Origin of the sequence: Sphingomonas sp. UNC305MFCol5.2, assembly GCF_000712135.1 — a bacterium.
GTDB lineage: Bacteria > Pseudomonadota > Alphaproteobacteria > Sphingomonadales > Sphingomonadaceae > Sphingomonas.
The window spans coordinates 336607-393288 of sequence record NZ_JOOE01000003.1 but is presented as its reverse complement, the minus strand read 5'-3'; the positions used below and the strand labels follow the sequence as shown (position 1 = coordinate 393288).

52 protein-coding genes (2 of these 52 cut by a window edge) are annotated in these 56682 nt (G+C 66.9%); 26 read left to right on the top strand and 26 right to left on the bottom strand.

The window, feature by feature from the left end; translation table 11 throughout:
- Window positions 1-905, top strand: the 3' end of a protein-coding gene (gene pheT / locus BR78_RS0113570; protein WP_029936730.1) for a phenylalanine--tRNA ligase subunit beta. The gene continues 1486 nt to the left of window position 1, outside the view; only the last 905 of its 2391 coding nucleotides appear in the window; its start codon lies beyond the left edge, outside the window; its stop codon occupies window positions 903-905.
- Window positions 906-1035: 130 nt separating this feature from the next.
- The gene (locus BR78_RS0113565; RefSeq protein ID WP_029936729.1) at window positions 1036-1779 is read left to right on the top strand and encodes an SDR family NAD(P)-dependent oxidoreductase; all 744 of its coding nucleotides are present in this window, start codon (window positions 1036-1038) and stop codon (window positions 1777-1779) included.
- Between the two features lie 12 nt (window positions 1780-1791).
- On the opposite strand, the gene BR78_RS0113560 is transcribed toward BR78_RS0113565, so the two are convergent.
- On the bottom strand, window positions 1792-2274 hold the full coding sequence (locus BR78_RS0113560; protein ID WP_029936728.1) for a lipocalin-like domain-containing protein: 483 nt from the start codon (window positions 2272-2274) through the stop codon (window positions 1792-1794).
- Window positions 2275-2367: 93 nt separating this feature from the next.
- Between BR78_RS0113560 and BR78_RS0113555 the strand changes: the two genes are divergently transcribed.
- From BR78_RS0113555 to BR78_RS0113545, 3 genes are all read left to right on the top strand, one after another.
- Window positions 2368-2946: a CGNR zinc finger domain-containing protein gene (locus BR78_RS0113555; RefSeq protein WP_029936727.1), complete on the top strand. Its 579-nt coding sequence runs from the start codon at window positions 2368-2370 to the stop codon at window positions 2944-2946.
- A gap of 10 nt (window positions 2947-2956) precedes the next feature.
- Window positions 2957-3823, top strand: coding sequence for an aldose 1-epimerase family protein (locus tag BR78_RS0113550; RefSeq protein ID WP_029936726.1), 867 nt, complete (start codon window positions 2957-2959; stop codon window positions 3821-3823).
- A gap of 191 nt (window positions 3824-4014) precedes the next feature.
- Window positions 4015-5592, top strand: a complete 1578-nt coding sequence (locus tag BR78_RS0113545) for a peptide chain release factor 3 (protein ID WP_029936725.1) — start codon at window positions 4015-4017, stop codon at window positions 5590-5592.
- Here BR78_RS0113545 and BR78_RS0113540 read toward each other — a convergent pair.
- Together BR78_RS0113540 and BR78_RS0113535 are read right to left on the bottom strand one after the other, a co-directional pair.
- Window positions 5589-6842, bottom strand: a complete 1254-nt coding sequence (locus tag BR78_RS0113540) for a spinster family MFS transporter (protein WP_029936724.1) — start codon at window positions 6840-6842, stop codon at window positions 5589-5591. The two genes, BR78_RS0113545 and BR78_RS0113540, sit on opposite strands and share 4 nt — an antisense overlap.
- A gap of 134 nt (window positions 6843-6976) precedes the next feature.
- The gene (locus BR78_RS0113535) at window positions 6977-9346 is read right to left on the bottom strand and encodes a TonB-dependent receptor (RefSeq protein WP_029936723.1); all 2370 of its coding nucleotides are present in this window, start codon (window positions 9344-9346) and stop codon (window positions 6977-6979) included.
- 110 nt (window positions 9347-9456) lie between these two features.
- On the opposite strand from BR78_RS0113535, the gene BR78_RS0113530 reads away from it, so the two are divergent.
- A complete protein-coding gene (locus BR78_RS0113530; RefSeq protein WP_081855776.1) occupies window positions 9457-10119 on the top strand; it encodes a TetR/AcrR family transcriptional regulator in 663 nt (220 codons plus the stop codon).
- Between the two features lie 14 nt (window positions 10120-10133).
- Here BR78_RS0113530 and BR78_RS0113525 read toward each other — a convergent pair whose 3' ends face one another.
- Entirely contained in the window at window positions 10134-11015 is an 882-nt protein-coding gene (locus BR78_RS0113525; RefSeq protein WP_231478260.1) for a TetR/AcrR family transcriptional regulator, read from the bottom strand.
- On the opposite strand from BR78_RS0113525, the gene BR78_RS0113520 reads away from it, so the two are divergent.
- The gene (locus BR78_RS0113520) at window positions 10899-11759 is read left to right on the top strand and encodes an SDR family oxidoreductase (protein ID WP_231478283.1); all 861 of its coding nucleotides are present in this window, start codon (window positions 10899-10901) and stop codon (window positions 11757-11759) included. The two genes, BR78_RS0113525 and BR78_RS0113520, sit on opposite strands and share 117 nt — an antisense overlap.
- Before the next feature lie 54 nt (window positions 11760-11813).
- On the opposite strand, the gene BR78_RS0113515 is transcribed toward BR78_RS0113520, so the two are convergent.
- On the bottom strand, window positions 11814-12341 hold the full coding sequence (locus tag BR78_RS0113515) for a YceD family protein (RefSeq protein ID WP_029936719.1): 528 nt from the start codon (window positions 12339-12341) through the stop codon (window positions 11814-11816).
- Window positions 12338-12850, bottom strand: coding sequence for a ubiquinol-cytochrome C chaperone family protein (locus BR78_RS0113510; protein ID WP_029936718.1), 513 nt, complete (start codon window positions 12848-12850; stop codon window positions 12338-12340). The genes BR78_RS0113515 and BR78_RS0113510 overlap by 4 nt, the downstream gene beginning before the upstream one ends.
- Before the next feature lie 121 nt (window positions 12851-12971).
- Here BR78_RS0113510 and BR78_RS0113505 point away from each other — a divergent pair, with 121 nt between their 5' ends.
- Both BR78_RS0113505 and BR78_RS0113500 read left to right on the top strand, forming a co-directional pair.
- A complete protein-coding gene (locus BR78_RS0113505) occupies window positions 12972-13451 on the top strand; it encodes an outer membrane protein assembly factor BamE (protein ID WP_029936717.1) in 480 nt (159 codons plus the stop codon).
- A 107-nt stretch (window positions 13452-13558) separates the two neighbouring features.
- A complete protein-coding gene (locus tag BR78_RS0113500) occupies window positions 13559-14080 on the top strand; it encodes an RcnB family protein (RefSeq protein WP_029936716.1) in 522 nt (173 codons plus the stop codon).
- A 153-nt stretch (window positions 14081-14233) separates the two neighbouring features.
- On the opposite strand, the gene pbpC is transcribed toward BR78_RS0113500, so the two are convergent.
- Together pbpC and BR78_RS0113490 are read right to left on the bottom strand one after the other, a co-directional pair.
- Window positions 14234-16456 (bottom strand): penicillin-binding protein 1C, encoded by a 2223-nt coding sequence (gene pbpC, locus BR78_RS0113495; RefSeq protein WP_081855775.1) that lies wholly within the window; start codon window positions 16454-16456, stop codon window positions 14234-14236.
- 94 nt (window positions 16457-16550) lie between these two features.
- Complete coding sequence (locus BR78_RS0113490; protein ID WP_029936714.1) at window positions 16551-22307, bottom strand: alpha-2-macroglobulin family protein; 5757 nt, start codon at window positions 22305-22307, stop codon at window positions 16551-16553.
- 185 nt (window positions 22308-22492) lie between these two features.
- Between BR78_RS0113490 and BR78_RS0113485 the strand changes: the two genes are divergently transcribed.
- The 5 genes from BR78_RS0113485 (at window position 22493) to BR78_RS0113465 (ending at window position 28369) form a co-directional block, all read left to right on the top strand.
- The gene (locus BR78_RS0113485) at window positions 22493-23884 is read left to right on the top strand and encodes a glycosyl transferase family protein (RefSeq protein WP_029936713.1); all 1392 of its coding nucleotides are present in this window, start codon (window positions 22493-22495) and stop codon (window positions 23882-23884) included.
- Window positions 23881-24897 (top strand): hypothetical protein, encoded by a 1017-nt coding sequence (locus BR78_RS0113480; RefSeq protein ID WP_029936712.1) that lies wholly within the window; start codon window positions 23881-23883, stop codon window positions 24895-24897. The genes BR78_RS0113485 and BR78_RS0113480 overlap by 4 nt, the downstream gene beginning before the upstream one ends.
- A gap of 48 nt (window positions 24898-24945) precedes the next feature.
- Window positions 24946-25860: a sulfite exporter TauE/SafE family protein gene (locus tag BR78_RS0113475; protein ID WP_029936711.1), complete on the top strand. Its 915-nt coding sequence runs from the start codon at window positions 24946-24948 to the stop codon at window positions 25858-25860.
- A gap of 44 nt (window positions 25861-25904) precedes the next feature.
- Entirely contained in the window at window positions 25905-26627 is a 723-nt protein-coding gene (locus BR78_RS0113470; RefSeq protein WP_197021392.1) for a TIGR02186 family protein, read from the top strand.
- Window positions 26628-26695: 68 nt separating this feature from the next.
- Window positions 26696-28369 (top strand): ATP-binding protein, encoded by a 1674-nt coding sequence (locus tag BR78_RS0113465; RefSeq protein ID WP_029936709.1) that lies wholly within the window; start codon window positions 26696-26698, stop codon window positions 28367-28369.
- Window positions 28370-28462: 93 nt separating this feature from the next.
- Here the strand turns inward: BR78_RS0113465 and BR78_RS0113460 are convergent, their stop codons facing one another.
- Window positions 28463-30001 carry a M23 family metallopeptidase gene (locus tag BR78_RS0113460; RefSeq protein WP_231478259.1) on the bottom strand — a complete coding sequence of 513 codons (1539 nt, stop codon included), beginning with the start codon at window positions 29999-30001 and terminating at the stop codon, window positions 28463-28465.
- A gap of 196 nt (window positions 30002-30197) precedes the next feature.
- Here BR78_RS0113460 and BR78_RS0113455 point away from each other — a divergent pair, with 196 nt between their 5' ends.
- The 6 genes from BR78_RS0113455 to BR78_RS0113430 all read left to right on the top strand — a co-directional run bounded on the left by BR78_RS0113455 (window position 30198) and on the right by BR78_RS0113430 (window position 35756).
- Entirely contained in the window at window positions 30198-32687 is a 2490-nt protein-coding gene (locus BR78_RS0113455) for a helicase-related protein (protein WP_029936707.1), read from the top strand.
- Window positions 32680-32988 carry a S4 domain-containing protein gene (locus BR78_RS0113450; protein WP_443027679.1) on the top strand — a complete coding sequence of 103 codons (309 nt, stop codon included), beginning with the start codon at window positions 32680-32682 and terminating at the stop codon, window positions 32986-32988. Before BR78_RS0113455 ends, BR78_RS0113450 begins: the two co-directional genes overlap by 8 nt.
- A gap of 48 nt (window positions 32989-33036) precedes the next feature.
- Window positions 33037-33375 carry a ferredoxin FdxA gene (fdxA, locus tag BR78_RS0113445; protein ID WP_029936705.1) on the top strand — a complete coding sequence of 113 codons (339 nt, stop codon included), beginning with the start codon at window positions 33037-33039 and terminating at the stop codon, window positions 33373-33375.
- Between the two features lie 282 nt (window positions 33376-33657).
- Window positions 33658-34191 (top strand): CarD family transcriptional regulator, encoded by a 534-nt coding sequence (locus BR78_RS0113440; protein ID WP_029936704.1) that lies wholly within the window; start codon window positions 33658-33660, stop codon window positions 34189-34191.
- A 123-nt stretch (window positions 34192-34314) separates the two neighbouring features.
- Window positions 34315-35034: a head GIN domain-containing protein gene (locus BR78_RS0113435; RefSeq protein WP_029936703.1), complete on the top strand. Its 720-nt coding sequence runs from the start codon at window positions 34315-34317 to the stop codon at window positions 35032-35034.
- 38 nt (window positions 35035-35072) lie between these two features.
- Window positions 35073-35756, top strand: a complete 684-nt coding sequence (locus BR78_RS0113430) for a head GIN domain-containing protein (protein WP_029936702.1) — start codon at window positions 35073-35075, stop codon at window positions 35754-35756.
- Window positions 35757-35914: 158 nt separating this feature from the next.
- Here BR78_RS0113430 and pdeM read toward each other — a convergent pair whose 3' ends face one another.
- Window positions 35915-36577, bottom strand: coding sequence for a ligase-associated DNA damage response endonuclease PdeM (pdeM, locus tag BR78_RS0113425; RefSeq protein WP_029936701.1), 663 nt, complete (start codon window positions 36575-36577; stop codon window positions 35915-35917).
- Between the two features lie 43 nt (window positions 36578-36620).
- Window positions 36621-38027, bottom strand: a complete 1407-nt coding sequence (locus tag BR78_RS0113420) for a M20/M25/M40 family metallo-hydrolase (RefSeq protein WP_029936700.1) — start codon at window positions 38025-38027, stop codon at window positions 36621-36623.
- A 394-nt stretch (window positions 38028-38421) separates the two neighbouring features.
- Here BR78_RS0113420 and BR78_RS21010 point away from each other — a divergent pair, with 394 nt between their 5' ends.
- Entirely contained in the window at window positions 38422-39027 is a 606-nt protein-coding gene (locus BR78_RS21010; protein WP_029936699.1) for a winged helix-turn-helix domain-containing protein, read from the top strand.
- Between the two features lie 3 nt (window positions 39028-39030).
- On the opposite strand, the gene BR78_RS0113410 is transcribed toward BR78_RS21010, so the two are convergent.
- From BR78_RS0113410 to tgt, 3 genes are all read right to left on the bottom strand, one after another.
- The gene (locus BR78_RS0113410) at window positions 39031-39330 is read right to left on the bottom strand and encodes a hypothetical protein (RefSeq protein WP_029936698.1); all 300 of its coding nucleotides are present in this window, start codon (window positions 39328-39330) and stop codon (window positions 39031-39033) included.
- Between the two features lie 82 nt (window positions 39331-39412).
- Window positions 39413-40342: a cell wall hydrolase gene (locus BR78_RS0113405; protein ID WP_081855774.1), complete on the bottom strand. Its 930-nt coding sequence runs from the start codon at window positions 40340-40342 to the stop codon at window positions 39413-39415.
- 156 nt (window positions 40343-40498) lie between these two features.
- Complete coding sequence (tgt, locus tag BR78_RS0113400; RefSeq protein ID WP_029936696.1) at window positions 40499-41644, bottom strand: tRNA guanosine(34) transglycosylase Tgt; 1146 nt, start codon at window positions 41642-41644, stop codon at window positions 40499-40501.
- A 194-nt stretch (window positions 41645-41838) separates the two neighbouring features.
- Between tgt and BR78_RS22180 the strand changes: the two genes are divergently transcribed.
- Complete coding sequence (locus BR78_RS22180; protein ID WP_231478258.1) at window positions 41839-42465, top strand: hypothetical protein; 627 nt, start codon at window positions 41839-41841, stop codon at window positions 42463-42465.
- Window positions 42466-42581: 116 nt separating this feature from the next.
- Here BR78_RS22180 and BR78_RS0113390 read toward each other — a convergent pair whose 3' ends face one another.
- The 8 genes from BR78_RS0113390 to BR78_RS0113355 all read right to left on the bottom strand — a co-directional run bounded on the left by BR78_RS0113390 (window position 42582) and on the right by BR78_RS0113355 (window position 48182).
- Window positions 42582-43253, bottom strand: coding sequence for an HAD-IA family hydrolase (locus BR78_RS0113390; RefSeq protein ID WP_029936694.1), 672 nt, complete (start codon window positions 43251-43253; stop codon window positions 42582-42584).
- The gene (locus tag BR78_RS0113385) at window positions 43246-44157 is read right to left on the bottom strand and encodes a cation diffusion facilitator family transporter (RefSeq protein WP_037566706.1); all 912 of its coding nucleotides are present in this window, start codon (window positions 44155-44157) and stop codon (window positions 43246-43248) included. The genes BR78_RS0113390 and BR78_RS0113385 overlap by 8 nt, the downstream gene beginning before the upstream one ends.
- A 41-nt stretch (window positions 44158-44198) precedes the next feature.
- Window positions 44199-44720 (bottom strand): EF-hand domain-containing protein, encoded by a 522-nt coding sequence (locus BR78_RS0113380; protein ID WP_231478257.1) that lies wholly within the window; start codon window positions 44718-44720, stop codon window positions 44199-44201.
- A gap of 10 nt (window positions 44721-44730) precedes the next feature.
- On the bottom strand, window positions 44731-45756 hold the full coding sequence (gene queA, locus BR78_RS0113375) for a tRNA preQ1(34) S-adenosylmethionine ribosyltransferase-isomerase QueA (RefSeq protein ID WP_029936691.1): 1026 nt from the start codon (window positions 45754-45756) through the stop codon (window positions 44731-44733).
- Window positions 45757-46452, bottom strand: a complete 696-nt coding sequence (locus BR78_RS0113370) for a peptidylprolyl isomerase (protein ID WP_081855820.1) — start codon at window positions 46450-46452, stop codon at window positions 45757-45759.
- A 68-nt stretch (window positions 46453-46520) separates the two neighbouring features.
- A complete protein-coding gene (coaD, locus tag BR78_RS0113365; RefSeq protein ID WP_029936689.1) occupies window positions 46521-47027 on the bottom strand; it encodes a pantetheine-phosphate adenylyltransferase in 507 nt (168 codons plus the stop codon).
- The gene (locus BR78_RS0113360) at window positions 47024-47923 is read right to left on the bottom strand and encodes a polyprenyl synthetase family protein (RefSeq protein ID WP_197021374.1); all 900 of its coding nucleotides are present in this window, start codon (window positions 47921-47923) and stop codon (window positions 47024-47026) included. Before BR78_RS0113360 ends, coaD begins: the two co-directional genes overlap by 4 nt.
- A gap of 13 nt (window positions 47924-47936) precedes the next feature.
- The gene (locus tag BR78_RS0113355) at window positions 47937-48182 is read right to left on the bottom strand and encodes an exodeoxyribonuclease VII small subunit (protein WP_025495183.1); all 246 of its coding nucleotides are present in this window, start codon (window positions 48180-48182) and stop codon (window positions 47937-47939) included.
- Window positions 48183-48386: 204 nt separating this feature from the next.
- On the opposite strand from BR78_RS0113355, the gene BR78_RS0113350 reads away from it, so the two are divergent.
- Entirely contained in the window at window positions 48387-49769 is a 1383-nt protein-coding gene (locus BR78_RS0113350; RefSeq protein WP_029936687.1) for an NAD-dependent succinate-semialdehyde dehydrogenase, read from the top strand.
- A gap of 153 nt (window positions 49770-49922) precedes the next feature.
- Here BR78_RS0113350 and BR78_RS0113345 read toward each other — a convergent pair whose 3' ends face one another.
- The 3 genes from BR78_RS0113345 to BR78_RS0113335 all read right to left on the bottom strand — a co-directional run bounded on the left by BR78_RS0113345 (window position 49923) and on the right by BR78_RS0113335 (window position 53915).
- Window positions 49923-50294, bottom strand: a complete 372-nt coding sequence (locus BR78_RS0113345; protein WP_051683332.1) for a multicopper oxidase domain-containing protein — start codon at window positions 50292-50294, stop codon at window positions 49923-49925.
- 188 nt (window positions 50295-50482) lie between these two features.
- Entirely contained in the window at window positions 50483-52186 is a 1704-nt protein-coding gene (locus BR78_RS0113340; RefSeq protein ID WP_029936685.1) for an AMP-binding protein, read from the bottom strand.
- A gap of 46 nt (window positions 52187-52232) precedes the next feature.
- Complete coding sequence (locus BR78_RS0113335) at window positions 52233-53915, bottom strand: GGDEF domain-containing protein (protein ID WP_029936684.1); 1683 nt, start codon at window positions 53913-53915, stop codon at window positions 52233-52235.
- Between the two features lie 115 nt (window positions 53916-54030).
- Between BR78_RS0113335 and BR78_RS0113330 the strand changes: the two genes are divergently transcribed.
- On the top strand, window positions 54031-55227 hold the full coding sequence (locus BR78_RS0113330; protein WP_029936683.1) for a DUF418 domain-containing protein: 1197 nt from the start codon (window positions 54031-54033) through the stop codon (window positions 55225-55227).
- Here the strand turns inward: BR78_RS0113330 and BR78_RS0113325 are convergent.
- Window positions 55179-55568, bottom strand: a complete 390-nt coding sequence (locus BR78_RS0113325) for a hypothetical protein (RefSeq protein WP_081855773.1) — start codon at window positions 55566-55568, stop codon at window positions 55179-55181. The two genes, BR78_RS0113330 and BR78_RS0113325, sit on opposite strands and share 49 nt — an antisense overlap.
- A gap of 566 nt (window positions 55569-56134) precedes the next feature.
- Between BR78_RS0113325 and BR78_RS21005 the strand changes: the two genes are divergently transcribed.
- Together BR78_RS21005 and BR78_RS0113315 are read left to right on the top strand one after the other, a co-directional pair.
- A complete protein-coding gene (locus tag BR78_RS21005) occupies window positions 56135-56641 on the top strand; it encodes a hypothetical protein (protein ID WP_051683331.1) in 507 nt (168 codons plus the stop codon).
- Window positions 56631-56682, top strand: partial view of a DNA-packaging protein gene (locus tag BR78_RS0113315; RefSeq protein ID WP_029936680.1) — the beginning only. It continues 1283 nt past the right edge of the window; only the first 52 of its 1335 coding nucleotides appear in the window; the start codon lies at window positions 56631-56633; the stop codon falls past the right edge of the window. Before BR78_RS21005 ends, BR78_RS0113315 begins: the two co-directional genes overlap by 11 nt.

Here is a 56682-nt window from a genome sequence, read left to right as displayed (position 1 = left end):
GCACCGCCGCGGCGCGCGGGCTCAACGAAGCGGTGACGTGGAGCTTCATTTCCGAGGCCGAGGCGGCGCCGTTCGGCGGCGGGGCGTGGACCCTCGCCAATCCGATCAGCGAAGACATGAAGGTCATGCGCCCGTCGCTGCTCCCCGGCCTGCTCGCCGCCGCGGAGCGCAATGTGAAGCGCGGCGCGACCGGCATCCGGCTGTTCGAGATCGGCCGCCGCTATCTCGCCGACAAGGAGCGGCTGACATTGGGCGTCGTGCTCGCGGGCGACCGCGCGACGCGCGGCTGGCAAGGCGGCAAGGGCCAGCGCTTCGACGCGTTCGACGCCAAGGCCGAGGCGCTGTCGCTGCTCGAAGCCGCCGGCGCGCCGGTCGCCAATTTGCAAGTGATGCCTGTCCCGAGCAACGTCGAGGGAGGCGAGGCGGGTGAGGTCTATCATCCCGGCCAGTCGGCGACCTTGCGTCTCGGGCCGAAGACGGTGCTCGCGGCGTTCGGCATGGTCCATCCGGGCGTGCTCAAGGCATTCGACCTCGACGGAGACGTCGCGGCGGTGGAGATCTATCTCGATGCGCTTCCGGCCAAGCGTGGATCCGGCTTCATGCGGCCCGCCTACACGCCCCCCGCGCTGCAGGCGGTCACGCGCGACTTCGCGTTCCTCGTGCCGGCCGAGCTGGCGGCGGGCGATCTCGTCCGCACGGTGAAGGGTGCCGACAAGGCGGTCATCGTCGATGCGCGGCTGTTCGATGTCTTCACCGGCACCGGCGTACCCGAGGGGCAGAAGAGCCTCGCAGTCGAAGTCACGCTCCAGCCGGGCGAGAAGAGCTTCACCGATGCCGAGCTGAAGGCCGTGGCCGACAAGGTGGTTGCCGCCGCAGCAAAGCTTGGGGCGGCACTGAGGGGGTGACCCACAATCGTCACCCCGGCCTTGTGCCGGGGTCCACCGGGAGGCAAGGGCGAAGCCTGAGCTTCATGCTTCACCGGTGAGGCTGAGTGGACCCCGGAACGAGTCCGGGGTGACGGAAATGGAGAATCGCATGCCTACCGCACTCATCACCGGCGTGACCGCGGGAATCGGCGAAGCCGCAGCGCGCGCGTTCGTCGGCGCAGGCTGGAGAGTGATCGGCACCGGCCGCCGCGCCGACCGGCTCGCGGCGCTGCAGGCTGAGTTGGACGATGCGCTCCACACGCTCGAATTCGACATCCGCGACGCGGCCGCTCGCGACGCGGCGCTCGACGGGCTGCCCGAGGCCTTTCGCGGCGTGGATCTGCTGATCAACAATGCCGGGCTCGCGCTGGGGCTGGAGCCTGCCCAGCAGGCGTCGCTGTCCAACTGGACCACGATGATCGACACCAACATCACTGCGCTGGTGTCGATCACGCACAAATTGTTGCCGCAGTTGATCGAGCGGAAAGGCGCGATCATCAACCTTGCCTCGGTGGCAGCGAACTACCCCTATCCCGGCGGCAACGTGTACGGAGCGACCAAGGCGTTCGTGCGCCAGTTCAGCCTCAATCTGCGCTCCGACCTGATCGGCACCGGCGTCCGCGTCTGCTCGATCGAGCCGGGCATGGTCGAGACCGAGTTCACGTTGGTGCGCACCGGCAGCCAGGAGACTTCGGACAAGGTCTATGCGGGGGTCAATCCGATGACCGCGGAGGACATCGCCGCGACGATGCTGTGGGTCGCCGGGCAGCCGGCGCACCTCAACGTCAACACGATCGAGCTGATGCCGGTCAACCAGGCCTGGTCGCCCTTCCTCGTCCACCGCGAAGGCTGAGATCCGGCGCCGCTAGCGCAGCTTGCGCCACACCGACCAGGCGACGGTGCCGTTGCCGGAGGCGCTGGCGGGAACCGCATATGTGAGCACGCCGTCGCGGAAGCTGTATTCGCGCACCTGCTGCTTGCCTTCCCAATTGGGCCAGGACGCGCTCTCGACGCTGAACACGAGCGTCTTGCCGTCGGGAAGCGCGCGGACCCGGCCGAAATGCGTGCTCGAGCCGAGCACCGCGGCGCGATATTCCTCCGGCGTGCCGCGGGTCTTGTCGCCGCCCGCGAAGAGCGGCCGGTCGGGCCGGAATATCTGGATCGTATAGCGCCCCTCGGCGTCGACCATCATCAGCCCGTGCGGATGCTCGCCATAGGCCGTAGCGCGCGAACCGTCGGCAAGGATCTCATAGGCCGCGGCCATTTCCCAGCTGCCCTCGAGCACCAGGGGCGGCTGTGGTGGAGCGGCGGCAAGCATCGCGAGCGGCATCAAAGGCACGATGGGCATGGGATATACTCCGTAACCATATTGATAGGTTACATTGGAATGCGGGCGCAAGGATAACTTGTCAAGCAGGTTACAGAGGCCTAGTTTGCGGCCATGCCCGATCCCATCCCTCCGGCAGAGCAGCGCGACGGCTTTCGCTTTCGCGGCGGGCATCGCGCGCTGGACTTCGTCGCCACGCTCGCCGCCCGGCTCAAGCCGGTGCCGCGCGACCTGCTCGCCGTGCCCGGAGATGTCGAACGCTGGCTGGTCGCGGCGGGGTTCGCATCGGGTGCGGGTGCGACCGAGGCGGACCTCTTCACGGCGCGGCGATTGCGCGAGGCGATCCATGATCTGGCCGTCGCGCGCATCGCCGGGGAGCCCGATCCGGCCGAGGCGCGCGCCGATCTCAACGCAGTCGCGGCGGGATCGGTCGCGGCGCCGCAGCTCGATCCGACGGGCGGCCTCGCCTGGCAGGGAAATGCGGCCGGGCTGCTGGGCGAAGTCGCACGCGAGGCGGTGCTGCTGTTCGGCGGGGCGCAGGCACTCCGCATCCGGCAATGCGAAGCGGAGGGCTGCGCGATCCTGTTCCTCGATACGTCGCGCGCGCACGACCGGCGCTGGTGCTCGATGGCGGCGTGCGGCAACAAGGCCAAGGTCGCCGAATTCCGGCGCCGCAAACGCTCGGCAGAATGAAGGGTTTTGGATGATCGAGATCGCCAGCGAAATGCTCGACGCGCGGATCAATTCGCTCGGCGCCGAGCTTTCGAGCCTGCGCGACGGCGCCGGGCGCGAGCTGATGACCGATGCCGATCCGGCCTTTTGGGCCGGGCGGGCGCCGTTGCTGTTCCCGATCGTCGGGCGGCTGATGGGCGACAAATATCGCCTCGACGGCAAGGAATATCCGCTGCCGCAGCATGGCTTCGCGCGGCGGCAGCAGTTCGCGCTGGTCGAGCAGGCCGCGAACCGCGCGGTTTTCCGGCTGTCCGACAATGACGAGACGCGCGCGGTCTATCCCTTCGCCTTCACACTCGACGCGGCGTTCACGCTGACCGGCGCGACGCTGGCGACGGACGTCATTGTGACCAACACCGGCGATCGCGACATGCCCGCCAGCTTCGGCTTCCATCCGGCCTTCGCCTGGCCGCTGCCTTTCGGCCGTCCGCGCGCGGATCACCGCATCGTCTTCGAGGAACCGGAGCCGGCCGCGCTCTCGGCGATCGCGCTCGGCGGCTGGATCGCGCCCGAGAACCGGCCGAGCCCACTCGACGGGCGCGCGCTGAAGCTCACCGATCAGATGTTCGAGCGCGATGCGCTGGTTTGGGACCGGCTGGAGAGCCAGTCGCTGCGCTATGACGGCGGCGAAGGGTCGGGGCTCGAGATCGGCTTTGCGGGCATGCCGAAGCTCGGTATCTGGACCAAACCGGGCGCGCGATTCGTCTGCATCGAGCCCTGGCACGGCATCGCCGATCCGGTTGGTTTCGACGGCGAGATCTGGGACAAGCCCGGCATCCTCCGCTTCGCGCCCGGCGAATCGCGCACCTTCAGCATGCAGGTGACGCTGGCGGGTTGATCGTCCCTTTTGCTCTTCGTCACCCCGGACTTGTTCCGGGGTCCACCATGCCTCCCGCGAGCAGCAAGAGGTTCCTGCATCTCGCCTGGCATCCCGGTGGACCCCGGCACAAGCCTGTCCTGAGCGCCTGCCTTGCAGGCAGTCGAAGGGGCCGGGGTGACGATGGGGTGTTAACCGGCTAGAGGGCCGCGATGCCTTCCGACCACATCAACGACCGCCGTACCTTCGCGATCATCTCGCACCCCGACGCCGGCAAGACCACGCTCACCGAGAAATTGCTGCTGTTCGGCGGCGCGATCCACCTGGCCGGCGAGGTCAAGGCACGCGGCGCCGCGCGGCGCGCGCGCTCGGACTGGATGAAGATCGAGCAGCAGCGCGGCATTTCGGTGACCAGCTCGGTGATGACCTTCGAGCGCGAAGGGGTGACCTTCAACCTACTCGACACGCCGGGCCACGAGGACTTTTCCGAAGACACCTATCGCACGCTGACCGCGGTCGACTCGGCGGTGATGGTGATCGACGTCGCCAAGGGCATCGAGAGTCAGACGCGGAAATTGTTCGAGGTCTGCCGCCTGCGCAACGTGCCGATCATCACCTTCGTCAACAAGGTCGACCGCGAAGGCCGCGAAGTGTTCGACATCCTCGACGAGGTGGCGAACCTGCTCGCGCTCGACGTGACGCCGATGACGTGGCCGGTCGGCATGGGCGGCAATTTCGAAGGGATCTACGATCTCGCGACGAAGCGCCTGCTCCTCCCCGAGGGCAATAGCCGCGAATTCCAGGGCAAGGTGGTCCAGACCAGCGGGCTCGACGATCCGCAGCTCGACGCGATCCTCAGTGCCGAAAATCTCGCCAAGCTGCGCGAGGAAGTCGAATTGGCCGGGGTCGGTTATCCCGAATTCGACGCCGGGGCCTATCGCCATGGCGATCTCACGCCGGTCTATTTTGGCTCGGCGCTCAAGGAATTCGGCGTCGATTCGCTGATCGAGGCGCTTGCCAGCTTCGCCCCGCCGCCGCGTGCCCAGCCCGCCGAACCCGCCCCGGTCGAGCCCTCGCGCGACGAAGTCACCGGCTTCGTGTTCAAGGTCCAGGCGAACATGGACCCCAATCACCGTGATCGCATCGCGTTCATGCGGCTATGCTCCGGCACCTTCAGGCGCGGCATGAAACTGACGCCCAGCGGCCACGGCAAGCCGATCGCGATCCACTCGCCGATCCTGTTCTTCGCACGCGAGCGCGAACTCGCCGACGAGGCCTATCCGGGCGACATCATCGGGATTCCCAATCACGGCACGCTCCGGGTGGGCGACACGCTGTCCGAGCGCGCCGATGTGCGCTTCACCGGCCTGCCCAATTTCGCGCCCGAGATCCTGCGCCGCGTCGCGCTCAAGGATCCGACCAAGACCAAGCAGCTGCGCAAAGCCTTGGACGACATGGCCGAAGAGGGCGTGACGCAGGTCTTCTATCCCGATATCGGCTCGAACTGGATCATCGGCGTGGTCGGCCAGCTCCAGCTCGACGTGCTGCTCAGCCGTCTCGACGCCGAATACAAGGTCGCGGCCGGGCTCGAGCCCGCGCCGTTCGAGACTGCGCGCTGGGTGTCGAGCGAAGACCCCAAGGCACTCGAGGAGTTCATGGGCCTCAACCGCGGCGCAATGGCGAAGGACCGCGACGGCAACCCGGTGTTCCTCGCCAAATCGGCGTGGGAAGTCGGGTATATCGCCGATCGCTATTCGAAGGTGAAGTTCGCGGCGACGCGCGAGCGCTAATCTACCCAGTCCTGCTGGAGAAACCGGCTGGCCAGCGCCATCAGCGCGCCGGCTACGAGATACAGGCACAACCCCGCCGCGATCGCGTAGCGCAGCGCCTCGTCGCCATAGGCCGGGGTCAGCGCCTTGGAGAGCGATCCGATCGCCCAGCTGCCGAGCCCCAGCCCGATCAAATTGTTGATCAGCAGGAAGCTCGCCGACGCGGTCGCGCGCATATGCGCAGGGACGAGGTGCTGGACCGCAGTGAGCACCGGGCCGAGCCAGACATAGACCAGGGCCTGGGGCAGCAGGAACAAGGTGAAGGCGATCGGCCAACTGCTCGACAGCACGCCGGCGACGAACAACGGCGCGCCCGCGGCGTAGCAGATCGCAGGCGCCAGCGCGTACCAGCGGCGGTTGCGCGCGCCGAGCCGGTCGCCGAGCCAGCCTCCGAGCAATATCCCCGCGACGCCGCCGGTGAGCAGCAATGCGCCGAAGAACTGGCCGGTCTGGACGAGAGTCAGAGCGAAGCTGCGCTGCATCAGGCTCGGCAGCCAGAAGGCCACGCCGTATCCGCACATCGATCCCGCCGCGGCGCCGAACGCCATGAGCCAGAAGGCCGGCTTGGCGGCGAGGATCGGGAACACGCGTGACACCGGCATTGCGTCGCGCGTCGCCGCGGGACGCGGCGGATCCTTGACGATCAGCTTGAAGAAGGGAGCGATCACCAGTCCGGCCAGCCCGACGACGACGAACGCCGTGCGCCACTCGACATTCTGCGCGATATAGCCGCCGAGCAGCACGCCGCCCGCCGCGCCCAGCGGAATGCCGAGCGAATAGATCGAAAGCGCCCGCGCGCGCTTCTCGGGCGGGAAATAATCCGAGATCAGCGCATAGCTAGGCGCGACTCCGCCCGCCTCGCCGACCCCGACGCCGAGGCGGAACAGGAACATCTGCGTGAAGTTCTGCGCGAAGCCGCACAAGGCAGTGAACGCACTCCATACGCCGAGCGACACGGTGATCACCCAGGTCCGGCTGGTGCGATCGGCGAGCAGTGCCAGCGGGATCGCCAGCGTCGAATAGAGCGCCGCGAAGGCAAGCCCGCCGAGCATGCCGAGCTGTGCATCGTCGAGCCCGAGATCCTTCTTCACCGGCTGGGCGAGGATGCTGAGGATCTGCCGGTCGAGGAAGTTGAAGGTGTAGACGAGCAGCAGCATCGCGAGGACGACTGCGGGGTAGGATGGGCGCGGAGCGTAATGGGTGTCGTTCATCGCTGGCCCTTAATAGTCCTCTCCCGCTTGCGGGAGAGGGTTGGGTGAGGGTGAGTCGGGAAAGAAGCACGACGGCATCGCGCTGAACCCTCTCCCCGGCCCTCTCCCGCAAGCGGGAGAGGGAGGTTGCGGCGTCAGAACTTGACCGTGCCGGTCACGAACACCTGGCGCGGATTGCCGTAATAAGCGGTGAGCACGCCTTCGCTGCCGAGCGTCGGGATATACGCCCCCGCCGGGGTGCGCAGGAAATCGCCGGTGTCGGGATTCTGCGCGAGGAAGTTATAGCCCGCGACGATGTAGCGCTCATTGGTCAGGTTGCGGCCGTGGATGCCGAGCGAGAAGGTCTGGTTGATGTCCCAGACGAGATTGGCGTCGAGCAAGGTATAGGCCGGCTGGTCGAGCATCGGCGTGCGCAGCTCGAACTGTTGCGAATCGCCGCGGTACGACACCGTCGCGCTGGCGCTGATCGAGCCGTCGCCGACCGGCACCGAATAAGCCAGCGTGCCGCTCGCCGTCAGATCGGGCGTGTTCTGGATCTTCCGGCGGTTCGCCACGTCGATCCCGCGCGCATCGATGAAGTGCAGATATTTCGCGTCGAGATAGCCGAGCGTCCAGCTCAGGTTGAGCGTGCCGCCGGGCGCGCCGAGATTGCGCGAGGCGATTACATTGCCCTCGAATTCGACGCCCTTGATCCGCGCCTTGCCGGCATTGGTGGTGACGCCGATGAAGGTCTGCTGGCCATTGACCGTCGTGCCGATCGAGCCGGGCACCTGCACGTCGGTATAGTCCGACTGGAACGCCGCGAGCGCCAGGTTGACGCGGCGATCGAACAGGCTGGCTTTGTAGCCGATCTCGTAGGTCGTGACCTTCTCGGGGTCGAAGGCAAGGAAATCATAGACCTGCTGCGGAGTGCAGGCGCCGCCTGCCGGGGTGCGGCAGGCAGTCGACTGGCCGCGCGGGTCGAAGCCGCCGCCCTTGAAGCCCTTGGCCCAGCTTGCATAGAGATTGTGGTCCGCATTCGGCTTGAAGCTGATCGATGCGCGCGGCGTGAACTGCGCGAAATCGGCGCTGCCACGGAAGTTCGAAGTGGTCGCGAACAGCGTGCCGGTGCCGCCGAAGAAGGGCGAGCCGCCGCCGAGGAAGGTCTGGCGCAGGATCGTCGACTGGCGCTGATCCCAGGTGTAGCGCCCGCCCGCCGAGACGCTGAACATCTCGCCTAGATCGTAAGTGAAGTCGCCGAACACCGCGACGGTATCGGTGAAGACATTGCCGTAGGTGAGCGCGGTCACGCCGCCCGGCAGGCGCACGTCGAACACGGTGCGCGCCTCGGCATCGAGATAGTAGATGCCGAGCAGGCCGGAGAAGGACCCGGTATCGATCAGGAACTGCGCTTCCGAGCTGAACTGCTTGTTGTTGTAGAAGGCCGGCACGTCGACCTGGACCGCGGGGAGCGAATCGAAGTCGATCGGCGTCGCGCTGTCGTCCTTGCGATAGCTGGTGATCGAGCGGAAGGTCAGCCAGTCTGCGGGCTTCAATTCGATCAGCCCGGTGACGCCCCACGCCTCGACTTCCTGGGCCGGGCTGGTGAGGCCGGCGCGCGTATCATAGACGTCGTCGAGCACCGGCGCGCCGGTGGCGATGCCGGGGATCAGCCGGTGGCCGCCGCGCGGCTGGCTCTCGTCCTTGGTATAGTCGCCCGAAATGCGGAAGAAGGCGCTGGCGCTCGGCTCGAACTCGATGGTGCCGCGCGCCGCCCACAGATCCTTGTCGTAATTCTCTGCGCCGGTGGTGAGGTTTTCGCCGAAGCCGTCGCGGGTCAGCCGCGCATATGCCGCGCCGACGCGCAGCCCGGTGTCGCCGATCGGCGCGCTGGCGCTGATCACGCCGTCGATCTGGTTGTACGTGCCATAGGTGCCGCGCAGCTTGAACGTCGGCTTGTCGCCGAGTCGACGCGTGACATATTTGATCGCGCCGCCGATCGTGTTGCGGCCATAGAGCGTGCCTTGCGGCCCGCGCAGCACTTCGATCCGCTCGACGTCGTAGATGTCTAGCACCGCCGCCTGCGGACGATTGAGATAGACATCGTCGAGATAGATGCCGACGCCGGCCTCGAACCCGGCGACCGGATCCTGCTGGCCGACGCCGCGGATGAAGGCGGAAAGCGTCGAATTGGTGCCGCGCGACACTTCGAGCGTCACGTTGGGAGTGGTGTTGGCGATGTCGGTGATGTCGAGCGCGCCCGACGCCTCGAGTTGCTCGCCGGTGAAGGCTGTGACTGCTATCGGCACGTCGCGCAGCGTTTCCTCGCGGCGGCGCGCGGTGACCACGATCTCGCCGGGGTCCTCGACGACCGCGTCGGTGACCTCCTGAGCGGCTTTCTCGAAAGCCGCTGCGTTCGTGTCGTGGTTGTCCTGCGCAAGGGCCGGCATTGCGGAAAGCGCGGCAAAGGCGGCGCCTGCCTGGAGAATCGTACGGGCAGACGGAATCAGGCGTGACATGGTCATTTTCCTCCCCAGAATTCGACCCGTCTCGTGCGCGGGTTGTAAGCTGTCGAAGGAAGCTATACTGAAACCTGAACCGGGTTTCAACTTGGAAGAACAGGGGGAGAGGGCAGATGCCAGGCGGCGGTGGCGTGGACGCCACACCCCATAGGGTGGACAGCGGCGAAGTCGCGAGCGCCGGCAAGGAGCCGCGCACCGCACGCGGGCGGAAAACGCTGCGCGCGATCCTCGACGCCGCGGCGGAGGAGTTCGGCGAAAAGGGCTTCCACGAAGGCTCGATCAGCGGGATTACCCGCCGCGCCGGCGTAGCGCTGGGCAGCTTCTACACCTATTTCGATTCGAAGGACGCGGTGTTCCGCGCGCTGGTCCGCGACATGTCCGAACAGGTCCGCGAACATGTCGCGCCGGCGCTGAAGGACGCGCCCGGCCAGATCGCCGCGGAGCAGGCGGCTTTGCTTGCCTTCATCCGGTTCGCCCGGACCCACAAGGAAATCTACCGGATCATCGACGAGGCCGAGTTCGTCGATCCCGAGAGCTTCCGCATGCACTATGCCACCACCGCCGATCGCATCGCCAGGCGCCTTCGCGCGGCGGCGGAGCGCGGCGAGGTGCGCGACGATGTCGGCGAGGTCCATGCCTGGGCGATCATGGGGATGAACGTGTTCCTCGGCCTGCGCTACAGCGTGTGGCAAGAGGACGTCGCCCCCGAAGCGATCGCCGAGACCGTCGCGGCGATGCTGACGCGGGGGATTGGGACAGGTGGTTCGGACGGGTAATCGGGCAGTGCCGATCATTGCCTGGGGACGGAGGCCTCGGGCGGGGGAGATCCGGTTTCCAGATCCAGAGCGGCGAATGCCGCGTGCAACACCTCCCCAATCGGACGCGTGCCGCCTTCCTGGTTGAAAGTATCGGTCGAGAGACGGATCGCGCCGATAGCAAGCAAGGCGACGAGCCGCAGGCCGGTGGCGCGTTCGGGTTCCGGCCATCGTTCGCGAAGCGCGGCGAATAGCGTCTCCTCATGCTGAACATAGCTGGCTTGCTTCCGCGCCTGAACGGCGGCGCTGGAACGCATCAGGCGGTCGATGGCGATCATGTCGTCGGCGGGCACTGAGGCGCAGACCTTCACGACGGCATTGCGGATGGCGTCGACGGGACGGGTGCCCGACGGCGCGCTGCGCACCTCGGCGGCGAGCAGTTCGCCCATCCCGCTCTGCAGGGACAGCAGGATGTCGTCCTTCGATCTGAAATAATAGAAGAAAGTTCGCCGGGATATTCCCGCCGCCGCCGCGATCGCGTCGATCGTCGTGGCTTCATATCCCTTCTCGATGAACAGGCAGATTCCGGTGTCCGTGATTCGCCGCAGGGTCTCGCGGCGCTTGCGCTCGCGCAATCCCTCGCGGGGAACGGCCATATCTTGGCCAGGCGTCATGCAAATAAATCCCTTGAAAATTGCACTCAGTGCGATATTATTTTTACACCAAGTGCGGATTTTTGGAAAGGCTGAATTATGACGTGGATGGTGTCGGACATCCCTTCGCAGCTCGGACGCACTGCGATCGTCACAGGAACCGGCGGTCTCGGGTTCGAGGACGCGCTGGCACTCGCGCGAGCCGGCGGCGACGTCGTCATCGCGGGGCGCAACCCGGAAAAGGGTGCTGTTGCGGTCGCGCATATCTGCGCAGCCGTGCCGGGTGGGCGCGTGCGGTTCGAACAGCTCGATCTTGCGAACCTCGCGTCCATCGCGGGCTTCGGCGAAAGGCTGCGGGGACAGCAGGACAGCGTCGATCTGTTGATCAACAATGCCGGGGTCATGGTGCCGCCCAGGCGGCGAGAAACCGCAGACGGCTTCGAATTGCAGCTCGGCACCAACCATCTCGGTCACTTCGCACTGACCGCAGCGCTCCTGCCGCTCCTGCGCGGGAGCGGCAGCGCCCGCGTGGTGTCGCTTTCGAGCGTTGCGGCGCGCGGCGGCGCAATCGATTTCGACGACCTCAATGCCGAGCGGCAGTACCACGCCATGTCCGTCTACAGCCAGTCGAAGCTCGCGTGCCTGATGTTCGCGCTCGAACTGCAACGGCGCAGCGAGGCGAATGGTTGGGGCATTTCCAGCATTGCCGCGCACCCCGGCATCGCGCGAACCGAGCTCCTGCACAATGCGCCTGGCCGCGGGAGTCTCATGGGCGTGGCGCGCTCGTTATTATGGTTTCTGTTCCAGCCTGCGGCACAGGGCGCGTTGCCGACCCTGTTCGCCGCAACTTCCCCCAAGGCAAGGCCGGGCGTCTACTACGGCCCGGATAAATGGAACGAAGCGCGGGGATTTCCGGGAGAAGCGAAGATTCCCGCACAGGCGCTGGACCGCGCGACCTCGGCTCGTCTGTGGGACGTCTCCCAACAGCTCACCGGGGCGACATTCTGATGCGGCGCTCGCGGACTCGCCTGCTGGCCTGCGCTCCGCAGCTGGACGCTGGCGTCACTTCTTGCCCAGCTTGTCCTTCAGCCCAGCGAGAGCGCCGAACGGCCCCGCTTCCTCCTCGCTGATCACCCCGGCCTGCTTGAGCGCCGCCGCGGCATTGGGACTGCGCGGGAAGGGATCGAGCGCGAGCGCGAGCGTCTCCGCGGCCGCCTCGCCGAGATCGAGCGCGCTGCCGGTGTAGAAGACGGTATCGAGATCCTCCTCGGCCAACTCGATTTCGTCGTGCGATTCGTCTTCGGTCGGTTCGGGCAGGAAGCGAATCGCAAAATCCTCCTCGATCTTCGCGGGGAGCGGTTCGCCGGTGACGCCGCACGACTGCGTGACTGCCGCCGACAAATGACCGGCGGCGCGCACGCCCGCGGCATCGCGGCGCAGCACGAAGCGCGCGGCGAGCCGGTCGACTGCGACCAGATCGAAGCGGCGGGCGATCGCGTTGCGCTCTTCGGGGGTCGCCTCGATCGCGACATTGCTTTCGCCGGTGCCGATCTGGTCGAGCCGATGGGCGCGCGAGAATTCCGGGGTCATTGCGGCAGCTCTCCCGCGAGGATCGCGGCTGTGGGCGTGGCCGCGAGCCGGTCGCGGAGCGCGAGCAGTTTCGTCTCGACATGCGCGAGCGCGGCATCGGTGGGTGCATGACCGCGATAGACGTTGCGGACCAAAGCCGTGCGCAGCCCCTCGCCGGCGAGCCCCGCGCGATAGGCGCCGAGCCGACCGCCGACCATGCCCATCATCCGCCCCATATGCTTGCCGACGACGATGTCGCCGATGCCGATCTCGCGCAGCTGGCCGTCCATGTCGTCGATGAAACATTCGGCGAGCGCGGTGCTCGGCGCCATTGCCTCGGGCTCGCCTTCGAGCCGCAGCAGGACGAGCGCGAGCACTGCGGCGATCATGTCGAATCGCCCGTCGATCGTGTCGGGGACGCCGCCTTCGGTATACCAATGCGGGGCGCGGCCCATGGCGACGACGCTCGCATAAAGCTGCGGCGCGGTGCCGCGATCGGAGGCGCCGAACAGGCGCTTGAGCAGTCCCATGATTGGTCTTCGTCCGTGCAACTTGTGGCGCGACCTTGTTTGGCCGCATTTTGCCGCATATTGAGGCGAATGGCGCGCGATGCAATGCGCGCCGCGTGCTCGCTTCGCCCTGGAGATTTCGATGCCCTTCCCCGTTCGCCTGGCCGGTTGCGCCGCGCTCCTCGTCGCCATGGGCGGCACTGCCTGCGCGCCGATCAAGTCGCATCAGGGTTATGTGATCGACAAGGAGCTGGTCGATTCGGTCCAGCCCGGCGTCGATACGCGCGAATCGGTGATGCAGACGCTCGGCCGGCCGACGCTGACCAGCCAGTTCAACCAGGGCGAATGGTATTACGTGTCGCGCGACAGCCGGAATTTCGGCTACAGCGACCCCAAGGTGCGCGATCAGACCACGATCCGCATCCGTTTCGATTCCGCCGGCAACGTCGCGTCGGTCGAGAAGATGGGCAAGGAACTGATCGCCTCGGTCGACCCCTATGGCAAGAAGACGCCTACGCTGGGCCGCAAGCGCAGCTTCTTCGACGATCTGTTCGGCAATATCGGCACGGTCGGCGCCCCGGGCACCGGCGGCGGTGGCCCTCCGGGCGGCTCGGGTCAGTAATCAAACTTGCTGATTGCTGACTGCCGCGTTCCCGCGCGGTTCAGCGACGTTCCTTCAATTTGCCTGCGTGCCGGAAACTACCGGTTCGGAGAGCTTGGAGGAATCCAGTGAAGAAGATCATCACCGCAGCTTTGCTCGCTGCCGTCGCGATGCCGGCGGTGGCCGTGCCGACCGCCGCCAGTGCGCAGTCGAATCGCGAACTGCGCCGCGACCGCCAGGACATTCGCGAGGAGCAGCGCGAGCTGCGCGACGCCCGCCGCCGCGGCGATCGCAGCGACATTCGCGACGAGCGCCGCGACGTTCGCGAGGCGCGTCAGGAGTATCGCGAGGATCTGCAGGACCGCAATCGCCGCTGGGGCGACAATGACTGGCGCGATTATCGCACCCGCAATCGCGGCGTCTATGCCCGCGGCAACTGGCGGGCGCCGTTCGGCTATACCCGCTTCCGCACCGGCGTGCGGATCGCGCCTAGTTATTGGGGGCCACGCTATGTGATCGGCGATCCGTGGCGCTATCGCCTGCCCCCGGCGGGCCGCTTCCAGCGCTGGGTGCGCCATTATAACGACGTGCTCCTGATCGACATGCGCCGCGGCGTGGTGGTGCGCGTCATCCCGGGCTTCTTCTGGTAGAATGGACCGGACCCGGGCCGCGCGAGCGGTCCGGGGTTCGGCCGCGCCGGTTGCGGCGACGCGGCCGGTGCCCTGAGACACGGTCCGAAAGGGAAGGACCGCGCATTTGAACGCGCGGAAAAGCATTTCGCTCCCGTAGCGAAATGCGAATCTTCAGCGAACCGTGAAGAGGATCTGATCGACCACGCGTCCGCCGAGATCGACCAGCCGCAGCCGGTGCTGCCCGCGCGTCGGCAGCAGCAGCGGACGCGAGTCGGCGGTGCCCAGATCCTCCCGGTCGAGCAGCAGGCGATGGCCGGCAATCTGGCCCGCCACTGCGATCGCCAGCCGCTGGCGATCGACTGGAATGTCGGGATCCAGCGCATAGACGCTGCCTGCCACCGGATTGACGATGCGCGGCCGCCGCGCCGCCTCGGGCGCCGCCGCGACCTGGTCGAGCGCGGTGCCCTTCACAAAAAATTCGCGGCGCGGCTGCTCGATGCCTTCGGCGAAGCGGATCTGCCGCGTCTCGATTCCTGTCGGCGGGGGCGATGCCCTGGAAGGCGTGCCGGCGTGCAATGCCATCATGACGTCGCGCCACACCGGCGCCGCGCCGCTCGTTCCCGATACCGCACGCATCGGATCGCCTTCGAGATTGCCGACCCAGACGCCTACCGTGAACCGGTCGCTGAAGCCGATGCACCAATTGTCGCGCATCGCCTTCGACGTGCCGGTCTTGGCAGCTGCCCAGAAGGGCAGGCGCAGCGCCGAATCGACGCCGAACGTGCCGGCGCGGGCGTTCGGATCGGCGAGGATGTCGGCGACGATCCACGCCGCCTGCGGCGAAACGATCTGCCGGAGCGCTCCCTTGGGAGAAGCGTCGGTCATCCGCAGCGGCGACCAGCGTCCGCCGAGCGCGAGGCTGCGATAGGCGGCGACCTGCTCGAGCAACGTGACTTCGGCAGAGCCGAGGGCCAGCGAATAGCCGTAATATTGGCCATCCTCGACCAGCCCGCGATACCCCGTGTCCCACAGCCGGTCGCGGAACGCATCCACGCCGGTCAGCAGCAACGTGCGCACCGCGGGAACGTTGAGCGACCCCGCCAATGCGATCCGCGCGGAGACGGGCCCTTTGAATGCGCGATCGTAATTCTGGGGCACGTACAGCCCAGAGGCAGTGTCGAGCTGGACCGGCGAATCGTCGAGGATCGAGGCGGCGGTGAGATAACCCTTCTCGATCGCCTGTGCGTAGAGGAACGGCTTCAGCGTCGATCCCGCCTGGCGATAGGCCGAGGCGCCGTCGACTGCGGGCGCGGTCGATTCGCCGCCGATCCCGCCGACATAAGCGAGCACGTCGCCGCTGGCATTGTCGACCACCACCACTGCGCCGTCCCGCGCACGGGTGCCGCCCAGCCCCTGCAGCTGGCGGCGCATCGCCGCGATCGCGACCGACTGGATGCGCAGGTCGAGCGTGGTGGTGATCCGCGCGCCCGGCTTGTCGAGCAACCGCGCGGCAAGATGCGGCGCGAGCCCGGGATCGAGCGCGAGGCTGCGCGCGGGGCCGAGCATCGAGGCGGCGGCGCCAGCGAAGCGGCTGCAATCCTTGTCACGGCTCAATGCGCAGGCCCGTCGCGCGATTTCGGTCGATCCGGCGCCGGGATTGGGGAGCAGGGCCGCAAGCAGCAATGCATCGTCGCGACTCAATGCCGCCGGCGTCTTGCCGAACAGTCCGAGCGCGGCGGCGCCGATTCCCTGTGCCTCTCCCCGGAAACCGGCGAGATTGAGATATGCCTCGAGGATCTGGTCCTTGCTCCAGCCCGCCTCGAGCGCGGCGCCCGCGCGCATCTGGCGCACTTTGTCCCATGTGCCGCGATGGCCCGGCGTGGCGAGATCGGGCGCGAGATAGGCGGCGACCTGCATCGACAGCGTCGAGGCGCCGCGCGCCCGCTTGCCTTCGATCCGGTCGCGCAATGCACCGCCGAGCGCCCACCAGTCCACGCCATTGTGGCTTCGGAAGCGGCGGTCCTCGGCGGCGACGAGCGTGTCGCGCGCCACTGGCGATATGTCGGCGAGGCGAACCCAGCCTAGCCGGCGGGCCTGATAATCGATGCGCGCGCTGTCGATCAGCCGGCCGTTGCGGTCGTAGAGCCAGGCTTCGGACGGATGCCAGTTGGCGAGTACCGCGGCGTAGCCCGGGAGCGGCGGCGGTCGCGTGATCCACGAGAGCGATACGAAACCGCCGATGAGCAGCGCCGCGGCAGTGAGCAAGATTCGCGAAGGCGTGAAGATGCCGCGCCAGCCGCGTTCACGATACGCGGCGCGCTGGCGACGCCCCCATGCGGCGAGCGCTTCGGGGAAGCGGTCGATGCGAGCGATCAGGCCTCTGAGGCGCCTCATACACCGTCATCCCGGCGGAAGCCGGGATCTCGTGCGGCTCTTGTCCTGCAATTGCCTGAGATCCCGGCTTTCGCCGGGATGACGGGAAGAGGTTTCACCGCTCCGCCACCGTCATCACGGCATTGGGCAATTGCGCGCGGATCTCGGGCGAGTACATCGCCTCGACTCGCGTCGCCGGCAGGCTGAACCGGCCCGAGGCATTGAGCCGCATCACGTACGAGATGGTGAAGCTGCCGCGCGGCACCCAGCCATAATAGGCCCGCCACGATCCCTGACCGCGCTCGATCCAGTTGGGCGATACGCCCTCCGCCGTCCCTGCCTGCGCATTGAGCATTTCGGACTGGCCGCCGAGGCTGCCGATCACCGTCGCGCCGGTCGGGACCGGATCGTTGATCACCACCCAGTTGCGCTCGGCCGAAGCCTCGACGCTGATCGTCACCTTGATCACGTCGCCGCGTGTGTAGCGCCCGGGCACCAGCCCTTGCACCACACTGACCTGCTTCGTCATCTTGTACCCCGCCATCAGCGGCTGGGTGAGCGGCACCGCCGCCTTGACCCGCACGAACGCCCATGGCCCGGCGGCGCCGGCCTGACGCATCACCAAGGGCGTGGTCGCCGCCGGCAGCGGCAGGCTGAAGCTGCGCTGCGGCTCGAGCAGCGGCCAGGACCGGCTGACGCTCGCGCTGCCGAGACTGGCGGTCGTTACCCCCGCGATTGCCTCTGCCGGATAGGCCGCCATGAATTTGCGCGCGGCGATCGTGCCCCACGCATTGCCGGTGGTGGTGCCCCAATGGCCGCGCTGCTGGCGCATCGCCACGCCGACCATCATCTTGGGCGTCTCGGCCTGCCAGCCGGGGCGGCCGAGCGTGACCATCACTGCCTTGATCGCCGCTTCGTCGTCCGACGACATCAGCCACCACGGCATGTTGCCCTTGTCGCTGAGATCGATCCGCGTCCCTTCGTAGACGAGGCGCTGGCGCAGCACGTTCTCCGCATCGGCACGCAGCTGCGCGCCGTTGGCGAGGCCGGGCACCTTGGCCAGAGCGGCGAGATAGTCGGCGAGCGACGAAGTCGGCATTTCCGCCGGCGCGATGCCGAGCTGGCCGAGCATCGCGCTGGTCGCCGCGCCCTGCCGCGCAAGCGCCGAGAAGGCGGCGATCCGCTGGAGCCGGACATCGCCATAATCCTCGCGGCGCAGGCGGCCGTCGAGCACGGCCTTCATCGCGTCGATTGCCTTGACGCGTGGCCCGTCAGGCAGCGGCAGCCCTGCCTCGGCGGTGATCGACAGGATATACGCCGTGAGCGCTTCCGACCCGGACCATTCGCCGGGGAAGTAGCGCAGCAGGCCGTCACTGTCCTGATAAGCGGGCAGCTCGCCGGCGATGCCGTTCCACATGCCCGAATCGTTCAACGCGATCGCGCGCGACGTGCGCTGCTCGAGGCAGCCATAGGGATAGGCCGACATATAATCGCGCACGCCCTGGAGCGGCGGTGCGAGCGTGTCGGCGAGGCTGATGTCCACCATGCCGAAGCCGGGCAGTGCCCCTGCGGGTGGCGCGATCGAGAAGCTGGTGCCTTCGCCGACCCGGGCGAGCGTCGCCGCCCAGACTTCGACCGGCACTGCCGGGATCACGTCCTGCGCGACCGTCACCTTGTCGATTGCCTTGCCGTCGGCGGATTTGGCCGACACCGTCCAGCTGAGCTTGCCCGCCGCGTTCGGCGCAGTGAGGTTCCAGCTGACCGGCGCGGCGCCCCCCGCCGGAATATCGACGGTAAGCGGCTTGCCGGTGGCGACCGCCGGGCTGAGCACGACATTCGCCGTCACCCGCATCGGCTTGTCCGATCCGTTGCGCAGCGTGAACATCGCCCCGAACGTGTCGCCGGTGCGCACCACCTGCGGCACGCCCGGATAGATGCTGAGATCCTGATGCGTACGGACGCTCGCCTCGCCGGTGCCGAAGAGTTGCGCGCCGTTGGTGGCGATCGCGACCAGCTTGAACGAGGTGAGCGCATCCGAAAGCGGCACCTGCACCCGGGCATGGCCATTGCCGTCGAGCGGCACCTTGCCCTTCCACAGTAGGACCGGCTGGAAATTCTCGCGGTTGAGCCCCGAGAGATCGCCGCCGCCACCGCCGCCGGCCTCGACGGCTTTCTTGCCGTAATGCCTCTTGCCGACGACCTGCGTCTGCGCGGTCGAAGTGAGCACCGAGATCGGCCGGTCGCCCATCATCGCGGTGAGCACGTCCCAACTCTCATTGGGCGCGAGCTGGAGCAGTGCCTCGTCGACTGCGGCGAACGCCACGTCCGCCTCGCGCGCCGGCGAGCCGTCCGGATTCTTCACTTGCACGTCGACATTGGCCACGTCGCGGGCGGCATAGGTCGCCTTCTCGGCCTTGACCGCGACGCCGAGGCGATGGCCTTCCCAGCCGACCTTCACCTTGGCGATGCCGAGGCGGTAGGCTGGCTTGGCGAGATCGACCGTCGCGGTCGGCTTGCCGCCGTCCTGCGAGAAGGGCAGCCCCCAATCGCGCGCGAGTTTCGAGCGCCAGTTCGCCCAGCCGGAGACGCGGCCCCGGACGGCCATCACCGAGACATAGACGTCGGGCGCATAGCTTGCCGGCATCGGTACTTCGATCACCGGATCCTTGCCGCTCAAGCCGACGACGAAGCTGGAAAGCACGCCCTCGCGCTCGACGGTGACCAGTGCCGTCGCCTCGCGGAACGGCATGCGGACCTGGAACTTCGCGGTCTCGCCGGCCTTATATTCCAGCTGCTCGGGGATGACGTCCATCCGGTCGCCATTGTCGCCGCCGAACCACCAATCGTCGTCGCCGACCAGCCAGGTCGAGCGCGTCGCGCGCGCGACATTGCCGTTGGCGTCTTTCGTGGTGGCGACAGCATAGACTTCGCCCGAGACGCCAGGGTCGAGCTTGCAGCTCGCCAGGCCCTGCGCGTCGGTGGTCGCGGAACAGGTCGCGCCCAGCTTGGTCGTCTTCATCTGGTTGTCATAGGCGTAGAAGCCGCCGATCAGCCGGCGCCGCGCGGTCAGGATCTCGCGGCTGTAGAGCTCGACCGAGATGTCTTGGTTGGCCAGCGGCTTGCCCGAAGTATCGAGCGCGACGAAGCGCAGCCGCAGATCGTCCTGCTTCATCAGCCAGCCGTCGGTCTTGATGCCCAACTGGACCGCGGAGGTGTAGATCGGGATGCGCCGCGACGCGGTCAGGATCTCGCCATTGGCGTCCTGATAATCCATCTCGATCTGCATGTTGGTCGGCTGATCGAGGCTCTGGGGAACCTCGATCGAGGTCCGCGCGGTGCCGTCGCCGCCGAGCGTGACGGGCAAGGTCTGGGTCGGCGGCAGCGGAGTCGATTCCTCGTCGGTCTCGTCGTCGCCGTTCAAAGGCTTGACGCCCTCGGTCAGCGCGCGGCCGCCGAAGCTGTAGCTGTCATAGCCGTCGGGCGCGGTGACGCCCTCGAACCAGCCGACGCGCAATTCGACCGGCAGATTGCCGGCGCCCCCGCCCGAGAGATAGCCGACGAACAGGTCGAGCGGCAGCGTGCTCGGCCGCACCGCGGCCTCCTTCGGGCCCGCCACCGATGCTTTCATCGTCGGCAGCTTGTATTCGTCGAGCTTGAACGACTGGCCGGTATAGATCGTCTTCTCGTCGCCATCCTCGGTCGCAACGACCTGGATGTCGTAATCGCCCATCTTGGCGCCCTGCGGCGCGGTCCATTCGGTCTCGCCGATGCCGTTGGCGTCGATCGTCAACGGCAGGTCGTACTTCGTGTCCGATCCGCGATGCGACAGGCGCAGCGTGCCGGTGAAGGCGGGCGAAGTACCGAAGCCGCTCGCGATCGGCTGGCGCACGATGTGCTTCATGTGCACCGTCTCGCCCTGGCGGACGAGCGCGCGATCGAACACGGTGTGGAATATCTGGTCCTGCTTCTGCCAGCCGTAAGGCAGGTCGAAGTCATAGGGGCGGATGCCGTCGCCCCATTGTGTCAGCGTGAAGCTGAAATCGTCGGCCTTGCGTGCCGACACCATCAGCGGCGAGGCACTGCTGCCTTCGCAGCCCGAATAGGTTTCGGGCTCGGGCAGGCCGGCGGGGACGCCGAGCCGGCCCGAAGCATCGGTGGTGCCCTTTGCGAGGATCTGGCCGGTGCAGCTGTCGGTGATGCGCACTTCGGCGCTGCCGACGCCCTTGCCGCTGTCGAGCGCCGTGACCCAGACGAGCGATTGGTCGCGGCCCCATTTGAAGTGCACGCTCATATTGGTGACGAGCGCGCCCGCCGCCACATAGCGCGGGCTGTCGCGGCCGAGCAGGGCCCTGCCGAGCCGGGGGCTGGCGAGTTCGACCACGTAGAAACCGGGCTTGGTCAGCGGGATGCCGACGACTTCGAATTCCTTGCCCTTGCCGGGCAGCGAGACCTGGAACGGCTTGCCCGTGGCGGGCGTGAGCAGCGGGTCGGCACCGGTCTTGTTGATCCGGATCGTCTCCTCGCCGCGCTCGAACGTCTCGGTCTTGGTCTCGGCGGCGTCGTCGATCGCCCGCAACCACTTGGCGATCTCCCCATCGCCCCCCTCGACCCTGAGGCTCTGCCCGCCGACCGCCATCTGTTTGCCGACGAGTTGTGCCTCGACATTGCGCACGGTCACTGGCAGCACGCCGCCCTCGGCGGCTTCGAGGATGCCGAAGTCCGCTGCGAACTTCACCAGCGGCGGCGCCTCGTCGAAACGAACGTCGAGCGGGAAGCGCTCGGTGTTGGAAAGCTTGCGTCCGCTCTCGTCGGTGACGTTGGCCGGCAGCGTGAGTTTCGCGACGACCGCGGCAGGCAGCGGCGCCTTGAACTTGACGTCGGCGATCACGGCCTTGCGCTTCTCCTCGTCGGAGAAGATCGGCGTCAGCGCCTTGCCGTCGGGCAATGTGATGCGGATCGCTTCGGCCTGCGCGCGCGGGATCGGCGCGGAGAAGCGCACCCACGCGTCCTGCACCGGACTGCAGCCGGCCTGTGCGTTGACGCGCGAGCATTCGAAACGCGCGGCAAAGGGCTTGCGCACGGTGAAGTCGAACCGCTGGTCGGTGCCCGCGGTGCGGCCGCCGCTGGCGATGTCCTTGCCCCAGACGAGCGCGACATCCCGCCCCGGCGGCAGCGGGCGACGGCATTTGAGCGCGACCACGCTCGCGGTCGCCTTGACACGGTCGGCTTCGCTGGCGGGGAGCGCCTTGGGCAGGCCGCCTTCCTCAAGAAAGCTCTGCACTTCCCAGCGATCGGTGCCGAGCCCGGCGAGGACCTTGCCCGGCACGTCGGCGGGGAGCACGTCGACGGGAATCTTCTCGCCGATCCCGTCGACCGCGCAATAGGCGTTGGCGCCGACCGAATCGCGATCGGGCGCGAGGTTGGCCGCGACGAGGAAGGTCTGGTCCTCCTCGATCTCGCCGCCATAGCGGTTCGGCAGCACCGCGCGCGCGATCGGTCCGCCGCTGTCGACGGTGAATTTGGTCTGGCCGGTGACGGCATAACCGGCGAGGCTCTTGAGCTTGTCCTTCAAGGTGAAGGTGCAGGTCACGCCGCCGGGGAGCGGGCTGGCGAATTCGTGGACATAGGTCTGCTGGTCGACCCAGCGCCCTTCGCCGCCGACCGGGCATTCGACCGTGAAGGGACCGGCTGCGCGCGGATCGCCGAGCGGCACCATGGCCACGTTGAAGCGCGCAGTGAACCGCTCGATCGCGCCGCCGCCGACGCCGGGGGTGGCCATCTCGACCTGCGGGCTGTTGTCGCCCATCGCGAGCGTGGCGCCCAAAGGTGCGGCGATCAGCGCCAGGATACCGAGCCGGGCAACGAGCTTCATGGCACCAAATCCCCCTTTATGGCCGACGCACCCTAGCCGCGCGGGGGAAACAGGCCAACGGCGAAATGACCGTCTCCGAAACGGACGAAAATCGGGCGAGTCCCGATCAAGTCAACTTGATCATTTAATGAACAATGCGAAGATCAGAACATCCGAATCGGAGATTTCGCGGTGCTGGGACGGTCGTGCTGATCACCGCGATAGATGCGATTGCGCGTGAGGCTACCTTGTTCGCCGCGATCTGGTTCCTCGTCGGCGGCGTGGACGATCTGCTGGTCGATCTGATCTATCTGGCGCGGCGCGTTCGATTGGGCCTGGCGGGTCCGCCGCCGCACGCTCTTCTATCGCCGGAATCCGTGGAGCCGATTCCGCCGGGCAGAATCGCGGTATTCGTCGCGGCGTGGGATGAGTCGCAAGTGATCGGCAGGATGCTGCGCGCCGCGTTGGGCCGGTTCGATCATGCCGATTATGCGATCTATGTCGGCACCTATCCCAATGATCCGGCGACGATCGCCGCCGTCGCGGAGGTTGCGGAGAAGGATTCCCGCATACGGCTGGTGATCGGCGGCACGCCGGGGCCGACCACCAAGGCGGATTGCCTCAACGCGCTGTGGCGTGCGCTGCTTCGCGACGAAGCGGCGGAAGGGCTCCCGGCGCTGGGGGTCGTCCTCCACGATGCCGAGGACATCGTCCACGCGCTCGAACTCAGGGTCTTCGCGCAGTGGCTCCAGCATTGCTCGGCGGTGCAGCTACCGGTGCTGCCTTTGCCGCACCCGCGCTCGCGCTTCGTCGCCGGCCATTATTGCGACGAGTTCGCGGAGGCGCATGCCAAAACACTCGTCGTCCGTCAGGCATTGGGCGCGGGGCTTCCGCTGGCGGGAGTCGGCTGCGCGATCCGGCGCGATATGCTCGGCGCGATTGCCGAGGCGCGCGGCGGTTCGCCCTTCGACGCGACCAGCCTCACCGAAGATTACGAGCTCGGTCTCACGATTCACGCGATGGGCGGCAGGGCAATGCTGGCGCGCGTCCCCGAGTGCGTCGGCGGCCCGCCGGTCGCAGTCCGCGCCTATTTCCCCGACACGCTCAGGGCCGCGGTGCGGCAGAAGGCGCGCTGGCTCACCGGTATCGCGCTCGCCGGCTGGGACCGCACCGGATGGCACGCGGCGGCGCATCTTGGCGACAACTGGATGCGGATGCGCGATCGTCGCGCGACGCTGGCGCTGCCGGTGCTGGCGATCGCCTATTGCACCTTGCTGCTGTGGAGCGTGTCGGTGTTCGTGCATCTCGTCGTTGGGACCGCGGCGTTGGTGCTCGACCCCTATGTGCGGATGGTGCTCTGGGCCAATTTCGCGCTGGTCGGATGGCGATTGCTGGTGCGCGTGGCGTTCGTGCGACACGCTTATGGCTGGCGCGAGGCCTTGTGGTCGGTGCCGCGGGTGCTGGTCGGCAATTATATCGCGCTCTTCGCAGCACGCCGGGCAATCGGGCTCTACACCGGCATGCTGTTCGGCGCGGCGCCACGCTGGGACAAGACCGACCATCAGTTTCCGGATCTGCCCGAACAGGCAGCCGGATGACCGGGCAGGGGCGCCCGATCCGCTTTCTCGCACTGGTGGCGTTGGGCTGGGTCGGCGTCCGCATCGTTTTGCTCTGGTCGCAGACCGGCTCGCTTCCCGAAGCGATCCGGCAGGCGGTGCCGCTTGCATCGCCCGCGATTCCGGGCGCGGTCGCCGCGCCGGCGCAGGTGCCTCCGGTTCCGGCCGTTCGAACGACACACATCCCCCCGGTCGTCGGCGCACGCCGGCCGTTTCCGCGCGCTATGGCATCTGTGATCGCCGCGGATCCGGAGCGAGTCCAGATGGCGCTGCTCGCGCTCGTTCAATACGGCGCGCCCGCCGCGATCGGCGTCGCGGCCGAGTCGCTGCCCATGGCGGCACAGCCCGATCGCCTGCCTTCCTCACCCGACCGCTGGTCGGCGAGCGCGTGGCTGGTGGCGCGTCCGGGCATTGGCCTTGGCGCGGCGCCGGGAACGAGCCAGATCGGAGGCGGGCAAGCGGGGGTCCGGGTGGCATATATGCTGCTTCCCAAGCAGCGGCTGGCGGCCTTTGCGCGCGTAGTGACTCCGCTTCGGGGCAGGGGCGCAGAAGCGTCTCTCGGTCTCGAATGGCAGCCGACCCGCGCGCCGGTGCGCCTGGTCGCCGAGCAGCGCTTCGGACTCGACGGCGTCAAAAGCGGGCCGGGCATCGGCGTGATCGCAGGGTTCGACGGACCGGTGGCGTCGGGGTTCCGGCTCGAATCCTACGGTCAGGCCGGGACGATTCGACGCAATCGCACCGAACCCTATGCCGATGGCGCCGTCCGCGCGACGCATGCGCTCGCCGAGGCCGGCGGCGTACGGCTGGCGCTTGGCGGCGGCGTGTGGGGCGCGGCGCAGCGTGACGCCGTCCGCTTCGATCTGGGCCCGTCGGCAACGTTGGCGCTCCCGATCGGCAAGCGGGATGTGCGGCTCGCGCTCGACTGGCGCCAGCGTATCGCGGGCGATGCCCGCCCAGGGTCGGGGCTCGCATTCACCCTCGGGAGCGATTTCTAGTCCGCAGGCTTTTGCACTGCCGCGCAAACGCGGTATCGCCTTCCGGCAATGGATCTCTATCTCCCCATCGCCAACCTCTCGGTCAACGCGCTGGTGATCGTGGCGCTCGGGCTCGGCGTGGGGCTGCTCTCGGGGATGTTCGGCGTCGGTGGCGGGTTCCTCACCACGCCGCTCCTCATCTTCTACGGTATCCCGCCTACCGTTGCCGCCGCTTCCGCCGCGAGCCAGGTCACCGGCGCCAGCGTTTCGGGCGTGTTCGCGCATTTCCGGCGCGGCGGAGTCGACGTCCATATGGGGCTGGTGCTCGTCGCGGGCGGCGTGATCGGCAGCATCGCCGGCGCGGTGCTGTTCCGCTTGCTCCAGGCGACCGGCGTGATCGATACCGTGATCGCCATCCTCTACGTGCTGATGCTCGGTTCGATCGGGGGGCTGATGCTCCAGGAATCGGTGACTGCAGTGCGTGTCGGCCGCGGCGCAGTGCCGCCGCGCCCACGCAAACGCCGGCATCATCCGCTGGTCGCGATGCTTCCCTTACGCTGGCGCTTCTATCGCTCGGGGCTGTACATCTCGCCGCTCGCCCCGCTGATCCTCGGCTTCTTCACCGGCATCCTCACCGTCCTGCTCGGCGTCGGCGGTGGATTCATCCTCGTGCCGGCAATGCTCTATCTGCTCGGCATGGGTACGCAGGTGGTGGTCGGCACTTCGCTGTTCCAGATCCTGTTCGTCACTGCCGCGGCGACGATGGTGCACGCCACCACCACCAAGGCAGTCGATATCGTCCTCGCGGTGCTGCTGCTGCTCGGCTCGGTGGCCGGCGCGCAACTCGGTGCGCGCTTCGCCCAGAAGGCGAAGCCCGAATATCTGCGTCTCGCGCTGGCGCTGATCGTGATCCTGGTCGCGCTGCGCATGCTGCTCGGCCTCGCCTGGCGCCCCGACGAGATCTTCTCGGTGGAATTGCTGTGAAGCGGATCGGGGTTGCCCTGTTGGTGCTCGGCGCCCCGCTGCTGATGGGGCAGGCCAAGCCGGTCCTCGTCCCCGACGTGTCACAGCGCGATATCGAAATCGCCTATTCGTTCACCGGCGCCGAGCTCCTGCTGTTCGGCGCAATCCTCTATCCGCGCGGCCGCGCGCCCGATCCGGAGGACGGTCCGGTCGACATCGTCGTGGTGGTCAAGGGGCCGACTCAGTCGATCCTCGTGCGCGAGAAGGCGCAGCGGGCGGGCATTTGGCTCAACGCCGAATCGATGCGCTATCGCTCGGCGCCGAGCTTCTACGCGATCGCCTCGCCGCGCCCGATCCGCAAGATCGTCGACGAGCGTACCCGCGCGATCTTTGAGCTCGGCGTCGACAGCCTGCAGCTTTCCCCCGCCTCGGGCGCCGTTCCGGACGTGCAGCAGCGGTTCGATCGCGGCCTTGTCGATCTGCGCACGCGCAGCGGGCTCTATTACGAGGCGCCCGGCGCAGTGGAGATCACCGGCGGCGTCCTCTATCGCGCACGCCTCGCCATCCCGGCGCGCGTGCCCGTGGGGCGCTTCACTGCCGAGACGTTCCTGATCCAGAACGGCCGGGTGCTCGCTGCGGCGGTGCGGCCGATCGACATCCGCAAATCGGGCTTCGAGCGCTTCGTCGCCAGCAGCGCCCAGCATTACTCGATTTCCTATGGGCTGGTGGCAGTGGCGCTGTCGGTGCTGTTCGGCTGGGGTGCAGGCGCGATCTGGCGGCGCTTCTGAATTATCAGACAACCTAAAATTTACGCTCACCGGTTATCGTCTCCTCCGTAACCCCCGGGGAGTATCCGATGGAAGGTCAGTTCGGCGCGCGTGCCTTCGACAATGCCGCGCCTATTTCGTCGGGAGATGCAATCTCGTCGCGTGCGCAGGCCCGCGCGATCGGGGCGGTGCTCGAGATCGCAGGATCGTCGAGCCAGGTGATGTTCGATCCTGCCGAGATCGAAGCGCTCGCCGCCAGCAGCGACGTCGCGATCGCCAATGCCGGGCAGGTGGGTAGCCAGGTCAAATTGCGCGTCGGCAACATTTGGCTGATCGCCAATGTCCGCTCACTGCGCCTCGATGCCGGCGGTGACCGGATCCTCGCCCAGGTCGACTTTCTCGGCGAGGGCGATGAGGAAAAGCTCACCGGCAAGCTCTACAAGTTCCGCCGCGGCGTCACGCGCTATCCCACGCCGGGCTGCGCGGTGTTCCCCGTCTCGACCGCCGATCTCAAGCAAATCTACGCCGCCGACGATCGTGCGCATATCGAGATCGGCAATGTCTATCCGACCAAGGACATCCGCGCCGCGCTCTATATCGATTCGATGCTCGGCAAGCATTTCGCGCTCTTGGGCTCGACCGGTACCGGCAAGTCCACCGCGGCGGCCTTGATCCTCCATCGGATCTGCGAACTTTCGCCGCAGGGCCATATCGTGATGATCGATCCGCACGGCGAATATGCCAGTGCGTTCAAGACCACCGGCGCGCTCTACGACGTCTCGAACCTGCAGATGCCGTATTGGCTGATGAACTTCGAGGAGCATTGCGAGGTGTTCCTCACCACGCAGGGCTCGGACCGGCAGGTCGATGCCGACATCCTCGCCAAGTGCATCCTGCTCGCCAAAAGCAAGAACCGGCTCGCGCAGGAATTCGGCAAGCTCACTGTCGACGCGCCGATCCCGTATCTGCTCTCGGACCTCACTCAGATCCTCCAGCTCGAAATGGGCAAAATGGACAAGGCGACCGACACGGCGCCCTATCTCCGCCTGCGCAGCAAGATCGACGAGATCAAGGGCGATCCGCGCTATGCCTTCATGTTCTCCGGCATGCTGGTCGCCGACACGATGGCGGCGTTCCTGGCGCGCGTGTTCCGCCTGCCCGGAGACGGCAAGCCGATCTCGATCGTCGATGTCTCGGGCGTGCCGAGCGAAATCACGTCGGTGGTCGTCGCGGTGCTCAGCCGCATGGTGTTCGATTTCGCGATCTGGTCGCGCGGCGAGGCCAAGCGCCCGGTGCTGCTGGTCTGCGAGGAAGCGCACCGCTACGTCCCCAACGAACGCAATGCCGATGGTTCGTCGGTCGGCCGCATCCTCAGCCGGATCGCCAAGGAAGGCCGTAAATACGGCGTGTCGCTGGGCCTGATCACGCAGCGCCCGTCGGATCTCGCCGAGGGCGTGCTCTCGCAATGCGGCACGATCCTGTCGATGCGCCTCAACAACGAGCGCGATCAGGCCTTCGTCAAGGCGGCGATGCCCGAAGGTGCGCGCGGCTTCCTCGATTCGATCCCGGCTCTCCGGAATCGGGAGTGCATCGCAGTGGGCGAAGGCGTCGCCACGCCGATCCGCCTGCTGTTCGATGGCCTCGAGGACGGCAAGCGCCCCGCGTCGGACGATCCGCTTTTCTCCGAATTGTGGCGCGAGACCGGCGGCGAGGACCTGATGCTCGAGCGCACAATCAAGCGCTGGCGCTCGCAGGGGAAATAACGACCGTCATCCTGGCGAAAGCTGGGATCTCAGGCAGCAAATGAGTCGAACGAGGCACGAGACTCCGGCTTCCGCCGGGGTGACGAGCGAAACTCAGTCCTCGTCCTTCTCCGCCCCGCGTCCCACCGGCACCGACAGGAGTTCGCTGAGCTTCGAGCGGAATTCGCCGAGGTCGCTGCCGGTGAGCTGGCGCAGCGAGCTGAACGCCACCGAGCGCGGGTTCACTGCGACGCCGTTCTTGTAGAGCTCGTAATGAAGGTGCGGCCCGGTCGAGAGGCCGGTATTGCCCACCGCGCCGATCACCTGGCCCTTGCGCACGCTTTGGCCGCTGCGGACGACGATCCGGCTGAGATGGCCATATCCGGTGCCGAATTCGCCGCCGTGGTTGAGCTTGATGAAATTGCCATAGCCCGAGCTGCGCCCGGCGAACTGCACGACGCCGTCGGTCGCGGCATAAACCGGGGCGCCCCAGGGCGCAGCGATATCGACGCCCCTGTGCATGCGGGTATAGCCGAGGATCGGATGCCGGCGCATGCCGAAGGCCGAAGAGAAGCGGCCGTTGGTGGGCATCGCCATCATGCCGGTCCTGTTGCCCTTGCCGGCGCCGTCGAACCATTCGATCTTGCCGTTCGATTCCCATGGCATCATCTGGACCTTGCTGTCGCAGCCGCTGACGCCGGCATAGAGAAGATTGCCCAGCTGGACCTCGCCGGTCGCGGCGCGCGCCTGCTTGACGATGATGTCGAACTTGCAGTCCGAATCGAGCCGCGCGACCGGCACGCGCGTGGCCAAGGTGCGGATATAGGATTCGACGGCCTTGGCGGGAGCGCCGGCGGCGCGCGCGGAGCGATACAGGCTCGATCCGACTGCGCCCTGCACGCGCAGCGGCGTGTGATCGATTGCGATCGGGATCACCTTCAGGTTGAGCGCGGAGCCGACCCGGGTGATCTCCATCCTCTTGTCGAACGCGGCGCGCAGCTCGAGCTTCTCCAGCGGCCGCGGCTGGGATTTCTCGGGACGCCTGCCGAGCTGATAGTCGAGCAACGTGCTCTGGATCTCGCCCAGCGGCATCGCGCTGGAGACGAGCTGGCCGACCTGGGTTGCGTCCGCCTTGCCGACGCCGGTGCGCTGGAGAACCGAAACCAGCGCCTCGCCGAATGCGAGTTTGGCGGTGCCTTCGATCATCGGGCGTTCGGGCGTGTCGGTCAGCGGTGAGACGAGCCGTGTCGCGGCGACGCGGTAGCCGCTGGTCGCGCCCTGAGCGAGCGGGGTGATCGCCTGTGCGCGAGCCGCGTCCCATTCGGCGCCGGTGAGCGCCGGCGCGACGGTGCCGTAGATGGGGGTTTCGAAGCCGGGCGCGAGCAGCACGGTCAGCGCGCACAGCCCGATGCAAGTGGCGACGCCGCGATACCAGGTGAGCGAGCCGATCCGCGCGCCGAGATCGGGCGCCAGATCCAGGTCGGCGAAGACGCGGCGCTTGAGTTTGGTGCTGAGGGCGGTGCCGGGCAGGGCGAGTGCAGGCGTGACGATGCCGCCGCCACCGAGCTCCAGGCCATGATCGTTACGCAGGAACAAGGCGCGATGCCCCCCGAAAACCCCGTCGTCGAAAATGTCGCCACCCCCGGCGAACACTGGATCACTGTGGAAGAGAGCGTTTAAAGTCAAATTAAGCAGCCCATTCCGTTCCCTTGGCTGCGCCGACCTGTGCAAGGGCCGGGACAAAGGGAACCCCATGTTTGAATGTCCCGATAAATCAACATGGTTAAGGGACCTTTGCAATCAGGGGGTGTTGCTTAAGGGCTGACTCGGAACGATGTTGGTCAGCGACATGAGCCAGTTCGCGCGTTCGCCGGTCACTGCGGTGCTCGGCCCCACCAATACCGGGAAGACCCACCTCGCGGTCGAGCGGATGTGCGGCCATGCCAGCGGCATGATCGGCTTCCCGCTGCGCCTGCTTGCGCGCGAGATCTATGACCGCGTCGTCCGGCTGAAAGGCGTGGAGTCGGTCGGGCTGATCACCGGCGAGGAGAAGATTCTTCCTCCCAAGGCGAAATGGCTGCTGTGCACCGCCGAGAGCATGCCGCTGGAGAGGGAAGTCGCGTTCGTGGGCCTCGACGAGGCGCAACTGGGCGCCGATCCCGAGCGCGGCCATGTCTTCACCGATCGCCTGCTGCGCGCACGCGGCTATGCCGAGACGATGATCCTGGGGTCGGATTCGCTGAAGCCGATGCTCAAGAGCCTGGTCCCGGACGCCGAGATCATCGGCCGCCCGCGCTTTTCGACATTGAGCTATGCCGGCGCGAAGAAGCTCTCGCGCCTTCCCCGCCGCTCGGCGATCGTCGCCTTCTCCGCCGAGGAAGTGTACGCCGTGGCAGAAGCGCTCCGGCGGCTGCGTGGCGGCGCGGCGGTGGTGATGGGCGCGCTCTCTCCCCGCACCCGCAACGCCCAGGTCGCGATGTTCCAGGCGGGGGAGGTCGACTATCTCGTCGCCACCGACGCGATCGGCATGGGGCTGAACATGGATGTGAACCATGTCGCCTTCGCCAGCCTCTCCAAGTTCGACGGCCGGCGCCAGCGCCGCCTCACCGTGGCCGAGATGGCGCAGATCGCCGGCCGCGCGGGTCGTCACCAGAAGGACGGGACCTTCGGTGCGCTCCACGATGAGGGCCCGAGCGCCTTCACTCCCGAGGAAGTGCTGGCGCTCGAAGCGCACAAGGTGCCGCGGCTCGAATATCTCTACTGGCGCGAAGGCGAACCCGATTTCGCCAGCATCGACGCGCTGGTCGCCAGCCTCGAGGCGAAGCCGCACGAGGAAGTGCTGCGTGCGGCGCCCGAGGCAGTCGACCTCGCGGTACTCAAGCGGCTGGCGGAGGAAGATTGGGTCCGCGCGCGCGTGCGCTCGCCACAGATGGTGGCACGGCTCTGGGCGGCGTGCGGCCTGCCCGATTTCCGCAAGCTCGGCGTCGATCCGCACGCGCGCTTCGTCGGGCGGCTGTTCGGGCATCTCTCCGAAGCCAATGGTCATGTCCCGCACCAATGGTTCGCCGACGAGATCCAGCGGCTCGACAATATAAGCGGCGATGTCGAGACGCTCGCCGGGCGGATCGCCGCGGCGCGGAGCTGGGCCTATATCGCGCACCGTGCCGATTGGCTGCAGGATCCGATCCATTGGGCCGAGCGCACCCGGGCGATCGAGGAGAAATTGTCCGATGCGCTCCACGCCAGCCTGACCCAGCGTTTCGTCGACAAGCGCACCACCGTGCTGCTCCGCCAGATCGGTGCGGATGCTTCGAACCTGCCGGTGACGATCGGGCCCGAGGGCGAGGTCAGCGTCGAGGAGCATCCGCTCGGCACGCTCGAAGGCTTCCGCTTCACCGTGCAGCCTGATGCCCGTGCCGCCGACAAGCGCATGCTGCTCGCGGCTGCGGAGAAGCGGCTGGCCGGCGAATATCGCAAGCGCGGCGAGGCGCTGATCGAGGCGCCCGATCACGAGCTTACTCTTGTTCCTCGGCCTTCGCCGGAGAGAGGCGTGGAATGGCGGGGTCATCCGGTTGCCACGCTCAAGCCCGGCACCAATCGCGTCCGCCCCAGGATCGTGCTCGACCGCGCGCTCGACGTCCTCGATCCGCAGGCCCGCACCGCAATCCAGGCGCGGCTGGAAGCGTGGTTCGCCGCCCAGATCACCCGCCATCTCCCGGTCCTCGCCAAGCTCGACGCAACATGCCGCGACCCCGAAGCGGGCGGATCTTTGCGTGCGCTCGCAAACGCGCTGCTCGACGCCGGCGGGCTGCTCCCGCGCCGCGCGGCCGCCGCGCTGGTCGAAGGCCTCGACGCCGATGCGCGAAAGCGTTTGCGCGCGATCGGCATCACCATCGGCACGCTCGACCTGTTCGCGCCGACACTGCTCAAGCCTGCTGCGGCGCGATGGAGGCGTGAGCTGATGGCACTGGCCGAGGCGCCGCCCGAAGGATCGACGGTATTGCCCCGCAATGCGCCGGGCGCAGACCTCGCGCATGGCTTCCGCCCGCTGGGTGCGCAGGCGGTGCGCGTCGACCTGGTCGAGCGGATCGCCCGCGCGGCACATGACGCGCGGCAGGGGCGGAAACCCTTCGTGCCCGATCCCGCTCTGGCGACCTCGATCGGCCTCACGCCCGAGACGCTGGCACGGCTGATGGCGCAGCTCGGCTTCAAGACCGCCAGGGCACGCGAGAGCGAGCCCCAGCTCTGGATCTGGCAGGGGCTGACTCCAGTCGCCAAGCCGAAGGCCGCGCCGACCGATAATGCATTTGCTGTGCTCGCTGGATTGCGCAGTGGTTGACGGCGCGAGCATCCGGCTCGACCGCTTCCTGTGGTTCGCCCGGCTGGCCAAGTCTCGCAGCGCGGCGCAGGCGATCGCCGAGAAGGGTACGCTCCGGCTCGACGGGCGACGGATCGAGCGTTCGTCGGCCCCGGTGCGGATCGGATCGATCATCGTCTTCCCGCTCTTCGGCAAAGTGCTGGCCTTGCGTGTCGAGGCGTTGCCGAAGCGGCGTGGCCCGCCGGCGGAGGCAGCTGAGCTTTATACCCGTCTAGAAACCCAAGCGCCCAGAAACGTTGACGCCGCAGAATCCGAGGCATAGCAGGGGCGCGAGTTCAGACCTTTTGCCGCTCAGGGGAGCCGACCTGCCATGACCTATGTCGTCACCGACGCCTGCATCCGGTGCAAGTACATGGACTGTGTCGAAGTGTGCCCGGTCGATTGCTTCTACGAAGGCGAGAACATGCTCGTCATCAATCCCAGCGAGTGCATCGACTGCGGCGTCTGCGAGCCCGAATGCCCGGCCGAGGCGATCCTGCCCGATACCGAGAACGGTCTCGAAAAATGGCTGGAGCTCAATCGCACCTATTCCGAGGAATGGCCCAACATCACCCAGAAGGGCGACGTTCCCGCCGATGCCGATGCGATGAAGGGCCAGGAAGGCAAGTTCGACAAGTATTTCTCAGCCGAACCCGGCACCGGGAGCTGATCCGGCCGCCCTCCGGAGCTCGAAAATCCAGCCTCGCCCTGCTCGTGCGGCGCGACTGATCGCAAATCTTCGCCGCAGTGCACATAAATGTGCGTCAGCGCTGACGGGCGGCTGGTAATTTTATTGCAACCGTGTTAAACAGGCTGTGACGGAAGCGTTTACGCGCTTTCCGCCCGGAGAGCATACGAGTTAGTCCCGAAGCCGCTTGCCCGACGCCCTAGCGCCGCCGGGCCAATGCCGCAACGTTCGGGGCGAGTTTATTCACGGAAAGGTTCCTCGCACATGGCTGCAAAGGCGCTGTCCTTCGATGTCGGCGATTATGTCGTTTACCCCAAGCACGGCGTTGGCCGTGTGATCGAGCTGCAGAAGCAGGAAATTGCAGGCATGCAGCTCGAACTCTATGTCCTGCGTTTCGAAAAAGAGAAGATGACGCTCCGCGTGCCCACCAACAAGGCCGAGAGCGTCGGCATGCGCAAGCTTTCGAGCGACAAGACGCTCAAGGAAGCGCTCGAGACGCTGAAGGGCAAGCCCAAGGTCAAGCGCACCATGTGGTCGCGCCGCGCGCAGGAATATGAAGCGAAGATCAATTCGGGCGACCTCGTGTCGATCGCCGAAGTGGTCCGTGACCTGTTCCGCGCCGACGACCAGCCCGAGCAGAGCTATTCGGAGCGTCAGATCTTCGAAGCGGCCGCCTCGCGCCTCGCGCGTGAGCTCGCCGCGATGGAAGAGGTCGACGAGCCGACTGCGCTCGAGAAGATCCTCGAGATCCTGCGCAAGTCCGCGGCGATCTGGAACAAGGACAAGGTCCCGGCCTGACGCGCGCGCGTCGGTGTCGCGACCTTCGCGACTTTAGAAGGGGCGGACCGGCAACGGCCGCCCCTTTTCCTTTGCCGGCACATGGTGTATTGCGCAACCAACACACGAGTTCGGGAGAAGGAAATGCGTATGTTGCTGATGATCGCATTGTTGCCGCTGGCCGCGTGCCAGTCGAACTGGGAGAAAAAGGGTGAGGCCGTTCAGGCAAGCGGCACGGGCGCCTCGCGCAGCTTCGCCGCAAACGGCTTTACCGGTGTCGAGCTGCGGGGGCCGGACGATGTCGATGTCAAGGCAGGCCAGAACTTCGCAGTGACCGCCGAGGGCGATCCCAAGGTTCTCGACAAGCTCGACATCCGCGTCGTCGACGGCACATTGCGGGTCGGGCGCAAGGATTCGAAGGAGCAATGGTTCGGCAATGACCATGGTGCGCGGGTCCATGTCGTGATGCCCAAACTCATCTCGGCGGCGGTGAAGGGCTCGGGCAATCTGACGGCGCAGCGGGGTGAGGGCGATTTCGATGGCGCGATCGCCGGCTCGGGCAACCTTACCGTAGCGGACCTTCGCGCCAACGCGGCCGAGCTGTCGATCGCCGGATCGGGTGATCTCAGTGTCGCGGGAACTGCGTCGAAGCTCTCCGCGTCGATCGCCGGCTCGGGCGACATTGACGCGAAGCGCCTGACCGCCGCCAGCGCAGATGTCTCGATCGCCGGCTCCGGCAATGTCCTCGGAACAGTGAAAGGCCCGGCCTCGGTCTCGATCGTCGGTTCGGGCGATGCCGAACTGGGCGGCGGCGCCAAATGCTCGGTGAACGCGGTCGGCTCGGGTGAGGCGCATTGCAGCTAAGCCTTGCCTGAAGGGGCGCGGGGAGCGACTGTCGCAAAATGCGATCGCTGCTCCTCGCCCCGCTTCTGTCGCTCACCGCCGCGGCGCCGGCGCCGGAGCGCAGCTTCATGGTCGGCAGCTTCGAGCGGCTGCGCGTCGACGGGCCGTTCGAAGTCGAGGTCGTGACCGGCTCGCCGCGCGCTGTGGCGAGCGGCGAGCGCGGATCGCTCGAGCAGGTTGACGTGCGGGTCAATGGCGACACGATGGTTATAAGCGCGGGACCGCTTTCCTCGACGAGCGAGAAGGGCTTGCCCAAGATCCGCGTCTCGGTACTGGCATTGCGTAGCGTGATGCTCGCAGGCGGCGCGCGGGTTCGGGTGGCACAGATGCGCGGCGGACGCATCGATCTGACGCTGACCGGGTCGGGCAGCCTCGATGTCGCGGCGATCAAGGCCGACGATCTCAATGCCAGCCTTACCGGCGCCGGGGCGATGACGCTGGGGGGTACCACGGCGCGCGCGATGCTGCGCAACTCGGGCGCGGGCTCGATCGATGCCGCCGGGCTTACCGCCGGCGATGCGCGGCTGACTTCGGACAGCAGCGGCAATATCCGCATCAACGTCCGCTATACTGCGCAGGCCATGGCGATGGGTAGCGGCGGAATCGCCATCTCCGGCAAGCCCGAATGCACGCTGCGTGGGTCCGGGCCCATGACGTGTTCGGGGACGATCCGGAAAAACTAGGGAGGGATTCCGCCCGTTTTGAATCTGTTCCCCGGCGAAGGCCGGGGCCCAGTTCCGATGGACTTGAGAAGGCATCCCTTCCTCAACGGCGCGCCTCGCGACTGGGCCCCGGCCTCCGCCGGGGAACACAAGTGTTTCAACGCGGCTGGATTAATCTCCTAGGCGGCGAGCGGAAAGCGCAGCAGGCGGTCGTCGAGTGGGACGAGCGCTTGCGCGCCATGCCCCACTGCGCGGACGATCTCGGGATGATGCGCGTCGAGTCCGCCGGTGAGCGTGCCGAACGCGGGCAGGATCAGCTTGGTGGCGGTGGCGACGAAGCAGCGGCGCGAAACCTGGCGGCCGCGGATGCTGATCCGCAATTTGGGGTGGAAATGGCCGGACAGCTCAGGGCGTATCTCGTCCCGCTCGGCTTCGTGGCGAAGGATGAGGCCGTCGACCTCGGCTTCTTTGAGGATCGTTCCTCCGCAATGATCGATCAGCAGCGAATCATGGTTGCCGGTGATCCAGCGCCAGTCGAGCCGCGCGGTAAGTCCGGTGAGAAGCGCGCGCGCATCGGCGGGAAGCCGCTCGCACCCCGCCGAATCATGGAAGCTGTCGCCGAGACACCAGAGTTCCTGCGCGCCGGTGCGTGTCACCAGCGCCGACAGATCGGTAAGCGTCGCCAGCGAATCATAAGGCGGCAGCATCTGCCCCTTGCTGGCGAACCAGCTCCCTTTCTCGAAATGGAGATCGGCGACGAGCAGCGCCCGCCGGGCGGGCCAATATAGCGCGCCTTCGGCGAGCGCCTCGAATTCGTGACCGCCGAACGAAAGGGGAACCATGGGCCGCCTATCCGGCTTCGGACCCGGCACTGTCAACCATGACTCAAGCCGTCTCGGTTTGCCTCGCCGATTCCATCGCTCCAAGCCGCCCGAGGATCCGCACCCACGAACGGATGCCCTTGTGGAAGCTGTTGAGGTCGTATTTCTCGTTGGGCGAATGGATATTGTCGTCGTTGAGCGCGAAGCCGACCATGACACTGTCCATGCCGAGGATCGAGCGGATCGAATTGACCACCGGGATCGAACCGCCGCTGGCGAGCAGCGCCGACTTGCCCCATTCGGCGTCGAGCGCGGCGCGGGTGGCGGCGAGCGGCGGGCTGTCGCTGGCGAGGCTGATCGCCTTCGATCCGCCGCGGACGTTGAACTCGGCGGAGCAGTCGGCGGGGAGACGCGAGCGGACATGCTCCTCGAATGCCGCCCAGACCTTGTCGGGATCCTGATCGCCGACCAGGCGGAAGCTAACCTTGGCATGTGCTTCGGCGGGGATCACGGTCTTGAAGCCTTCGCCGGTATAGCCGCCCCAGATGCCGTTGATCTCGGCGGTCGGCCGCGCCCAGCTCTGCTCGAGCACGCCGACGCCCTTCTCGCCCGCGGGGACGCTGAGGCCGACGTCGCCGAGGAATTCGCCGGCGTCGAAGCCGAGTGCGTCCCAGCTCTTCTGGACATCGTCGCTCAAGGGATGAACGCCGTCGTAGAAGCCGGGCAGCGTGACATGGCCGTCGGCGTCCTTGAGGTCGGCGAGGATGTTGGTGAGCACCTGGATCGGATTGCGTGCCGGGCCGCCGTACAACCCCGAGTGAAGGTCGCGCGAGGGTCCGCGCACGGTCACCTGTCCGCCCGCCATGCCGCGCAGGCCGATGGTGAGGCCGGGGGTCGCGGTATCCCACATCGAAGTATCGCAGATCAGCGCGAAATCGGCCTTTAGCTCCGCGGCATTGGCACGGAGGAAGGGTTCGAGGCTTTCGGACCCCGATTCTTCCTCACCTTCGAACAGGATAGTGACGCGAACAGGAAGGTGTCCCTCAGTCTCCTTCCACGCACGGCATGCTTCGATGAAGGTGCGCAGCTGGCCCTTGTCGTCCGATGCGCCGCGGCCGACGATCGCTTTAGTGCCGTCGCTGCGTGTCTCGAGCACGGGGTCGAATGGATCGCGCTTCCACAGGCCAAGCGGATCGACCGGCTGGACGTCATAATGGCCATAGAACAGCACGTGCGGGCCGTCGCCGTCATGATGCGCGACTACCATCGGATGGCCCTCGGTCGGTGCGACACGCGCCTCGAAGCCGAGGCCGGTCAGTTCGTCGACGAGCAATTGCGCGGCGACGCGGCACTGTTCAGCGTAAGCCGGATCGGTGGAGATCGATTGTACGCGCATCAGCGCGAACAGTCGATCGAGGCTGTCGTCGATATGGATCTCGACATAGTCGAGTGCGGGTGTCGAGTCGGTCATGGCGGAGGGCTACGCCCGGAGCGCGGGCGTAGCAAGCGGCCCTCCTAGCGGCTTGGCTCCAAGCGGCAGCCGATAGTCAAGATCAACGCTAATCCCGTGCGTCAGTAATTAACCAAAAATTAACTATAATATGCGTAGACAGGCGCGGTTATTAAAGAATTAATTATAAATTATTGTGATAATAAGAGACATCGATGGTTGCGCTTGCGCAAAGATTGGTTGAATGTCTCGGGTGAAACGATGCTCGGATGCATCTGATCGTGTCAACGCACCATAACGTATAGTGGCTCTTTTATGCTTCGCGTAACTATGACAACGCCCGGCCAACACCCGGCACCGATCGGCGTCACTGCATTTCCGGCAGTCGACAGCGTATGTGCATCCGGATCGCGGCATGGGCGCTGAGGGCAACTCGCTGGCCAGATTATTGCGCGACGCGGAAGCGCGGCTCATCGAGAGCCGCCGCGCGGTGGATGACGCCCTGGATCTGGTCCGGCGGGCATCGGAGCTAACTCAGGACGCGCCTGCGGCGGGAGAGGCCCCTGCGCTCGAGGCCGTGCTCGACTCGCATCGCGAGGAACTGGTCGGCCTTGTCCTCTCTGCATTGGAGAAGGGCGCGAAGCCGCGCGAGCTGCGCAACGACTATTTCAATTCGCTGGTCTATCGGCCGGAGGACAACCAGTATCGTGTCGGGCGGCGGCAGGTAGGATTGACTGAGTCGGAGAAGCACGTGCTCGACCTGCTCTGGCAGGCGATGCCACAGCCAGTTTCACGCGGAAACATCCATCAGGCGCTTTATGCCGATGCGGCCGAACAGGCGGCCATGGGGACGATCGATGTGTTCGTCTCCAATCTTCGCCAGAAGCTCAAACTAGCCAGCGGCGGTCGCGATTTCATCCATTCGGTGCGCGGCCAGGGCTGGGCCCTCAAGTCCGAATTCTGCCGCAACCGGGCAGGCACCGCCGATCAGGCCGGAGCGGGGGATCGGCAGCGGGCTTGAGGTTCAGTTTCTGCCTCCGTTCACAAGGCGGAGCTGAACCCGGGTGCCGGCGCGATGCGCGCGTTCGAAGCCCTCGGCATAGCTGCGCAGGCGATCGCCCAGCGCGGCAGCGACTTCGGGGTGGCGGTGGAGGGGGGTGGCGGTGAGATTGCCGAGGGATTGCAGCCGGCGAGCGGCGGCATCGGCTTCGAGCAGGCCGAAATTCACCAGATCGACATAGATGGAGGAAGTGAGCAGCGCCTGCGTCTCGATCATCGTCTCGATGATGTCGCCGAACTCTTCCGGGCTGACGGGCTTCTTCATGCGCCCAGACTAGGAGCCGTTCCGGGACGCGCGCAAACGGTTTCCCGAACACCACAGCCTCAATCCGGGACACATGTCCGATTCAGCGCAAAGGCTTGCCGCTGTCCTTCCACTTGTCGAGGATCTGCGAGTCCGGCGAGGACGCGGCATAATCGGCAATCGGCATGCCGCTTTCGGCATGCGCCGGCTGGATCGTCTCGCTGACCGGCCGGGAGGTGGCGGCGGGCCGGGGCAACGGCTGCACCGCGGCGATCGCCGCAGCCGCGCTCGCATGCGGCGCCGGCAAGGGTTCGCCGCCCTGATAGGATTGGCGGAATGCGGCGGCCATGCCCCACCAGCCCTTCCAGCGATGGAAGAAATGCGCGCCGAACACACCGGTCATCACCAGGCTGCGGTTCCACGACGGCGTGACGGCATAGGTGTGGTAGTGCGTCGCCATGCCGACCGGCGCGAACACGCTGCCGGCGAGCGCCGCCCCGGCCACCCGCGCCGCGCGCGCCCAGCCGACTCGCGAGGGCTGCCGCGCCATCGCGCCGTCGCAGGCGAAGCTGAACTGGCAGCCGCGTTTTTCCGAGCCCTGGAACACGACGCCGCAAACCGTGGCGGGAAACGCCGGGTGCCGCACGCGATTGAGCACGACCTGTGCGACGGCGCGCTGTCCGTCGTCGGGCTCGCTCGCCGCTTCATAGTAGATGGCGGTGGTCAGGCACTGGAGCGCGCGCGCCTGATCGACTGCGCTTCCGGCGAGTTGGAACGGGGCCGCAGGCTGGATCGACGAATCGATCACGGCATTTTCGGGCACGGGCAGATCGGGGAGCGCGATCGTGCCGGTCGTGCCCGTCGCCGCAGCGGCTTCGTCGGAAACGGCGGTATAATAAGCGGCGCCGGGGAAATGATCGTCGGCCTCATAGCCGCTGACGGCAGGCTCGGCGGAGGTGGTGCGCAGCTCGGGGCTGAGCGCCTGCGCCGAGAATCCGGCCCCGACCAGCGAGACCAAGGCCCCCGCCGTCAACCCTCGTGCCTGTACTCGGGTGAACCGCCGCCAGAACAAATGCACTGCCTCATGGAAGCCCCTGAGGGCCCGGAAGGCAGCGCATATATCGCGAAAAGCTGAACGAAACGCCCTTCGATTTCACCCCGTCCCGCGACGGAACAGAAGATGGTTAAGTCAAGGCTTCAGGGCCTCGGCCGCGCGATAGCGCGCGCGGAAGTCGTCGGCGAACGCCGCCAGCCGACCCTCGCCGATCGCCGCGCGCAGATCGGCCATGAGCTGCTGGTAGAACCAGAGATTATGCTCGGTCATCAGCATCGCGCCGAGGATTTCGCCCGCGCGGACGAGATGGTGGATATAGGCCCGGCTCCAACCCGTGCAGGTCGGGCAGGCGCAGGTGGGATCGAGCGGTCCCTCGTCCTCGCCGAACTTCGCATTGCGGATGTTGATCGGGCCGGTGCGGGTGAAGGCCTGCCCGGTGCGGCCCGACCGGGTGGGGAGGACGCAATCGAACATGTCGACTCCGCGCTCGACCGCACCGACGATATCATCGGGCTTGCCCACGCCCATCAGGTACCGGGGCCTGGCGGCATCGAGCTGGCCCGGCGCGTAATCGAGCACGCCGAACATCGCTTCCTGCCCCTCGCCGACGGCGAGGCCGCCGATCGCGTAGCCGTCGAAGCCGATGTCGAGCAATGCGTCGGCGCTCGCCTTGCGCAGTCCTTCGTCGAGAGCGCCTTGCTGGATGCCGAACAGCGCGTTGTTTTCGGCATGCGCACCGCCCGCATCGAACCCCGCGCGCGAGCGCTTCGCCCAGCGCATCGAGCGCTCCATCGCCGCCGCCTGCACGTCGCGCGTCGACGTGGTGGGCACGAGCTCGTCGAACGCCATGACGATGTTCGAGCCGAGCAGCCGCTGGATCTCCATCGAACGTTCGGGGCTGAGCATGTGGCGCGAGCCGTCGAGATGCGACTTGAAGACGATGCCTTCCTCGCTGCGCTTGGTCAGCTCGGACAGGCTCATCACCTGATAGCCGCCCGAATCGGTGAGGATCGGCCGGTCCCAGCCCATGAACTTGTGCAGCCCGCCGAGCTTGTGGACGCGCTCGGCGGTGGGGCGCAGCATCAGATGATAGGTGTTGCCGAGCAGGATATCGGCGCCCGAGGCGCGAACGTCCTGCGGCTTGACTGCCTTGACCGTGGCGGCGGTGCCGACCGGCATGAAGGCGGGGGTGCGGATTTCGCCGCGCTGCATCGCGATCGTGCCGAGCCGTGCCTTGCCGTCGGTGGCGTGGATGGTGAACTGGAAACGGGGAGGGGACATGGGCGTTGCCCTTGGCGTGACGTGGGATTGGTGTCTAGTTCCCTCTCCCCTTGTGGGAGAGGGAGGGAGCCGATGAAATCGGCGGAAGGGTGAGGGGGAATGTGTCTCACCGGACGTCCCCCTCATCCTTCCCACTGCTTCGCAGCGGGCCCCTTCCTTCTCCCACAAGGGGAGAAGGAGTTGGAGTTAACGCCATGCCCAACGAAACCACCGAGAAGCTGCGCGAGATGGCGGCGCATCGCGGATTGAAGCTGGTGAGCTCCCGGCGGCGCAAGCCGGGTGGCGACTTCGGCAAATATGGTCTGCACGACGCGGCCGGCGAACCCGTGTTCGGAATCGGCGACGACGGGCTCCAGGCGAGCGACGAGGAGATAGAGGACTATCTTCGCGGCGCGGCGAGCAATGCGTGGAGCAAGTCGGCCGGCTCGGTGAAGGCGCGCCGCAAGCCCGGGCCCGAACCGAAAGCGGCTCCGAAGCCGAGGCCGAAGCCGCGCTTCAAGGTGAAGATCGAGAACTTGCTGGCAAAGCTGCCCGCCGCGAAGCGCGCCGAGGCATTCACCGAATTGCTGGCGCGCCCGGGCATTCGTGTCGAGCGGATCGTCTCGCGCGGGCAGGCGACGCCCGAGGACGCGCCGATGGTGCAGGATGCCGACGAATGGGTGCTGCTCCTCGAAGGCGCGGCGGGGATGCGGATCGAGGATTCGACCGAGGTGAAGCTGGGCCCCGGCGATCACCTGCTGATCGCGGCGGGACAGAAGCATTGGGTGACCTGGACGGCCAGGGACCGCGCGACCGTGTGGCTCGCGGTGCATCTCGGCTAGGGATCCGGACTCATATTCAAAATGTGTCATCCCCGCTTTCGCGGGGATGACGAAATGGGGACATCCCGTTAGTCAAATCAACAGCTTGTATGGGTTCTCAACCTAACCTTCCGCGCTCAGCGATGCGCGGCGACATAGTCGAGGATGTCCTGCGGCTCGCGGAACAAGGCGTCGGGCTGAAGCGCGGTCAGCACCGTTTCGCTGGCATAGCCCCACAGCACCGAGCCTGCGCGCATACCGACTTCGCGCGCGGCATCGACGTCGCGAGTCTCGTCGCCGATCGCCAACGCCTGGGCAGCGGGAATGCCCATTTTCTTGAGCACGCGGCGGAACTTGGGCGCCTTGCCGAACAGCGACGAGCCGCAGGCATAGAAATCGATACGCGCGGCATGCTCCTCGCCGAGGATTTTTCGCGCATTGGCTTCGGAGTTCGACGTGACCAGCGCGATCTTGACGCCGGTGTCCGCCAACCGCTCGAGCAGATCGGGCGTGCCGGGGAAGAGCTCGATCTCATGCGCGTTGCGGCCCACGAGCTTGCGCAAATGGCGCGCGATCAGCGGCATCTTCCAGCGCGAGATGCCGAGGAAGTCGATCACTTCGCGCGAGCTCTTGTGGCGCAGCATCTCGACCTGATCGGGCGCGACCGTACGGAAATTGAAACGCCGTGCGAGCTGGTCGACCACCGACAGGAACCAGTCGCCGCTGTCGGATAAAGTTCCGTCGAAATCGAAGATCACCAGCCGGATCGGCGGCGTCTGCACGCCGTCTGCGCGTGTCGCCTCAGCCATGCGCGTGCCCATGCATCCGGCATTCCGCGCCTTCGTCCAGCTCGATCTGGACCGTAGTGTGATCGATCCGGAAATCGTGCGCGAGGCGGTGCTGCAGGTCGATCAGGAACGCATCGCCAGGATGGCCGCCGGGCATCACCAGATGCGCAGTCAATGCCGCCTCGGTCGTGCTCATCGGCCAGATGTGGAGATCGTGGACGCGCGCGACGCCGGGCAGGTTTGCCAGGGTGTTCCGGACGGCGTCCGCGTCGATCCCGTCGGGCACCGCCTGGAGGACCATCGTCAGCGACTCGCGTGCCAGGCCCCATGTGCTCCACAAAATGACCGCGACGATCACCAGGCTGACCGCGGGGTCGATCCATTCCGAGCCGGTCAGAAGGATGAGCCCGCCGCCGATCACCACGCCGGCGGAGACCGCGGCGTCGGCCGCCATGTGGAGATAGGCGCCGCGGATGTTGATGTCGCTCTTGCGCCCGCGCGCGAACAGCAACGCGGTCGACAGGTTGACGACGATGCCGAGGCCGGCGACGATCATCACCGTCCCGCCAGCGATCACCGGCGGATCCGAGAAACGGCCGATCGCCTCCCAGGCGATGGCGCCGACGGCGACGAGCAGCAGCACCGAATTGGTCAGCGCGGCGAGGATCGAACTGCCGCGCAGGCCATAAGTGAAGCGTTTCGAGGCGGGTCGCTTGGCGAGTTCCATGCCTGCCCAGGCGACGAGCAGCCCGAGAACGTCGGAGAGATTGTGACCGGCATCGGCGAGCAACGCGACCGAATCGGTGAGGAACCCGGCGGCGCCCTCGATGAGGACGAAGCCGAGATTGAGGATCGTCCCGATTGCAAAGGCGCGGCCGAAATCGGCCGGCCCATGGGCATGGTGATGGTCGTGGTGTCCCGCCATTAGGCTCGTTTAACCGCGCAAACGCATGAGATGCTAGGACCTCAATTGCGCGGAGGCTTCGCGGGCGCGTTCATGGGGCGTCCGCGCCGGTCGCGATCGAACATCTGCGGGCGCAGCGTCAGCAGCTCGCTGCGCGAGAGCGACCCGTCCTTGTTGGTGTCGAACCGGGTGAAGAGGAGTGCGAAGCGCGCGGCGAGTTCGTCCCAGGTGATGCGGTTGTCGCCGTCGCGATCGGTCTCGAACGGGCTGGGCAGCGTGTTGCGATCGCCGAGCCAGCGCTCGGACCAGTCCGAAAAGGCGATATAGCCGAGCGCGCCGGTCTTGCGGGTGTCGATACTGTCGAAGCTGTGGCGGAGCCCGGCGTCGAACTCGGCGCGGCTGACCAGGGCATCGCCGTCGCGGTCGAATGCGGCGATCATCATCGCGACCGGTTCGGCCATCACGGTGGCGGCGGGCTGGGCCTGCGGACCGGGAACGACCGGCGTGACCTGCGCCGGCCGCGCTTGCTGGGCGAGAGCGGGGCCGGCGACGAACGCGGCGAGCAGCAGGAACAGGCGCATCATCGTCCTTCCGTCAGGGCAGCAACAGGCTGGCATCGCCATAGCTATAGAAACGATACTGCTTGTCGATGGCATGGGCGTAGGCTGCCTGCATCCGCTCCAGCCCCATCAGCGCCGATACCAGCATGAACAGAGTCGAGCGCGGCAAGTGGAAGTTGGTGACGAGGCCGTCGATCCCCTTGAACCGGTAGCCGGGGGTGATGAAGATCGCGGTATCGCCTTCGAACGGGCGGATCACGCCGTCTGGGTCGGCGGCGCTCTCGATCAAGCGCAGGCTGGTGGTGCCGACCGCGATCACCCGGCCGCCCGCGGCGCGGACGGCGTTGAGCCGGTCGGCGGTCGCGGCATCGATCCGGCCCCATTCGGCGTGCATCCTGTGCGCGGCGGTGTCCTCGGCCTTGACCGGCAGGAAGGTGCCCGCGCCGACATGGAGCGTCAGTGTCGCGTGGCCGATCCCGGCAGCATCGAGCGCCGCGAGCAGCGCAGGGGTGAAATGCAGCGCGGCGGTGGGCGCGGCGACGGCGCCGGGCTCGCTCGCGAACATCGTCTGGTAATCGTCGGCGTCGCGGGCGTCGGTGGGGCGCTTCGAGGCGATATAAGGCGGCAGCGGCATGCGGCCGCAGCGTGCCAGCAGCAATTCGACCGGCTCGTCGCCGGCGAAGTCGAGCGCGAGGCTGCCGTCCTCGGCGCGATCCGAGGCGCGCGCCGTCACGCCCTGGCCGAAATCGACGCTGTCGCCTTCGCGCAGCCGCCGGGCGTTGCGGACGAAGGCGCGCCAGCGGCGCGGCCCCTCGCGCTTGTGAAGCGTCGCGCCGATCCGCGCTTCGCCGCGCAATCCCTCGAGCTGGGCGGGGATGACACGGGTGTCGTTGAACACGAGCAGGTCACCGCGGCGCAGGAACGAGGGCAGATCGCGCACGGTCGCATCGCGCGTCTCCGCCCCGTCCAGAACCAGCAGGCGCGCGGAGTCGCGCGGGCTCGCCGGTCGGAGCGCGATCCGCTCGCCCGGCAGCTCGAAATCGAAAAGGTCGACGTTCACTTATTGAGGCAGCGTGACCTTGGTCTCGCCCTCCGGCAGCGCCGGCGCGGCGACCGGTGCGGCCTGGTAGGGCGGCGGATTGTCCGCGGCGATATAGGCATGGAGGATGCGCGTCGGGTTCGCGGGCGGCTCGCCACGTTCGATCTTGTCGACCCACTGCATGCCTTCGACGACGCGGCCGAACACGGTATAATCATGGTCGAAGCCGAGCCGCGGGCCGAACATGATGAAGAACTGGCTGTTGGCGCTGTTCACGTCCTGCGTGCGCGCAGCCGAGACCGCGCCGCGGACGTGGGGCAGGTTGTTGAACTCGGCGGGCACGTCCGGAAGATCGGACTCGCCGGTGCCGGTGCCGGTCGGATCGCCGCCCTGCGCCATGTTCTCGGGGCCGTCGATCACGCGGTGGAAGATGATGCCGTCATAGAATTTGCGGCGCGTGAGCGTCTTGACCTGCGTCACCATCTTCGGGGCGACGTCGGGGCGCAGCCGGATCATGACGCGGCCGCCGGTCGAGAGATCGAGGACCCAGGTGTTCTCCGGGTCGGCACCGACGGCGGTGGCGACACTGGCCTTCGGGTCGGCGGCGACGCCCTTGAACGTCTCGACCTCGGGTTTGGCGGCCGGGCCTTTCTGGGCAGCGGCGGGCACGGCAATCAACATGGCGGCAGCAGCGGCCAAAGCGGCAACGAAACGCATCAACATCCCCAGGATTCTCTTGTCGGCAAAGGGTCTAGAACAACTCTGTGGCGGCGGAAAGGCCGCGCTCAACTGCCCTTGCGGCCGATCTCCGAGACCCGGCGGGCGACGTCGGCCTCGACCGCGGGGCTGACGAACTTGCGGATCGCGCCGCCATATAAGGCGATCTCCTTGACCAGGCGGCTGGCGATCGGCTGGAGCGAGACGTCGGCCATCAGGAAGACCGTCTCGACGCGGTCGTTCAGTTGCTGGTTCATCCCCGCCATCTGATATTCGTACTCGAAATCGGCGACGGCGCGCAGGCCGCGGACGATCATGCTCGCGCCTTCACGCTCGGCGAAGTCCATGAGCAGCGAATCGAAGCTGACGACGTGGATCTCGCCATCGATCCCGGCAGTTTCCCGCTCGACCATCGCCATGCGCTCGTCGATCGTGAACATCGGGGACTTGGAGGGATTGGTGGTCACCCCGATCACCAGCCGGTCGACCAGTTTCGCGCCGCGGCGGATGATGTCCATATGGCCGCGGGTGATAGGGTCGAAAGTGCCGGGATAGACTCCGGTGCGGACGGTCATCGATCCCTCTCCAGCGTGTAGCGCGCGATGTCGCGCAGCAGATCGGCCTCGGGGCCATAGGGTTTCAAATGCGCGACCGCTTGATCGACCAGCAGCCGCGCCTGCGCGCGCGCGCGATCGAGCCCGAGCAGCGTGAGGAAGGTCTCCTTGCCCGCCGCCGCGTCCTTGCGGAGCTTCTTGCCGGTGAGCGCTTCGTCGCCCTCGGCATCGAGGATGTCGTCGGCGATCTGGAAGGCGAGGCCGAGATCGCGGGCATAGCCGCGCAGGCCCGTGCGGCCTTCGGGCGGCAAGCGGCCGAGGATCGCGCCGCTCTCGACCGCGCAGCCGATCAGCGCGCCGGTCTTCATCGCCTGCAGCCGCGTGACCGTGGGAAGATCGAAGCTCGCTTTCGTGGCCTCCAGATCCATCATCTGCCCGCCCGCCATGCCCGACGGGCCCGAGGCATGCGCGAGCGCGCCGACCAGCTCCACGCGCACGAACGGATCGGGATGCGTCGCATTGTCGGCCAGGATCTCGAAGGCGAGCGCGTGAAGGCAATCGCCGGCGAGAATCGCAGTCGCCTCGTCGAACGCCTTGTGCACCGTCGGCTTGCCGCGGCGCATGTCGTCATCGTCCATCGCCGGCAGATCGTCGTGGATCAGCGAATAGACATGGATGCACTCGAGCGCGGTCGCGACGCGGGCGATGGTGGTGCGGTTGACTCCGAAAAGGCTCGCGGTGCCGAATACGAGCAAAGGCCGGAGCCGCTTGCCCCCGCCGATCGCGGCGTGGCGCATCGCGCGATAGAGGTCCCGGCGGGGATCGTCGGGGATCGCCAGCAGCAGATCGAACTGGCGATCGATCTCGGTGGAGACCTGTCTTAGCGCCGATTGGAGCGCGAGGGACGCATCGGCCACGCTCGCCACCCGGTCAGCCGGCGGCGAAGGGAGCGGTGCCGGCGGCGCGGCCCTGCGTGTCGGTACGGATCGCCTCGATGCGCGCCTGCGCGGCGTCGAGTCGGGCAGCGCATTGACTGCGAAGCTGGTCGCCGCGCTCGTAAAGGTCGATCGCTTCCTGGAGCTGCGCGTCGCCGCTTTCCAGCCGCATGACGATTCGTTCGAGCTCCTTGAGGGCCTCCTCGAACGAGAGTTCGGAGATTTGCGCTTCGTCTGCCATGCGCCCGCTATGCGGCAGGGCGGGCTGGGATTGCAACCGCCTACTCCCCTCCCTGCAAGGGAGGGGCAGGGGGTGGGTGGCGAGCGCAGCGAGCCCTTCCTACGTTCTCCTTGAGCGCGCCGATCGGGGCATCGAGCCCCGACCGGCGCCACCCACCCCTAACCCCTCCCTTGCAGGGAGGGGAACAGGCAAGGAGAAGCGCCCATGTTCACCAGCATCAACCCTGCGACCGGCGAGGCCGGTGAAAGTTTCAGGGAACTCGACGCGGACGGCGTGGAACTGGCGCTGAGCCGCGCGCAGACCTGTTTCCAGTCGTGGCGCAATTCGCCGATCGAGCAGCGGACCGCATTGCTCGGGCGAATCGCCGACCAATGGGAGGCCAACAAGCAGCATCTCGCCGAAACCGCGGTGAAGGAAATGGGCAAGACGATCACCGGCGGAATCGCCGAGGTCGAGAAATGCATCTCGGGCTTCCGGCATTATGCCGAGCATGGCCCCGGCTATCTGGAACCGACCGAAGTGACGACGGCGACCGGCCGCGCAGTGGCGCGCTGGCTGCCGATGGGGCCGGTGCTTGCGGTGATGCCGTGGAACTTCCCCTATTGGCAGGTGGTCCGTTTCCTCGCGCCGACGATCATGGCGGGCAATGTCGCGCTGCTGAAGCACGCGTCGAGCGTGCAAGGCTGTGGAGCGCTGATGCAGCAGCTCGCCAGCGCGGCGGGCGCGCCCGACGGGTTGTTCCAGAATCTCGCGATCAAGTCCGACAAGGTTTCGGACATCATTGCCGACAAGCGCGTGGTGGCGGTGACGCTGACCGGCAGCGAAGGCGCCGGCGCCAAGGTCGCGCAGGCGGCGGGAAAGGCCCTCAAGAAAGTGGTGCTCGAGCTGGGCGGATCGGATCCGCTGATCGTGATGCCTTCGGCCGATCTCGATCTGGCGGCCAAGACCGCCGTGACCGCGCGCGTCCAGAATGCCGGGCAGAGCTGCATCTGCGCCAAAAGGATGATCGTGCATGCGGAAGTGTATGATGCGTTTCTCGAGAAATTCTCGGCGGGGATGAGAGCCGTGAAGATCGGCGATCCGATGGATGCGGGCACGGTGATGGGGCCGCTCTCCAGCGAGGCGCAGCGCGACACGGTGCTGGAGCAGGTCGAGCGGGCGAAGGCCGCGGGGGCGACCTTGCTGTTCGGCGCCGAGAAGATCGACCGCGAAGGCGCGTGGATGACGCCGGGGGTGCTGGTGGGGCTCGATCCGGAGAGCGATGTCGCGAAAGAGGAAATCTTCGGGCCGGTGGCGGCGGTGTACAAGGCCGGCGATATCGACGCGGCGATCGCGCTGGCCAACGACGTTCCTTACGGGCTGGGTTCGGCAGTGTGGACGCAGGACGAGGCCGAGATCGAGCGGTTCGCGCGGGATATCCAGGCTGGGATGACGGCAGTGAATTCGCTGCTCGCCTCGACGCCGGCGGCGCCGTTCGGAGGCGTCAAGCTGTCGGGGCACGGGCGCGAGCTGGGCCCCTGGGGCATGCACGAGTTCATGAATCTGAAGGCGGTGATGTACGGGAAGGACGTGCAGGCGGGGGATTGAGGCGTGAGCGATTTCCACAATCCCTTCGTCACCCCGGACTTGTTCCGGGGTCCACTTGGCCTCGCCGGCTGAGCAAGAGCCTCTTGCCCTGCCCTTGTCTCCCGGCGGACCCCGGAACAAGTCCGGGGTGACGAGGTAGAGAGGCGGGCGGCCTCAGCGCACCACGAACTTGCCGGTCATGCCGAAGCTCGCGTGAAGGAAGTGGGTGCATTTGAACGGCCAGGTGCCGGGGCCCGGGGCAGTGAAATGAAGGTCGACGCTTTCGCCGCCTTTCAGCTCGATCTTGCCGTCCTTTATGCGCGCGCGATCGGCGGGGGGCATGGTCACGGTGGTGAAGAAGGCCTTGGCCGCGAAGCTGTGGCCGCCCTTGCTCGACAGGTGCAGGACATAATGCTGGCCGTGCGTCAGCTGGATCGTCGCGGGCGTGATGGCGAAATTGGAGAGCGCGACGTCGATGCGCTGCCCGGCCGGTGCGGCAGCGGTCAAAGCGAGTAGCGCCAACGGTATGAGACGGGGCAGCGGCATGGCGACCTCCTGATCGGGAGCCTAGTCCTCGTGGCGGAAGGCCGCAACGGCGGGATTCCATTCGCCGAATCCTCCCCCGCTTAGGGGGAGGATACTAGTCACCTGGAACTGAAGTTCGCCACATTGATTTCGTCATCCCGGACTTGACCCGGGGTGACGGTAATGAAGCGAACTTCGATTCCGCCATATTAGGATGCCGTTACTTCGGCGAGCAGGTCCTTGCGGCTCAGTTTGCCGATCATCGTCTTGGGCAGGCTTTCGCGCACCACCACTTCCGAGACGCGCTCGTGCTTGCCGAGCTGGGCGTTGAGCCAGAGGCTGAGCTCGGTGCCCGAGATGGGCGCGGCATCCCCGTCGAGCACGACATAGGCGTGGGGCAGCTCGCCATGATAGGCGTCGGGCAGGCCGATCACGAGCGCTTCCTTGACCGCGGGGTGGCGATAGAGAACCGCCTCGATCTGGCTGGGGAAAACCTTGAAGCCGCCCACCGCGATCATGTCCTTCAGCCGATCGACGATGCGGATATAGCCGTCCGCGTCGATCGTGCCGACATCGCCGGTGCGCAGCCAGTGCCCGCCCTGAGCTTCGCCGAAGGGATCGTCGACGAATACCTCGGCATCGGCCTCGGGGCGGTTCCAATAGCCCTTCATGATCTGGGGACCCGAGACGACGATCTCGCCGGGCTCGCCGGGGGGCGGCGGGCGCGTCGGATCCTCCTTGTCGACGAGGCGGACGCGCGTGCCGGCGAGCGGCTGGCCGATCGTGCCGGGCTTGTTGGGGCCGTCATAGGGATTGGTGGAGACCACCCCCGAGCTTTCGGACAGGCCATAACCCTCGATCACGCGTGCGCCGGTGATGCGCTCCCATTCCTCCTTGAGTTGGGCCGGGAGCGGCGCGCCGCCCGAGACGCAATAGCGCAGGCTGGCGAAATCGGAGGGTTTCATTCCCGGCGCATCGAGCAGCGCCTGGTACATGGTGGGAACGCCGGGGAGCGAACGCGGGTGCGTGCGGCGAAGCTCGGCGAGCGCCTGCTTGGCGTTGAAGCGCGGGAGCATCACGATCTCGCCGCCGGTGAGCACGGTGCGATTGAGCACGCAGGTATTGGCGAAGACGTGGAAGAAAGGAAGCACGCCGAGGATCCTGTCGTGCGTCTTGCCCATTTCGGGATCGAGCCGCGCGACCTGCCGCGCGTTGGCCGAGAGATTCTGATGCGTGAGCATCGCGCCCTTGGGCGTGCCGGTGGTGCCGCCGGTATATTGGATCAGCGCGAGATCGCGTTCGGGATCGATCGTCACGCGATCGCAGCTGCCCGGATTGGCGATCAGCTTCGAGAAAGCGAGAATGCGGGGATCGTGGGGGCGGGGCGCGACTTCCTTCGCCCTGAACCAGCGATAGAATAGCGATTTGGCGGGCGGCAACGCGCCCGCCACCGATCCCACCACCAGCCGCTCGAGCGCGCTCGCCTCGAGCACTTTCAGGGCGGTGGGGAGCAACGCCGAGGCGGACAGCGTGAAGAGCAGCTTCGTCCCCGAATCGGCGACCTGCGCGGATAGCTCCTCGACCGAATAAAGCGGCGAGAAATTGACCGCGGTCGCGCCCAGCATGAGGATGCCGTAATAGGCCGCGACATAATGCGGGACATTGGGCAGGAAGAGCCCGATCCGGTCACCCCGGCCATAGCCGAGTGCCTTCAGCCCGCAGGCGACGCGATTGGCGCCGTCGAGGGTCTCGGCGTAGCTGTATTTCCGGCCCATGAAATCGAGGAGCGGCGCGTGCGGATGCGCCGCGGCGCTCGCCTCGAAAAGCTCGACCATCGATGCGGGCGGGAAGACATCGTCCCATTTGCCTGGATGATTGTACGCGGTACGCCAGATCTGCTCGGGATCAGTCATTGACATTGGTGTAAGCATAAGCCCGGCCGGGCGCTGCGGCAAGCGATCAGGCGGCGTCGCGCAGGGCGTGGCGGACGCGATCGCGCCCCGCCGACTTGGCATCGAACAGCGCCGCGTCGGCCACCCGGTACAGCGCCTTCCAGTCGACTTCGCTGGCGAGCGTGCCGCGGCACGTGCCGATGCTGGCAGTGACCTGGACATCGAACGGCATGCGCATCTGGCGGAGCCGGACGAGCAGCGCCTCGGGCTCGATCGGCGCTTCGACGGGCGTGAGGATCGCGAATTCCTCGCCGCCGATGCGCGCGACGAGCGTGCCCTGGGGCACCGAGGTCCGCAGCATCCGGGCGAAGACGCGGAGGACTTCGTCGCCGCCGTCATGGCCGAGCGTCTCGTTGACGCGCTTGAAGTGGTCGAGGTCGATGATCAGCAGCAACTGCTCGCCCTGGCGGCCGATCGCCTGGTGGAGGAAGGCGCGGCGATTGAGCAGCCCGGTGAGCGGATCGGTATCGGCGAGGCGGCGCATCATCACTTCGCGCTCGATCGCATCGTCGCGCTCGTCGCGCAGCAGCCGGATGCGATAGGCGACCGCGAGCGAGGAAGCGATCGCCTCGACGATCATCGCGAGGATCGTCGAATTGTCGATCCAGAAGCTCCACGGCAGCACATGGAGGTTGGCGAGCGCGCGCAGCACCGAAGTCAAAAGCGGCGTGCCCCAGGCGATGGCGAACAGCCAGAGATAATTGCTCCTCAGCCGCCACGCGCGCCACAGCACCGGCACCACCGCCGCGGACAATGCGATGAACGCGCAGGTGAAGGCGAGATCGAGCGCGTGGATCGCGAAAGGCGCGGTGAGGAAATAGAGCAACCCGGTGCCGCTCAGCGCCACACCGACCCAAGTCGCATAACGGCCGAGCCAGCCGGCGAAGATGCGCTCCTCGAAGAAGCTGCGCGCGAAGATCAGGGCGGCGGCCCCGGTGCTGCCGACCAGCAGATAATTGATCCGCAGCCGGGTGTTGTTGGCGATCTCGGGCCAGGCCCAGGCGAGTGCGCCCGAGGAGGAGAAGGTGTAGGCGAGCAGCAGCCCGACCATCAGGCAGTAATAAAGCTGGAAGCGATGGCGCAGCGCGCCCCACAAAGCGAGATTATAGATGATCAGCGCGATCGCGAGGCCGGCGAAGCCCGCATAGAGCGCGGCCATCGATAAATTGGCGTGTTCGCTTTCCTGGCCGGTGGACAGGCGCGCGCCGAGCAGGATGCCGCGCAGGTTGGCCGCGCCCTCGACATGCCACATCAGCCGGACGACCCTGGCCTGCAGGCGCGGCAGCGGCTGTTCGACAACCGCGCCGAGCTGGATATACGGCGTAACCCCGCGCGCATCGGTGGCCTGCGAGCGGATGCTGCCGTCGCTATAGAGGACGTGGAGCGTGAGCCCCTGCTGCCACAGGCTGGCGAGGCGGACATTGAGCGGCAGCCGCGATCGCGAGCGCTGGTTTATGTCTTCGGAAATCGCCCAGTAATTGCCCGGACCGAATGCGTGCTGCGGCGTGGCGCAATCGAAGCGGCCCGGCTGGCGGATCAGCGCGGCCGGATCCATTCCGCCGGTATCGCGCAACACGCAGATCCGGAGCGGCGCACCGGCGACGCCCGCCTGCGCATGTGCGGGCGTGCCGCACCAAAGCGCGACGCACGCGGCAAGCGCCAGCAGGCAGTTCTTCAGGCCCCCGAACATACCGAACGCTAGGCGCCCCATCCCCAACAACCGGTAAAGATCGGGCGGCAAAGCGCGGAGGGCACGTTGATTTCGGGGCCGCGGCCGCTAAGTCGCTCAGAAAACGGGAGCACGCATGCACGACATCACGGCCGCCAGGGCCAGCGACGCGCGGCTGGAATCGGTCGATATCGTGCGGGGTTTCGCCCTGCTCGCCTTGTTCCTGGTCCACATGATCGAGAGCTACGAGCTCTATTGGGCCGACCCGAAGACCGGCCCGATCTCGGACACGGTCTACCTGCTGTTCATGGGCAAGAGCTTCTCGCTGCTCGCATTGTGCTTCGGATTCAGCTTCTTCATTTTGATGGACCGCGCGGCGCGGCGCGGCGTGGACTTCACGGCGCGCTTCGCGTGGCGGCTGACCGTTTTGTTCGGCATCGGCTTCGTCCACGCGATGATCTATCGCGGCGACATCATCCAGCTGCTCGCGCTGATGGGCTTCCTGCTGCTCGCCTTCCACCGCGTGCGCAGCAACCGGCTGCTGATCGCGATCGCGAGCCTGTGCTTCGTCAATCCGATCCAGCTCGTCCAGCTGGCGGCGGCGATGTCCGGGGCAGACTGGGCCAACCAGCCGCCGCATCATTTCTCGGACCCGGCGATGGCGGTCTATCTGCACGGCGACCTCGCCGAACATTTCCGCGCCAATTTGTGGACCGGCCAGCTGCCCAAATGGTGGTTCATGATCGAATCGGGGCGATTCACCCAGATCCTCGGCCTGTATCTGGTCGGCATGGTGCTGGGACGGATCGGCTTCTTCGCGCGGCTGGGCGACTTCGTGCGCGCGCGCCGGATCGCACTGGCAGTCGCCGCGACGGCGACGCTGACGCTCTATTTCGCGCGCGACGGCATCAAGGCCTGGTTCGCCGCGCAGCATCACGGCGAGGCGGCCGATCGGCTGCTCTCCTATCTGCTCGGCAGCTGGTTCGAGCTTTCGGGTACCGCAATGTGGCTGCTGGTGCTGCTGGCGCTCTTCCAGAGCCCGGCGCGCGCCGCGATCCGCCCGCTCGCCGCGGTGGGGCGGACGACGCTGACGCTCTACATCCTCCAGTCGCTGGTGTTCGTGCCGATCTTCTACGGCTTCGGGCTGGGCCTGTACGACGACTGGGACCAGCTGACGCGGCTGTGGGTCGGGATCGGCGCGATCGCCGCGCAGCTGGTGCTCGCGCATTGGTGGCTGCGATATTTCCAATATGGCCCGATCGAATGGGCGTGGCGCGCGCTGACCTATTGGCGGCGCGACGTACCGTTCCGCAAGGTCGCCGCTGCCATTTGACGCCCGCGAGCGTGGCGCTCGACAAAAGCGACGATTGCGAGCGTGACCAGAATCGCGACCGTATCGGCCACCCAGTCGCGCCAGTCCGAGTCGCGGTGGAGTGCGGGGATCGCCTGGACGATCTCGATCAGCGCGCCGAACCCCGAAAGGACGATCAGCAGCCGCAGCCGCGACATCGCCGGCCAGGCCGCGCAGGCGAGCGCGGTGAGCGCCGTGAACGCGGCGGCGTGCTGAACCTTGTCGAGCGGATCGAACGGAAGCCGCGGCGGATGCGGCAGCGCCGCCATGACGAAGGTGAAGGCGAAGGCGGCCCAGAAGACCCAGGGAAGCAATCGGCGCATGCGGCGTCGCCCATGCCCGAAGCGGCGGCGGCAGGCAACATCGCCGGGAATAAGGGGTATAACCAAATAGGCACTTTTCTATTGACATCGTCACGTTGATATGGCACATGTAGTGCACGCTGATGAATTGCGAGTCGGGGCCTTCGGGCCTCTGGAAGGGTCGGGTGCCGGTGGGCGCGCCGGCCTTCGCGTTTGGGACCGTGGGGTTCCGCATGGGGGACTATGGTCCGCCTGACGTGCGCTAAGTAACATTGCTGGTTTGTTTCCCCGCTGAAGGCATGCATGATGGGCTTGCCGGGGGTCTCGGTACCGGAGTGGCTTGGATCCCTCTTCGCCACTCCGGTTCTCTTTTCCGCATCCCGAAGCAGATAGGCCCGGCGTTGCGGCGTGCGTTCCGGCGTGCGTGCTGAGGCTGAACCCATGGCGCGCAACGCGGCCGCGGGTGTGTGGACCACGATACGCTGCCGATAGCGAACAGCGAAGAATGACGAGTGGGGCCTTGGGGTCTCTGGAAGGGCTGGGCGCCGGAGGGCGCGCCGGCCCCTTTTCGTTTCGGGAGAAACAGGATGGACGATCTGATCATGGGCAACCGTGACGGGCAGCGGCAGCAGCGCAAGCCGGGCCGGCGGCATTTCACGCCGGCGCGGCGGCAGCGGTTCCTCGATGCGCTGGCGCTTACCTGCAACGTCACGCGCGCCGCCGCCTTTGCCGAGATCACCCTGAGCAGCGTCTATGCCCACCGCGCGAAGGATCCGCAGTTCGTGGCGCAGTGGCGCGAGGCACTCGAGGCGGGATATGACCGGCTCGAGGCGATGGCGCTCGAACATGGCGGGGCGGGCGTCCCGCTCGAGCCCGCCGATCCGGAGCGCGCCGAAACCGAGATCGAGAGCTTGCCGGGCTTCGACTTCGCCAAGGCGATGGAATTGCTCAAGCATCACCGCGCCTCGCGACACAGGTGGCCGGGTGCGCGCGGCAAGCAGCGGCAGATGCCGACGCGGGAGGAAACCAACGCCGCCCTGGCCAAGGCGATCGCGGCGGCGGAGAAACGATTGGGCAAGTCCGATGACGCCTGAGACGGCGCATCCCGACGACATGGCGCTGCTCCGGGCATTCA

Bases quoted from the DNA above. Each gene is read 5' to 3' on its own strand.
- BR78_RS0113455 (WP_029936707.1), top strand. From the start codon at position 30,198: ATGAGCCAGTTCGCGCGTTCGCCGGTCACTGCGGTGCTCGGCCCCACC.
- coaD (WP_029936689.1), bottom strand. From the start codon at position 47,027: ATGACCGTCCGCACCGGAGTCTATCCCGGCACTTTCGACCCTATCACC.
- BR78_RS0113390 (WP_029936694.1), bottom strand. From the start codon at position 43,253: ATGGCTGAGGCGACACGCGCAGACGGCGTGCAGACGCCGCCGATCCGG.
- BR78_RS0113435 (WP_029936703.1), top strand. From the start codon at position 34,315: ATGCGTATGTTGCTGATGATCGCATTGTTGCCGCTGGCCGCGTGCCAG.
- BR78_RS0113350 (WP_029936687.1), top strand. From the start codon at position 48,387: ATGTTCACCAGCATCAACCCTGCGACCGGCGAGGCCGGTGAAAGTTTC.
- BR78_RS0113355 (WP_025495183.1), bottom strand. From the start codon at position 48,182: ATGGCAGACGAAGCGCAAATCTCCGAACTCTCGTTCGAGGAGGCCCTC.
- BR78_RS0113325 (WP_081855773.1), bottom strand. From the start codon at position 55,568: ATGCGCCGATTGCTTCCCTGGGTCTTCTGGGCCGCCTTCGCCTTCACC.
- BR78_RS0113545 (WP_029936725.1), top strand. From the start codon at position 4,015: ATGCCTTCCGACCACATCAACGACCGCCGTACCTTCGCGATCATCTCG.
- BR78_RS0113440 (WP_029936704.1), top strand. From the start codon at position 33,658: ATGGCTGCAAAGGCGCTGTCCTTCGATGTCGGCGATTATGTCGTTTAC.
- fdxA (WP_029936705.1), top strand. From the start codon at position 33,037: ATGACCTATGTCGTCACCGACGCCTGCATCCGGTGCAAGTACATGGAC.
- BR78_RS0113340 (WP_029936685.1), bottom strand. From the start codon at position 52,186: ATGACTGATCCCGAGCAGATCTGGCGTACCGCGTACAATCATCCAGGC.
- BR78_RS0113370 (WP_081855820.1), bottom strand. From the start codon at position 46,452: ATGCGTTTCGTTGCCGCTTTGGCCGCTGCTGCCGCCATGTTGATTGCC.
- BR78_RS0113535 (WP_029936723.1), bottom strand. From the start codon at position 9,346: ATGACCATGTCACGCCTGATTCCGTCTGCCCGTACGATTCTCCAGGCA.
- BR78_RS0113335 (WP_029936684.1), bottom strand. From the start codon at position 53,915: ATGTTCGGGGGCCTGAAGAACTGCCTGCTGGCGCTTGCCGCGTGCGTC.
- BR78_RS0113465 (WP_029936709.1), top strand. From the start codon at position 26,696: ATGGAAGGTCAGTTCGGCGCGCGTGCCTTCGACAATGCCGCGCCTATT.
- BR78_RS0113385 (WP_037566706.1), bottom strand. From the start codon at position 44,157: ATGGCGGGACACCACGACCATCACCATGCCCATGGGCCGGCCGATTTC.
- BR78_RS21005 (WP_051683331.1), top strand. From the start codon at position 56,135: ATGGACGATCTGATCATGGGCAACCGTGACGGGCAGCGGCAGCAGCGC.
- pdeM (WP_029936701.1), bottom strand. From the start codon at position 36,577: ATGGTTCCCCTTTCGTTCGGCGGTCACGAATTCGAGGCGCTCGCCGAA.
- BR78_RS0113330 (WP_029936683.1), top strand. From the start codon at position 54,031: ATGCACGACATCACGGCCGCCAGGGCCAGCGACGCGCGGCTGGAATCG.
- BR78_RS0113505 (WP_029936717.1), top strand. From the start codon at position 12,972: ATGCCCTTCCCCGTTCGCCTGGCCGGTTGCGCCGCGCTCCTCGTCGCC.
- BR78_RS0113560 (WP_029936728.1), bottom strand. From the start codon at position 2,274: ATGCCCATCGTGCCTTTGATGCCGCTCGCGATGCTTGCCGCCGCTCCA.
- pbpC (WP_081855775.1), bottom strand. From the start codon at position 16,456: ATGAGGCGCCTCAGAGGCCTGATCGCTCGCATCGACCGCTTCCCCGAA.
- BR78_RS0113565 (WP_029936729.1), top strand. From the start codon at position 1,036: ATGCCTACCGCACTCATCACCGGCGTGACCGCGGGAATCGGCGAAGCC.
- BR78_RS0113490 (WP_029936714.1), bottom strand. From the start codon at position 22,307: ATGAAGCTCGTTGCCCGGCTCGGTATCCTGGCGCTGATCGCCGCACCT.
- BR78_RS0113475 (WP_029936711.1), top strand. From the start codon at position 24,946: ATGGATCTCTATCTCCCCATCGCCAACCTCTCGGTCAACGCGCTGGTG.
- tgt (WP_029936696.1), bottom strand. From the start codon at position 41,644: ATGTCCCCTCCCCGTTTCCAGTTCACCATCCACGCCACCGACGGCAAG.
- BR78_RS0113470 (WP_197021392.1), top strand. From the start codon at position 25,905: ATGGGGCAGGCCAAGCCGGTCCTCGTCCCCGACGTGTCACAGCGCGAT.
- BR78_RS0113380 (WP_231478257.1), bottom strand. From the start codon at position 44,720: ATGATGCGCCTGTTCCTGCTGCTCGCCGCGTTCGTCGCCGGCCCCGCT.
- BR78_RS0113410 (WP_029936698.1), bottom strand. From the start codon at position 39,330: ATGAAGAAGCCCGTCAGCCCGGAAGAGTTCGGCGACATCATCGAGACG.
- BR78_RS0113480 (WP_029936712.1), top strand. From the start codon at position 23,881: ATGACCGGGCAGGGGCGCCCGATCCGCTTTCTCGCACTGGTGGCGTTG.
- BR78_RS22180 (WP_231478258.1), top strand. From the start codon at position 41,839: ATGCCCAACGAAACCACCGAGAAGCTGCGCGAGATGGCGGCGCATCGC.
- BR78_RS21010 (WP_029936699.1), top strand. From the start codon at position 38,422: ATGGGCGCTGAGGGCAACTCGCTGGCCAGATTATTGCGCGACGCGGAA.
- BR78_RS0113540 (WP_029936724.1), bottom strand. From the start codon at position 6,842: ATGAACGACACCCATTACGCTCCGCGCCCATCCTACCCCGCAGTCGTC.
- BR78_RS0113555 (WP_029936727.1), top strand. From the start codon at position 2,368: ATGCCCGATCCCATCCCTCCGGCAGAGCAGCGCGACGGCTTTCGCTTT.
- BR78_RS0113550 (WP_029936726.1), top strand. From the start codon at position 2,957: ATGATCGAGATCGCCAGCGAAATGCTCGACGCGCGGATCAATTCGCTC.
- BR78_RS0113525 (WP_231478260.1), bottom strand. From the start codon at position 11,015: ATGCGCGACCGCAACAGCACCCTTTTCCGGGTTGCGCCCCGCGATGAC.
- BR78_RS0113345 (WP_051683332.1), bottom strand. From the start codon at position 50,294: ATGCCGCTGCCCCGTCTCATACCGTTGGCGCTACTCGCTTTGACCGCT.
- BR78_RS0113515 (WP_029936719.1), bottom strand. From the start codon at position 12,341: ATGACCCCGGAATTCTCGCGCGCCCATCGGCTCGACCAGATCGGCACC.
- BR78_RS0113420 (WP_029936700.1), bottom strand. From the start codon at position 38,027: ATGACCGACTCGACACCCGCACTCGACTATGTCGAGATCCATATCGAC.
- BR78_RS0113430 (WP_029936702.1), top strand. From the start codon at position 35,073: ATGCGATCGCTGCTCCTCGCCCCGCTTCTGTCGCTCACCGCCGCGGCG.
- BR78_RS0113530 (WP_081855776.1), top strand. From the start codon at position 9,457: ATGCCAGGCGGCGGTGGCGTGGACGCCACACCCCATAGGGTGGACAGC.
- BR78_RS0113510 (WP_029936718.1), bottom strand. From the start codon at position 12,850: ATGGGACTGCTCAAGCGCCTGTTCGGCGCCTCCGATCGCGGCACCGCG.